General features: G+C 64.2%; 57 protein-coding genes (2 of these 57 running past the window's edge). 37 read left to right on the forward strand and 20 right to left on the reverse strand.

The annotated features are described in order from the left end of the window. From IPF76_RS05530 to mmsB, 9 genes are all read left to right on the forward strand, one after another. Positions 1–905, forward strand: partial view of a CoA-acylating methylmalonate-semialdehyde dehydrogenase gene (locus IPF76_RS05530; protein ID WP_293840669.1) — the 3' portion only. 598 nt of this gene lie to the left of the window's left edge; 905 of the gene's 1,503 nt are visible here — the last part of the coding sequence; the start codon falls outside the window, past its left edge; the stop codon is at positions 903–905. A gap of 76 nt (positions 906–981) precedes the next feature. After that, on the forward strand, positions 982–1,851 hold the full coding sequence (locus IPF76_RS05535; protein ID WP_293840672.1) for a polysaccharide deacetylase family protein: 870 nt from the start codon (positions 982–984) through the stop codon (positions 1,849–1,851). A gap of 47 nt (positions 1,852–1,898) precedes the next feature. Next, the gene (locus tag IPF76_RS05540) at positions 1,899–2,423 is read left to right on the forward strand and encodes a hypothetical protein (RefSeq protein WP_293840675.1); all 525 of its coding nucleotides are present in this window, start codon (positions 1,899–1,901) and stop codon (positions 2,421–2,423) included. A 23-nt stretch (positions 2,424–2,446) separates the two neighbouring features. After that, positions 2,447–2,749 (forward strand): I78 family peptidase inhibitor, encoded by a 303-nt coding sequence (locus IPF76_RS05545; protein WP_293841950.1) that lies wholly within the window; start codon positions 2,447–2,449, stop codon positions 2,747–2,749. Continuing rightward, positions 2,742–3,137, forward strand: coding sequence for a RidA family protein (locus IPF76_RS05550; RefSeq protein WP_293840678.1), 396 nt, complete (start codon positions 2,742–2,744; stop codon positions 3,135–3,137). The genes IPF76_RS05545 and IPF76_RS05550 overlap by 8 nt, the downstream gene beginning before the upstream one ends. Positions 3,138–3,139: 2 nt before the next feature. After that, a complete protein-coding gene (locus tag IPF76_RS05555; RefSeq protein WP_293840681.1) occupies positions 3,140–4,285 on the forward strand; it encodes an acyl-CoA dehydrogenase family protein in 1,146 nt (381 codons plus the stop codon). Next, the gene (locus IPF76_RS05560; protein WP_293840684.1) at positions 4,282–5,328 is read left to right on the forward strand and encodes an enoyl-CoA hydratase/isomerase family protein; all 1,047 of its coding nucleotides are present in this window, start codon (positions 4,282–4,284) and stop codon (positions 5,326–5,328) included. The genes IPF76_RS05555 and IPF76_RS05560 overlap by 4 nt, the downstream gene beginning before the upstream one ends. Before the next feature lie 96 nt (positions 5,329–5,424). Beyond that, a complete protein-coding gene (locus tag IPF76_RS05565; protein ID WP_293840687.1) occupies positions 5,425–6,207 on the forward strand; it encodes an enoyl-CoA hydratase-related protein in 783 nt (260 codons plus the stop codon). Between the two features lies 1 nt (position 6,208). Then, complete coding sequence (mmsB, locus tag IPF76_RS05570; RefSeq protein ID WP_293840690.1) at positions 6,209–7,084, forward strand: 3-hydroxyisobutyrate dehydrogenase; 876 nt, start codon at positions 6,209–6,211, stop codon at positions 7,082–7,084. On the opposite strand, the gene IPF76_RS05575 is transcribed toward mmsB, so the two are convergent. From IPF76_RS05575 to IPF76_RS05620, 10 genes are all read right to left on the reverse strand, one after another. Further along, on the reverse strand, positions 7,085–7,312 hold the full coding sequence (locus tag IPF76_RS05575) for a hypothetical protein (RefSeq protein ID WP_293840693.1): 228 nt from the start codon (positions 7,310–7,312) through the stop codon (positions 7,085–7,087). Positions 7,313–7,465: 153 nt separating this feature from the next. After that, positions 7,466–9,499: a 3-hydroxyacyl-CoA dehydrogenase NAD-binding domain-containing protein gene (locus tag IPF76_RS05580; protein WP_293840696.1), complete on the reverse strand. Its 2,034-nt coding sequence runs from the start codon at positions 9,497–9,499 to the stop codon at positions 7,466–7,468. Positions 9,500–9,516: 17 nt separating this feature from the next. Further along, positions 9,517–10,719, reverse strand: a complete 1,203-nt coding sequence (locus IPF76_RS05585; protein ID WP_293840699.1) for a serine hydrolase domain-containing protein — start codon at positions 10,717–10,719, stop codon at positions 9,517–9,519. A 10-nt stretch (positions 10,720–10,729) separates the two neighbouring features. Continuing rightward, positions 10,730–11,533 (reverse strand): SDR family NAD(P)-dependent oxidoreductase, encoded by an 804-nt coding sequence (locus IPF76_RS05590; protein WP_293840702.1) that lies wholly within the window; start codon positions 11,531–11,533, stop codon positions 10,730–10,732. Then, on the reverse strand, positions 11,533–12,309 hold the full coding sequence (locus IPF76_RS05595; protein ID WP_293840705.1) for an SDR family oxidoreductase: 777 nt from the start codon (positions 12,307–12,309) through the stop codon (positions 11,533–11,535). Before IPF76_RS05595 ends, IPF76_RS05590 begins: the two co-directional genes overlap by 1 nt. Then, positions 12,306–13,382 carry a phosphotransferase family protein gene (locus IPF76_RS05600; protein WP_293840707.1) on the reverse strand — a complete coding sequence of 359 codons (1,077 nt, stop codon included), beginning with the start codon at positions 13,380–13,382 and terminating at the stop codon, positions 12,306–12,308. Before IPF76_RS05600 ends, IPF76_RS05595 begins: the two co-directional genes overlap by 4 nt. Beyond that, positions 13,379–14,470, reverse strand: coding sequence for a Zn-dependent alcohol dehydrogenase (locus IPF76_RS05605; protein WP_293840710.1), 1,092 nt, complete (start codon positions 14,468–14,470; stop codon positions 13,379–13,381). The genes IPF76_RS05600 and IPF76_RS05605 overlap by 4 nt, the downstream gene beginning before the upstream one ends. Before the next feature lie 46 nt (positions 14,471–14,516). Further along, entirely contained in the window at positions 14,517–15,806 is a 1,290-nt protein-coding gene (locus IPF76_RS05610; protein WP_293840713.1) for an acyl-CoA dehydrogenase family protein, read from the reverse strand. A gap of 111 nt (positions 15,807–15,917) precedes the next feature. Continuing rightward, positions 15,918–17,384 (reverse strand): MFS transporter, encoded by a 1,467-nt coding sequence (locus tag IPF76_RS05615; protein WP_293840716.1) that lies wholly within the window; start codon positions 17,382–17,384, stop codon positions 15,918–15,920. Continuing rightward, entirely contained in the window at positions 17,381–18,238 is an 858-nt protein-coding gene (locus IPF76_RS05620) for an SDR family oxidoreductase (protein WP_293841953.1), read from the reverse strand. The genes IPF76_RS05615 and IPF76_RS05620 overlap by 4 nt, the downstream gene beginning before the upstream one ends. Before the next feature lie 171 nt (positions 18,239–18,409). On the opposite strand from IPF76_RS05620, the gene IPF76_RS05625 reads away from it, so the two are divergent. The 4 genes from IPF76_RS05625 (at position 18,410) to IPF76_RS05640 (ending at position 22,292) form a co-directional block, all read left to right on the forward strand. Continuing rightward, positions 18,410–19,591: an acyl-CoA dehydrogenase family protein gene (locus tag IPF76_RS05625; RefSeq protein ID WP_293840719.1), complete on the forward strand. Its 1,182-nt coding sequence runs from the start codon at positions 18,410–18,412 to the stop codon at positions 19,589–19,591. 3 nt (positions 19,592–19,594) lie between these two features. Further along, entirely contained in the window at positions 19,595–20,713 is a 1,119-nt protein-coding gene (locus tag IPF76_RS05630) for an acyl-CoA dehydrogenase family protein (RefSeq protein WP_293840722.1), read from the forward strand. Positions 20,714–20,847: 134 nt separating this feature from the next. Next, entirely contained in the window at positions 20,848–21,651 is an 804-nt protein-coding gene (locus IPF76_RS05635; protein WP_293840725.1) for an SDR family oxidoreductase, read from the forward strand. A 122-nt stretch (positions 21,652–21,773) separates the two neighbouring features. Further along, positions 21,774–22,292 (forward strand): hypothetical protein, encoded by a 519-nt coding sequence (locus IPF76_RS05640; protein WP_293840728.1) that lies wholly within the window; start codon positions 21,774–21,776, stop codon positions 22,290–22,292. Between the two features lie 118 nt (positions 22,293–22,410). On the opposite strand, the gene ppc is transcribed toward IPF76_RS05640, so the two are convergent. Then, a complete protein-coding gene (gene ppc / locus IPF76_RS05645) occupies positions 22,411–25,089 on the reverse strand; it encodes a phosphoenolpyruvate carboxylase (protein WP_293840731.1) in 2,679 nt (892 codons plus the stop codon). Between the two features lie 140 nt (positions 25,090–25,229). On the opposite strand from ppc, the gene IPF76_RS05650 reads away from it, so the two are divergent. Then, positions 25,230–25,775, forward strand: coding sequence for a hypothetical protein (locus IPF76_RS05650; protein WP_293840733.1), 546 nt, complete (start codon positions 25,230–25,232; stop codon positions 25,773–25,775). Between the two features lie 8 nt (positions 25,776–25,783). Here IPF76_RS05650 and IPF76_RS05655 read toward each other — a convergent pair whose 3' ends face one another. Both IPF76_RS05655 and IPF76_RS05660 read right to left on the reverse strand, forming a co-directional pair. After that, positions 25,784–26,206 carry a YbaY family lipoprotein gene (locus IPF76_RS05655; RefSeq protein ID WP_293840736.1) on the reverse strand — a complete coding sequence of 141 codons (423 nt, stop codon included), beginning with the start codon at positions 26,204–26,206 and terminating at the stop codon, positions 25,784–25,786. Between the two features lie 78 nt (positions 26,207–26,284). Beyond that, positions 26,285–26,851 (reverse strand): HNH endonuclease, encoded by a 567-nt coding sequence (locus tag IPF76_RS05660; protein ID WP_088443334.1) that lies wholly within the window; start codon positions 26,849–26,851, stop codon positions 26,285–26,287. 169 nt (positions 26,852–27,020) lie between these two features. Here IPF76_RS05660 and gluQRS point away from each other — a divergent pair, with 169 nt between their 5' ends. From gluQRS to IPF76_RS05700, 8 genes are all read left to right on the forward strand, one after another. Then, the gene (gene gluQRS, locus IPF76_RS05665; protein WP_293840741.1) at positions 27,021–27,872 is read left to right on the forward strand and encodes a tRNA glutamyl-Q(34) synthetase GluQRS; all 852 of its coding nucleotides are present in this window, start codon (positions 27,021–27,023) and stop codon (positions 27,870–27,872) included. Between the two features lie 9 nt (positions 27,873–27,881). Then, a complete protein-coding gene (locus IPF76_RS05670) occupies positions 27,882–28,106 on the forward strand; it encodes an HIG1 domain-containing protein (RefSeq protein WP_293840744.1) in 225 nt (74 codons plus the stop codon). Between the two features lie 26 nt (positions 28,107–28,132). Next, complete coding sequence (locus tag IPF76_RS05675) at positions 28,133–28,714, forward strand: cob(I)yrinic acid a,c-diamide adenosyltransferase (RefSeq protein ID WP_293840746.1); 582 nt, start codon at positions 28,133–28,135, stop codon at positions 28,712–28,714. 134 nt (positions 28,715–28,848) lie between these two features. Then, positions 28,849–30,129: an ergothioneine biosynthesis protein EgtB gene (gene egtB, locus IPF76_RS05680; protein WP_293840749.1), complete on the forward strand. Its 1,281-nt coding sequence runs from the start codon at positions 28,849–28,851 to the stop codon at positions 30,127–30,129. A gap of 1 nt (position 30,130) precedes the next feature. Further along, a complete protein-coding gene (egtD, locus tag IPF76_RS05685; protein WP_293840752.1) occupies positions 30,131–31,117 on the forward strand; it encodes an L-histidine N(alpha)-methyltransferase in 987 nt (328 codons plus the stop codon). 69 nt (positions 31,118–31,186) lie between these two features. After that, complete coding sequence (locus IPF76_RS05690; RefSeq protein ID WP_293840755.1) at positions 31,187–32,053, forward strand: 3-hydroxyacyl-CoA dehydrogenase NAD-binding domain-containing protein; 867 nt, start codon at positions 31,187–31,189, stop codon at positions 32,051–32,053. A 38-nt stretch (positions 32,054–32,091) separates the two neighbouring features. Beyond that, complete coding sequence (locus IPF76_RS05695; protein ID WP_293840758.1) at positions 32,092–32,580, forward strand: hypothetical protein; 489 nt, start codon at positions 32,092–32,094, stop codon at positions 32,578–32,580. Positions 32,581–32,610: 30 nt separating this feature from the next. Beyond that, positions 32,611–33,753, forward strand: a complete 1,143-nt coding sequence (locus tag IPF76_RS05700) for an epoxide hydrolase family protein (protein ID WP_293840761.1) — start codon at positions 32,611–32,613, stop codon at positions 33,751–33,753. Positions 33,754–33,789: 36 nt separating this feature from the next. On the opposite strand, the gene IPF76_RS05705 is transcribed toward IPF76_RS05700, so the two are convergent. From IPF76_RS05705 to IPF76_RS05715, 3 genes are all read right to left on the reverse strand, one after another. Next, positions 33,790–34,110, reverse strand: coding sequence for an MliC family protein (locus tag IPF76_RS05705; RefSeq protein ID WP_293840764.1), 321 nt, complete (start codon positions 34,108–34,110; stop codon positions 33,790–33,792). Positions 34,111–34,123: 13 nt separating this feature from the next. After that, positions 34,124–34,735: a beta/gamma crystallin-related protein gene (locus tag IPF76_RS05710; protein WP_293840767.1), complete on the reverse strand. Its 612-nt coding sequence runs from the start codon at positions 34,733–34,735 to the stop codon at positions 34,124–34,126. 105 nt (positions 34,736–34,840) lie between these two features. Next, on the reverse strand, positions 34,841–36,193 hold the full coding sequence (locus tag IPF76_RS05715) for a NupC/NupG family nucleoside CNT transporter (RefSeq protein ID WP_293840770.1): 1,353 nt from the start codon (positions 36,191–36,193) through the stop codon (positions 34,841–34,843). 115 nt (positions 36,194–36,308) lie between these two features. Between IPF76_RS05715 and IPF76_RS05720 the strand changes: the two genes are divergently transcribed. From IPF76_RS05720 to IPF76_RS05745, 6 genes are read left to right on the forward strand one after another with little or no spacing between them, the layout of a single operon-like run. Next, positions 36,309–36,980, forward strand: a complete 672-nt coding sequence (locus IPF76_RS05720; protein ID WP_293840773.1) for a queuosine precursor transporter — start codon at positions 36,309–36,311, stop codon at positions 36,978–36,980. Positions 36,981–36,985: 5 nt separating this feature from the next. After that, positions 36,986–37,885 (forward strand): acetylglutamate kinase, encoded by a 900-nt coding sequence (argB, locus tag IPF76_RS05725; RefSeq protein ID WP_293841956.1) that lies wholly within the window; start codon positions 36,986–36,988, stop codon positions 37,883–37,885. A gap of 44 nt (positions 37,886–37,929) precedes the next feature. Further along, complete coding sequence (locus IPF76_RS05730) at positions 37,930–38,229, forward strand: YggT family protein (RefSeq protein ID WP_088443299.1); 300 nt, start codon at positions 37,930–37,932, stop codon at positions 38,227–38,229. Beyond that, positions 38,229–39,134, forward strand: a complete 906-nt coding sequence (gene folD, locus IPF76_RS05735; protein WP_293840776.1) for a bifunctional methylenetetrahydrofolate dehydrogenase/methenyltetrahydrofolate cyclohydrolase FolD — start codon at positions 38,229–38,231, stop codon at positions 39,132–39,134. Before IPF76_RS05730 ends, folD begins: the two co-directional genes overlap by 1 nt. Continuing rightward, positions 39,134–39,808, forward strand: coding sequence for a hypothetical protein (locus IPF76_RS05740; protein ID WP_293840779.1), 675 nt, complete (start codon positions 39,134–39,136; stop codon positions 39,806–39,808). The genes folD and IPF76_RS05740 overlap by 1 nt, the downstream gene beginning before the upstream one ends. Beyond that, the gene (locus tag IPF76_RS05745) at positions 39,805–40,434 is read left to right on the forward strand and encodes a MarC family protein (RefSeq protein ID WP_293840782.1); all 630 of its coding nucleotides are present in this window, start codon (positions 39,805–39,807) and stop codon (positions 40,432–40,434) included. The genes IPF76_RS05740 and IPF76_RS05745 overlap by 4 nt, the downstream gene beginning before the upstream one ends. 54 nt (positions 40,435–40,488) lie before the next feature. Here IPF76_RS05745 and IPF76_RS05750 read toward each other — a convergent pair whose 3' ends face one another. After that, positions 40,489–41,178: an OmpA family protein gene (locus tag IPF76_RS05750; protein ID WP_293840784.1), complete on the reverse strand. Its 690-nt coding sequence runs from the start codon at positions 41,176–41,178 to the stop codon at positions 40,489–40,491. A 214-nt stretch (positions 41,179–41,392) separates the two neighbouring features. Between IPF76_RS05750 and IPF76_RS05755 the strand changes: the two genes are divergently transcribed. Further along, positions 41,393–42,715: a hemolysin family protein gene (locus IPF76_RS05755; RefSeq protein ID WP_293840787.1), complete on the forward strand. Its 1,323-nt coding sequence runs from the start codon at positions 41,393–41,395 to the stop codon at positions 42,713–42,715. Between the two features lie 208 nt (positions 42,716–42,923). Here IPF76_RS05755 and IPF76_RS05760 read toward each other — a convergent pair whose 3' ends face one another. After that, positions 42,924–43,592 (reverse strand): hypothetical protein, encoded by a 669-nt coding sequence (locus tag IPF76_RS05760; protein WP_293840788.1) that lies wholly within the window; start codon positions 43,590–43,592, stop codon positions 42,924–42,926. A gap of 79 nt (positions 43,593–43,671) precedes the next feature. Continuing rightward, positions 43,672–44,967, reverse strand: coding sequence for a phosphoribosylamine--glycine ligase (purD, locus tag IPF76_RS05765; RefSeq protein WP_293840791.1), 1,296 nt, complete (start codon positions 44,965–44,967; stop codon positions 43,672–43,674). Here purD and xseA point away from each other — a divergent pair. From xseA to IPF76_RS05790, 5 genes are all read left to right on the forward strand, one after another. Beyond that, positions 44,966–46,393: an exodeoxyribonuclease VII large subunit gene (gene xseA, locus IPF76_RS05770; RefSeq protein ID WP_293840793.1), complete on the forward strand. Its 1,428-nt coding sequence runs from the start codon at positions 44,966–44,968 to the stop codon at positions 46,391–46,393. The genes purD and xseA overlap by 2 nt on opposite strands. Positions 46,394–46,470: 77 nt before the next feature. Continuing rightward, complete coding sequence (locus IPF76_RS05775) at positions 46,471–46,683, forward strand: DUF2093 domain-containing protein (protein WP_293840795.1); 213 nt, start codon at positions 46,471–46,473, stop codon at positions 46,681–46,683. 212 nt (positions 46,684–46,895) lie between these two features. Further along, positions 46,896–47,615 (forward strand): M23 family metallopeptidase, encoded by a 720-nt coding sequence (locus IPF76_RS05780; RefSeq protein ID WP_366499155.1) that lies wholly within the window; start codon positions 46,896–46,898, stop codon positions 47,613–47,615. A 267-nt stretch (positions 47,616–47,882) separates the two neighbouring features. Continuing rightward, positions 47,883–50,924, forward strand: a complete 3,042-nt coding sequence (locus IPF76_RS05785) for a TonB-dependent receptor (protein ID WP_293840801.1) — start codon at positions 47,883–47,885, stop codon at positions 50,922–50,924. 68 nt (positions 50,925–50,992) lie between these two features. Further along, positions 50,993–52,981 carry a tetratricopeptide repeat-containing sulfotransferase family protein gene (locus IPF76_RS05790; RefSeq protein ID WP_293840803.1) on the forward strand — a complete coding sequence of 663 codons (1,989 nt, stop codon included), beginning with the start codon at positions 50,993–50,995 and terminating at the stop codon, positions 52,979–52,981. Here the strand turns inward: IPF76_RS05790 and IPF76_RS05795 are convergent. After that, the gene (locus tag IPF76_RS05795) at positions 52,966–53,700 is read right to left on the reverse strand and encodes a 2OG-Fe(II) oxygenase family protein (protein ID WP_293840806.1); all 735 of its coding nucleotides are present in this window, start codon (positions 53,698–53,700) and stop codon (positions 52,966–52,968) included. The two genes, IPF76_RS05790 and IPF76_RS05795, sit on opposite strands and share 16 nt — an antisense overlap. A 113-nt stretch (positions 53,701–53,813) precedes the next feature. On the opposite strand from IPF76_RS05795, the gene IPF76_RS05800 reads away from it, so the two are divergent. The 3 genes in view from IPF76_RS05800 to IPF76_RS05810 are tightly spaced (at most 5 nt apart) and all read left to right on the forward strand, a layout consistent with a single transcriptional unit that may run on beyond the window. Beyond that, the gene (locus IPF76_RS05800) at positions 53,814–54,077 is read left to right on the forward strand and encodes a hypothetical protein (protein WP_293840809.1); all 264 of its coding nucleotides are present in this window, start codon (positions 53,814–53,816) and stop codon (positions 54,075–54,077) included. A gap of 4 nt (positions 54,078–54,081) precedes the next feature. After that, complete coding sequence (locus IPF76_RS05805) at positions 54,082–55,035, forward strand: aspartyl/asparaginyl beta-hydroxylase domain-containing protein (RefSeq protein WP_293840812.1); 954 nt, start codon at positions 54,082–54,084, stop codon at positions 55,033–55,035. 5 nt (positions 55,036–55,040) lie between these two features. Beyond that, on the forward strand, positions 55,041–55,648 hold the 5' portion of the coding sequence (locus IPF76_RS05810; RefSeq protein WP_293840815.1) for a sulfotransferase family 2 domain-containing protein. It continues 16 nt past the right edge of the window; only the first 608 of its 624 coding nucleotides appear in the window; the start codon lies at positions 55,041–55,043; its stop codon lies beyond the right edge, outside the window.

Genomic DNA, 55,648 nt, shown 5'->3' on the forward strand with positions numbered 1-55,648 from the left:
TCCACGGCGACAAGGAAATGGTCGACGCGATCCTTGATCATCCCGACATCGGCGCGGTCAGCTTCGTCGGCTCGTCGGACATCGCGCATTATGTCTACAATCGCGGCGTCGCCAACGGCAAGCGCGTCCAGGCGATGGGCGGGGCCAAGAATCACGGCATTGTCATGCCCGACGCCGATCTCGATCAGGTCGTCAATGACCTCACCGGCGCCGCCTTCGGGTCGGCGGGCGAACGCTGCATGGCGCTGCCAGTCGTTGTCCCCGTCGGCGACGACACCGCCGAGCGCCTGCGCGAAAAGCTGATCCCCGCGATCGCGGCGCTGCGCGTCGGGGTGTCGACCGATGCCGAGGCGCATTACGGCCCCGTCGTGACGCAGGCGCACAAGGAAAAGGTCGAAGGCTGGATCCAGAAATGCGCCGACGAAGGCGCCGAACTCGTCGTCGACGGCCGCGGCTTTTCGCTCCAGGGCCATGAAAAGGGCTTCTTCATCGGCCCGACGCTGTTCGACCATGTCACCACCGACATGGAAAGCTACAAGGAAGAGATCTTCGGCCCGGTGCTGCAGATCGTCCGCGCCGCCAATTTCGAGGAAGCCCTCGCGCTGCCATCGAAGCACCAGTACGGCAATGGCGTCGCGATCTTCACCCGCAACGGCCACGCCGCGCGCGAATTCGCCGCGCGCGTCAACGTCGGCATGGTCGGCATCAACGTGCCGATCCCGGTGCCCGTCGCCTATCACAGCTTCGGCGGCTGGAAGCGTTCGGCGTTCGGCGACACCAACCAGCACGGCATGGAGGGTGTGAAATTCTGGACCAAGGTCAAGACGATCACCCAGCGCTGGCCCGATGGGGTGGGTGGGGCTGGCGACGCCGCCAACGCGTTCGTCATTCCGACAATGGGCTGACGCCGCTTTGCTGCGGCGGCTGCTTCTGCCTCTGTTGATTCTGCTGCTGCTGCCGGTCCCGGCGGCAGCGCAGAAAATGATCGCGCTGTCGTTTGATGACGTCCCGCGCGCACGCGGGGCTTTCTTCACGCCTGATGAGCGCACGCAGCGCATCGTCGTCGAACTGAAGGAGGCAAACGCCCCACAGGCGGTCTTTTTCGTCAATCCGGGCGCGATCGGCCATGGCGACGGCGTTGGCGGAGCGGAACGTATCGCCGCCTATGTCGCCGCGGGTCACGTCATCGCGAACCACAGCAACAGCCATCCGCGCCTCAGCACGACCGATACCGCGGCCTATCTCGCCGACATCGACGCAGCAGCTGCGTGGCTCAAGGATCGCCCCGGCTATCGCCCGTGGTTCCGCTTTCCCTTTCTGGACGAGGGCGGGAAAGACAAGGTAAAGCGCGATGCGCTTCGCACCGGCCTCGTCGCACGCGGGCTTCGCAACGGCTATGTCACCGCGGAATCGTCGGATTGGCACCTCGAAGCACTGACCCGCGAGGCGGCGAAGACCGGCAAGCCGATCGACCGCAAGGCGCTCGGCGATCTGTATGTCACCTGGCATGTCGAGGCGGCCGACTTCGCCGATGCGATGCTGCAGCGCGTCACCGGGCGTCAGCCGGTACAAACGATGCTGCTCCACGAAACCGACCTCGCGGCGCTTTATATCGGCGATCTGGTGCGTGCGCTGCGCAAGGCCGGCTGGACGGTCGTCAGCGCCGACACTGCTTACGCCGACCCCATCGGCAACGCGATGCCTGACACCCCTTCGGCCAACGGCACCCTCACCGAGGCTCTGGCTTGGCAAGCCGGGGTGCCCGCGCCGCGCTGGTATCGTTATAACCAGACCGACCTTGCGACCGCGGTGTTTCGCGACAAGGTGCTCGGTGAAAGCGACGCCGAATGAAACCCACTCGCCGCACCGGGCATTTCTCCTGTCGAAGGAGATTGTCGATGACCCGTCTGATGCTTCCCGCGACATTGCTGCTGCTCGCCGCGTGCAGCGGCGGTGACGACAGCCGCGAATCCGAAGACAAGGCAGCGATTGCGCCGCCGCGAACGGCTGAGCGCCCGGCATCCGCCGACACGACCGTCGATGCGGACATGGCCCAAGCGGCCGACGCGCCGCCTGCCAAGCCTGGCGCCGAAACGGCGGCCGACGGCAACACGATCCCGACCGCCATCCGGGGCCGCTGGGCGCTTGACGCGAGCGACTGCCCCAAGCGCCCGGGGACCGATCTGACTGCGCTGGTGATCGACGCGGCGAACCTGCGCTTTCACGAATCGCACGGCGAACTCGCGCGGGTGCGCGAGAGCGACGCCGGCCGCATCGTTGCCGATTACAAGTTCAGCGGCGAAGGCATCGAATGGGATCGCCGGATGCAACTGGGCCTTGCCGATGGCGGCAAGACGCTGGTGCGCCGCGACGAGGGCGAGGGTGCCGCGGCGGGTCCGATGCGCTATACGCGCTGCACCTGATGGTTTTGAAAGGGAGACTCATGATGGACCTTCGCTTGTTAGCCATTGCCGCCGTGCTGCCGCTTGCCGCTTGCACGCAAGAGCGGCCGCCCGTCGAATCGACCCCAACCCCGCCCGCCGAGGCCGCATGCAACGCCGACGCGGTGCAATCGCTCGTCGGCCAGACCGCAACCGCCGATGTCGGCGCCCAACTGCTCAAGGGCAGCGGCGCACGCACGCTGCGCTGGGTTCCGCCGCGCACCGCGGTCACCATGGATTTCCGCCCCGACCGGCTGACTGTCTCCTACGACGATGCGCTCAACATCGAACGTATCAGCTGTGGCTGATTCGACACGCCGCAACCATAGCTCGGCGTCGCCCTTCGAACCGCTCTACGGTTACAGCCGCGCGGTTCGGGTCGGCAGCCGGATCGACGTTGCCGGCTGCGCGCCGATCGAGCCCGACGGCACCTCGACCCCCGGTGACGCAGGGGCACAGGCGGCGCGCTGCATCGCGATCATCGGCGAGGCGCTCGAGGCGCTCGGCGGCAGCTTCGCCGATGTCGTGCGCACCCGCATGTACATCACCGACGCCGCCGACGCCGACCTTGTCGGCCTTGCGCACGGATCGGCATTCAAAAACATCCGTCCGGCATCGACGATGCTGGTTGTGCCGGCGCTGATCCGGCCCGAATGGAAAGTCGAAATCGAAGCCGAAGCCATCATCGAGAAATGACCATGACCGACCAGTTCCAGCTTACCGACGACCAACTTGCCATTCAGGATATGGCGCGCAAATTCACCGCCGACCGCATCACGCCCTTCGCGGCCGAATGGGACGAAAAACATCATTATCCCGTCGATGTCTGGAAAGCCGCGGGCGAACTGGGTTTCGGCGCCATTTACGTGGCGGAGGAATCGGGCGGCATTGGGCTGGGCCGGATGGAAGCGGCGCTGATCATGGAGGCGATGGCCTATGGCTGCCCCGCGACCAGCGCCTATATCTCGATCCATAATATGGCGACCTGGATGATCGACCGCTTCGGCGGGGCAGAGATCAAGGCGCGCTTCCTGCCCGATCTCGTCAGCATGGAAAAGATCGCCAGCTATTGCCTGACCGAGCCCAGCTCGGGGTCCGACGCCGCGGCGCTCAAGGCGACGGCGAAGCGCGATGGCGACCATTATGTGCTCAACGGCACCAAGCAGTTCATCTCGGGCGCCGGCTATAATGACATTTACGTTTGCATGGTCCGCACCAGCGAGGAAAAGTCGAAGGGGATCAGCTGCCTCGTCGTCGAAAAGGACACGCCGGGGCTCAGCTTTGGCGCGCCCGAGAAAAAGCTCGGCTGGAACGCCTCGCCAACCGCGCAAGTGATCTTCGAGGATTGCCGCGTGCCAGCCCAAAATCTGGTCGGCGCCGAGGGCGACGGCTTCCGCTTCGCAATGGCGGGGCTCGACGGCGGCCGCCTCAATATCGGCGCCTGCTCGTTGGGCGGCGCGCAGCGCTGCCTCGACGAAGCGGTCGCCTATACCAAGGACCGTCAGCAGTTCGGGCAGCCGATCGCCGATTTCCAGAACACGCAGTTCATGCTCGCCGACATGGCGACCGACCTCGAGGCCGCGCGCGCGCTGCTCTACATGGCGGCGGCCAAGGTCACCGCGAACGCCCCCGACAAGTCACGCTTCTCGGCGATGGCGAAGCGTCTCGCGACCGACAATGGCAGCAAGATCGTCAACGACGCGCTTCAGCTGTTCGGCGGATATGGGTATTTGCGTGACTATCCGATCGAGCGTTTCTGGCGTGACCTGCGCGTTCATTCGATTCTCGAGGGCACCAACCAGGTGATGCGGATGATCGTTGGAAGGGACTTGCTGCGCCAATGACCGAAGATGTCATCATCGCGACCGACGGCCGCATCGGCCGGATCTCGCTCAACCGTCCCAAGGCGATTCACGCGCTCAACCTCGCGATGTGCAAGGCGATCATTGATGCGCTGCTGAAATGGCGCGATGACGACGCGGTCGCGGCGGTGATCATCGACCATAGCGAAGGCCGCGGCTTTTGCGCCGGTGGCGATATCCGCATGCTGGCGGACAGCGGCGCCAAGGATGGCAAGGAAGCCCGCACCTTCTTCCACACCGAATATCGCCTCAACCATCTGCTCTTCACTTATGCCAAGCCGGTCGTCGCGTTCATGAACGGCATTACCATGGGCGGCGGGGTCGGGATTTCGCAGCCGGCGAGATTTCGCGTCGCGACCGAGCATACGCGCTTTGCCATGCCCGAAACCGGTATCGGTCTGTTTCCCGATGTCGGCGGCGGCTGGTACCTCCCGCGTCTCGAAGGCCGCGTCGGCGTCTTCCTCGCGCTCACCGGCGCGCGGCTCGACGGGGCTGAGTGTTTGGCGCTCGGGCTGGCGACCCACTATCTGCCATCCGAAAAGCTCGATGAAGCCAAGATGCGCATCGCCGCGCACCCCGATCGAATCGGCGGGATATTGGGCGAATTGTCGGTCACTGCACCGCCCGCCGCGATCACGCATCAGATCGACAAGATCAACCGGCTGTTCGCCAGCGACACCTATGAGGATATCCTCGCAGCGCTCGAATCCGACGGCGGCGAATGGGCCGAAAAGGAACTTGCAGCGCTGCACAGCAAATCGCCGCAGACGTGCAAGGTCGCGCTCCGACAGCTGAAGGAAGGCGGCGCAATGCACGACTTCGCCGAGCAAATGCGCCAGGAATATGCGATTGGCAGCCGCGTCGTTCAGATGCACGACTTCCTCGAAGGCGTGCGCGCGCTGATCGTCGACAAGGACAACAGTCCGAAATGGGATCCGCCGACCCCCGAAGCCGTCACCGACGACTGGATCGACGCGATCTTTGCGCCGTTGCCCGATGAGGAAAAGTGGACCCCGCTCACTTAACTTCGTCACCCCGGACTTGAACCGGGATCCATGGAGGCGCCGCCGGAATGGATACCGCAGCAAGTTCGGCATGACGAAAATCTGGAGATGATAAGCATGACCTACGATACCCTCCTCGTCGAAACGCGCGGTGCCGTCACGCTGGTGACGCTCAATCGTCCGCAGGCACTGAATGCGCTCAATTCAGGCGTGCTCGACGACCTGATCGCAGCTTTCGCGGCCTTCGAGGCCGATCCCGGCCAGCGCTGCGCCGTTCTCACCGGCTCGGGCGACAAGGCGTTCGCCGCGGGCGCCGATATCAAGGAAATGGCCGACAAGCCCGCGTCCGATTTCTACCTCGAGGATTTCTTCTCGAAATGGACGAGCGATTTCGTGAAGAAGATCCGCAAGCCGTGGATCGCGGCAGTCAACGGCTTCGCGCTCGGCGGGGGCTGCGAACTCGCGATGATGGCTGACTTCATCATCGCCAGCGAAAAGGCGAAATTCGGCCAGCCCGAAATCAAGCTCGGCGTCGCGCCGGGCATGGGCGGGTCGCAGCGGCTGACCCGCGCAATCGGCAAGGCAAAGGCGATGGACATGTGCCTCACCGGCCGCATGATGGACGCCGCCGAAGCCGAACGTTCGGGCCTTGTCGCGCGCGTCGTCGAGCACGGCACACTGATCGACGAAGCGGTGAAGACCGCGACGGCGATCGCCGCAATGGCGCCGATGGCCGCAATGGTGAACAAGGACATGGTCAACGCCGCGTTCGAAACCACTCTCGATCAAGGACTGATCTACGAACGCCGCCTGTTCCAGATCCTCGCTGCGACCGAGGACAAGGCCGAAGGCATGGCCGCCTTCATCGAGAAGCGCGACGGCGTGTGGAAGGGGCGCTGACATGAAAATCGCATTTATCGGACTCGGCAACATGGGCGGCGGGATGGCCGCGAATCTGGCGAAGGCAGGGCATGAGGTGCGCGCCTTCGACCTCAGCGAAGAGGCGCTCGCGCGCGCGGTCGAGGCGGGCTGTGCTCGGGCCGCTTCTGCCGCCGAGGCGGTAACCGGCGCCGAAGCGGTGGTGACGATGCTCCCCGCAGGCAAGCATGTCGCGGCGGTATATCAGGACGCCGTTTTTCCGTATGCCGCCGGCGGCACCCTGTTGCTCGATTGCTCGACCATCGACGTCGCAACGGCGCGGAGCAATATCGAAGCCGCCGCCCATGCGGGTCTCGTCGCGGTCGATGCGCCCGTCTCGGGCGGCATCGCAGCGGCCAATGCCGGGACGCTGACCTTCATGGTCGGCGGCACCGACGAAGGTTTTTCGCGCGCACAGCCGATCCTGGCGCAGATGGGCAAGGCGGTGATCCACGTGGGCGACGCGGGCGCGGGACAGGCGGCGAAGATCTGCAACAACATGCTCCTCGGCGCCTCGATGGTCGCGACGTGCGAAACGCTCGCGCTCGCGCTCAAGCTGGGGCTCGATCCACAGAAATTCTTCGACATTGCCAGCGTGTCGTCGGGGCAATGCTGGTCGCTGACCAGCTATGCGCCGCTCCCCGGCGTCGGTCCGACCACGCCCGCCGACAATGATTACAATGGCGGCTTCGCCGCCGCGCTGATGCTCAAGGATCTGCGTCTCGCGATGGAAGCTGCGGCGAGCGTTGACGCCGATGTGCCGATGGGCGCGAAGGCGCGCGAACTGTATGAGGTGTTTGTTGCGGCGGACGAGGACGGCCGCGACTTTTCGGCGATTATCCAGACGTTGCAGGACTGATCAATAAAAATCCGCCGTCGCGCCCCCGTCGCGCCGCTCGCCCCGATGCACTTGAGTCGGGGCGCGGCGGTCGCCCGTCCGCACTTCGATCCGTCCATCGACCCGCCGCACCTCGGCAGGCGCCAATATCCGCGCCCGCGCCACGCCGACCGCACTCGCGGGCGGTGTCGCCACCGGAGCGGTGACCGGGACGCTGCCGGTGAGCAGCAACAGGGCGAGGAACGACATGGCGATCATGCTCTGCCGTAACGGCAGGTGTGACCAGCGCTTTAACCCTGAATCGCAATTATGTGATCGTACCTGCGGCGGCGGCACGCCAAAGCAAAGGCCGCCTGCCCCGCGCTGGGACAGGCGGCCTGCTATTCGTGATCGCAAGCGGGATTAGAAGCCGCTCTTCGCGTCGGCCTTTTCCTTGAGCAGGGGCGCGATCTCGAAGCCGTGCTTTTCGAGCGCCGCGACGATCTTGTCGGTGCCTTCCAGTCCGGCCCAGAACATCGGGCCGCCGCGATAGACCGGCCAGCCATAGCCATAAATCCACACGACATCGATGTCGCTTGCACGCTGCGCCTTGCCTTCGGCCAGGATCAGAGCGCCTTCGTTGACCATCGGATAGAGGGTGCGTTCGATGATCTCCTGATCGCTGATCTCGCGCTTTTGCGTCCCGGCCTTGGTGCGATATTCTTCGATCAACTCAGCGACGCGGGCGCTTTCTGACGGCTGGCGCTTGTGGTCGTAGTCAGAAAACCCCGCCTGCTTCTTCTGGCCCCAGCGGCCCTCGGCGCAAAGCGCGTCGCGGATGCTTTCGATGCGGTTGGGATCGCGGTGCCAGCCAATGTCGACCCCGGCGAGATCGCTCATCTGGAACGGCCCCATCGGCATGCCGAATTCGACATGGACCTTGTCGACCTGCGCCGGGGTGGCGCCTTCCATCAGCAGGTTCATCGCCTCGATCTGGCGCGGCTTGAGCATGCGGTTGCCGATAAAGCCGTCGCAGACGCCCGCGACCACCGCGACCTTGCCGATCTTCTTGCCGATCGCCATCGCTGTCGCCAGCGCGTCGGGCGCGGTCTTTTCGCCGCGCACAACCTCAAGCAGCTTCATGACATTGGCGGGCGAGAAGAAGTGCATGCCGAGCACGTCGCCGGGACGGCTCGTCGCGGTCGCGATCTCGTCGATATCCAGATAGCTGGTGTTCGACGCCAGGATCGCGCCGGGCTTGGCGATCTTGTCGAGCTTGCCGAATATGTCCTTTTTGACGTCCATATTTTCATACACTGCTTCGATGATCAGGTCGCAGTCGGCGAGATCATCGAGGCTGAGCGTCGGGGTCAGGATGCCCATCATCTGATCGACCTGTTCGGGCTTGAAACGCCCCTTGGCAGCCGACGCATCGTAATTCTTGCGGATGACCCCGACGCCGCGGTCGAGTGCATCCTGCTGCATTTCGACGATCGTGACGGGGATACCCTTCTGCAGGAAGTTCATCGAAATCCCGCCGCCCATCGTACCCGCGCCGATGACGCCGACCTTCTTGACGTCGCGCAGCTGGGTGTCCTTGGGCAGACCGTCGATCTTCGCCGCCTGACGTTCGGCGAAGAAGATGTGGCGCTGCGCTGCCGACTGGCTGCCGAACATCAGCTTCATGAACTGCTCGCGCTCGAAGGCGAGTCCTTCATCGAACGGCAGGCGTGTCGCCGCCTCGACGCACGCGAGGTTGGCATAGGGCGCCTCGAACCCGCGCCAGCGCTTGGCGTTGGCGGTCTTGAGCTGCTCGATCACCGCAACGTCGCCGAACACCCGGCGCTCGCGCGTCGGGCGCGGGCCGTCGGCGATCTTCGCACGCGCAAAGGCGATCGCGTCGGCGGCGAGGCTCTCTTCGCCCGCGAGTTCATCGACGAGGCCGAGTTCCTTGGCTTTCGCAGCAGGCAGCGGATCGCCGGTCGAGGTCATCGTCGCCGCGGCTTCGACCCCGACGACGCGCGGCAGGCGCTGGGTGCCGCCCGCACCGGGAAGCAGGCCGAGCTTGACCTCGGGCACGCCGAGCTTCGCCGACGGAACCGCGATGCGATAATGACACACAAGCGCGGTTTCCAGACCGCCGCCGAGCGCGGTGCCGTGGATCGCGGCGATCACCGGCTTCGACGCCGCTTCGATGCTGTTGAGCACGGCGTTGAAATCGGGCCCGCGCGGCGGCTTGCCGAATTCGCTGATGTCGGCGCCGGCGATAAAGGTCGCCCCGGCGCAGCGCAGCACGATCGCCTTTACGCTGTCGTCGCCAAGCGCAGCGGCGAAATTATCCTCCAGCCCCTGACGGACGTGCCAGCTGAGCGCGTTGACCGGCGGATTGTTGACGATGATGACGGCGACGTCGCCGTCTTTTTCCATCGTGACGGAAACGGGGGTGTCTTCGGACATTTCAGGCTCCTGTTGGTTCAATCGTTGATCGCGGCGTGGACCAATGTCTTGACCTCGCGCCGCACGGGATAGGTGGAGGAAGGCATCAGCTGGGTCATGAACACCATGCAGATTGCCTCGACCGGATCGACAAAGAAGCCGGTCGAAAACATGCCGCCCCAATAATAGTCGCCGACCGACCCGGGGGTCATCGTCTGCGCCGGGCTTTCGTTCACCGCAAAGCCGAGGCCAAAGCCGACCCCGGCATTTTCAGCCTCCGAAAAAATGCCGACGCTGTGCTGGACAAGGTCGCCGCCGCCGACAAGATGGTTTGCGGTCATCAGCGCCAGCGTCTTACGGCTGATGATGCGCGTGCCATCGAGCGCGCCGCCGCCGAGCAGCATCAGGCAGAAGCGGTGATAGTCCGCAAGCGTCGACACCAACCCGCCGCCGCCCGAATGAAAGCTGCGGTCCTTCGCCCAGCGGCTCTTGTCGCCGCTGTCGAAGGGTTTCATCGTTTCGACCGGATCGAACATATAGCAGTCGGTCAGCCGGTGCTGCTGATCGGCGGGCACCTTGAACCCGGTATCGCCCATGCCGAGCGGGCCAAAGATACGCTCCTGCAAAACGTGCGCAAAGGGCTTGCCCTCGATCCGCTCGACCACCGCGCCGAGCACATCGGTCGCCATCGAATAATTCCAGTGCGCGCCGGGATCGAACTGCAGCGGAATTTTCGCCAAGCCGGTGATGAAGCTGTCCATCGTGTAATCGGCGTCGAAATCGTCGATCCGCGCCTTGCGATAGGCGGCGTCGACCGGGGTGCGCTCCTGAAACCCATAGGTCAGCCCCGATGTGTGGCGGAGCAGGTCGACCATGCGGATCGGGTGCGTCGGCGCGCGGGTCAGGAACGGCACATTGCCGCCGCCCGCGACGAAGACGCCGGTATCCTTGAACTCGGGGCAATATTTCACCAGCGGGTCGGACAGCGCGACCTTGCCTTCCTCGACCAGCATCATGAACGCGATGCTGGTGATCGGCTTTGTCATGCTGGCGATGCGGAAAATCGCGTCGTCTTTCAGCGCGGCGCCGGGCCGCGCCTCGCCGACGCACGACAAATGCGCGATCTCGCCGTGCCGCGACACCAGGGTGGCGGCGTGCGGCAGGCGGCCGGTGCCGACATATTTGGCCTCGAGAAAGGCGGGAATGCGGTCCAGCCGCGCCGTATCGAAACCGTGGCCCATATCTATCCTATCAATGCGAAGTCTGGCCAAGCAGCTGGCGTGTCACCGGATGCGAACTGGTGAGCCCGCCGTCAACCGCGATCGCCTGCCCGTTGACATAACTCGCCTGATCGCTGGCGAGGAAAAGCGCGACATTGGCGAGCTCCTCGGGCTGCGCGGCGCGCTTCAGTGGATTGAGCTGGCCGAGCTTGTGGGTGACGTCCTTGGCTTTCGCATAATCGAAGGTCGGCTTGGTCATGCCCGTCTCGGTCAGCCCGGGGCAGATCGCATTGACGCGCACGCCGCTGGTGGTCAGCTGCTGCGCGGCGGTCTTGGCGAGGTTGATGACCCCCGCCTTCGACGCCGAATACGCCCCCGGACCCGCGCCCGAATTCAGTCCCGCGACGCTCGCGGTCAGCACGATCGCGCCGCCGCGCCCCTGATCGACCATCGCTTTGCCGGCGTGCTTCACCATCAGCGCCGGACCGATCAGATTGACGCGCAACGTCTCGGCCCAGGCGAGGGGGTCGAAATCGAATATGCCGCCCATATCGCCAATGATCCCGGCGTTGGCGAAGGCGATGTCGAGCGCGCCATAACTGTCCTTCGCGGTCGCCACGAGCTTGGCGACGTCGGCTTCGACGCCGGCGTCAATTTCGAGCGCGATGGCTTCCCCGCCCGCGTCCTTCACCAGCTGCGCCGTCTCATGCACTGCCGCCGTCTTGTCGCCGAGCACCAGTTTTGCGCCCTCGGCGGCAAAGCGCAGCGCGCTCGCGCGGCCGATACCCGAACCGGCACCCGTGATAATCGCGATCTTGCTGTCCAATGCGCCCATTATGCGCCTCCTGAAATCGTGGCACCGCCATCGCACACGATGGTCTGGCCGGTGGTGAATGCTCCCGCCTTGCTGGCAAGGAAGACGGCGGCACCGGCGATTTCCGGCGGTTCGCCGATCCGGCGCAGACACGCCATGGCGGTCGCGCGTTTCAACGTCTCGGGATTTTCCCACAGCGCGCGTGCCATGTCGGTGCGGACCAGCCCGGGGGCGATACAGTTGACGCGGACCCCTTGCGCGCCGAATTCGACTGCAAAATTGCGCGCGACTTGCATGTCGGCGGCTTTCGAAATCCCGTAAGCACCGATGACTGGCGACCCTTTCAGCCCGCCGACCGAGCTGATGATGGTGATCGACCCTTCGCCGCGTTCGAGCATTTCGGGCGCGACCATCGAAATCAGCCAGTGATTGGACAGGATATTATTGTCCATGATCTTGCGGAACTGTTCGTCGCTGATCCCCAGGCCGGGGCCATAATAGGGGTTCGACGCGGCGTTGCACACGAGCGCGGTGATCTTGCCGAGAGCGGCGCGCGTCTCGATGACGAGCTTCTGCAGGTCGTCCTTCGATGAGATGTTCGCGGCGACCGCAATCGCGGTGCCGCCGCCGAACTTCGCGTTGATCTCCGCCGCGGTGGCATCGCACGCATCCTGCTTGCGGCTCGAAATCACGACCTTGGCGCCCTGTTCGGCCATCGCCTCGGCGGTGGCCTTGCCGATCCCGCGCGACGATCCGGTGATCAGCGCGACTTGCCCCGTCATATCGAACAGGCTCATGCGCCGGCCTTTCGTGCAAAATCCCACGCCCGTTCGGCGAGCGGACGGACGCGTTCGGACATATCCTTGGCGTGCTGCGACGAGGCGGTGCCTTCGATCACGCGCTTCTTGATCCCCTGAATAATCCCTGCGAGGCGGAAGAAATTATAGGCGAAATACCAGTTCATGTCGGGCACCCCGGTGCGATCGGTGGCGGCGCAATAGCGTTCGACCATCTCGTTCAATTCGGGAATGCCCAGCGCCTGCCGGTCGAGGTCCATGACGCCCGAACGCCCACCATTTTCGGTCACCCACGCCATCGCGACATAGGTGAAGTCGGCGAGCGGATCGCCGAGCGTCGACAGCTCCCAGTCGAGCACCGCGAGCACCTCGGGCCGATCCTTGGCGAAGATCATATTGTCGATACGGTAATCGCCGTGGACCACGCTGGTGCGCGTCTGCTCGGGCAGGCTCGCGGGCAGGAACGCGATCAGCTGTTCCATCTCGTCCATCGTCTCGGTCTCGGCGAGGCGGTACTGCTTGGTCCAGCGGTCGACCTGCCGGCCGAAATAATTGCCGGGCTTGCCATAATCGGACAGCCCCGCCGCCTCGACATCGACCTTGTGCAGCGCAGCGAGCGTATCGATCATCGTTTCATAGGTCGCGCGGCGGTTCTCGGGGGTCGATCCCGGCATCGCGCCGTCCCAGATCGTATGCCCATCAACCATCGCCATCACATAGAACCAGCTGCCGGTAACGCTGTCGTCGGTGCACAGGCCATATTGGCGCGCGACCGGGAAGCCCATCTTATGCAGCCCCGACTGGACCTTATACTCGCGATCGACCGCGTGCGCGGAGGGCAGCAACGGGCCATAGGGTTTGCGGCGGAGGACGTAATTGCCCGACGGTGCCGAAATCTTGTAGGTCGGGTTCGACTGGCCGCCGGCGAATTTATGCTGGGTCAGTGGCCCTTCGAAGCCCTCGACATTCGCTTCCATCCACGCCGTCAGCTTCGCCTCGTCGAGGATATCGGCACCCTCCGGCGCCGCAGTACCGCTAAAGGCCGTTTGCGCGTCGAGCGGCGGCGTGCTCATTGATCGAAAACGATCACCGACCGCGCGGCGTCGCCCTTCTTCATCTTGTCGAACCCTTCGTTGATCCGCTCGAGCGGGATCGTCTCGGCGACGATGCTGTCGAGGTCGAGCAGCCCGCGGAGATAAAAATCGACGAGCCGCGGAATGTCGACCGGGAAGCGGTTGCCGCCCATGATCGCGCCCTGCAATTTCTTGCCCGACAGCAGGTCCATCGCGCTAAGGCCGACTTTTTCCGAGAGCGGCATCATGCCCAGAATCGTCGCGGTGCCGCCGCGGCGCAGCGACGCGACGGCAAGCGCCGCCGAAGCGGGACGCCCGACGGCTTCGATTGCATGGTCGACCCCGCCCTTGCTGAGCTCGAGGATCTGTTTTGCAGCATCACCGTCCATCGCGTCGACAACATCGGTCGCGCCCAGCTTCATCGCCAGCGCGCGCTTTTCCGGTACCGGGTCGGCGGCGATGATGCGCCCCGCGCCCGCAATCTTTGCGGCGTTGATCGTCGCCAGCCCGACCCCGCCGCAGCCGACGACCGCGACAGTCTCGCCGGGGGTCACCTTGCACGCGTTGAAGATCGTCCCCGCGCCCGTCGTCACCGCGCAGCCGATCACCGCAGCGCGGTCGAGCGGCATGGCGGGGTCGATCGCGACACAGGCATGTTCGTGGACCAGCATCGTTTCGGCAAAGGCGCTGAGGTTGAGCATCTGGTTGACCAGACTTCCATCGGGCCGCGTAATCCGCGGCGCCGACCCGGCAGCACGCCGGGTGTCGCCGCCCATGCACAGCGACATGCGCCCGCTGACGCAAAATTCGCAATGACCGCAGAACGCCGACAAACACGTCACAACGGCGTCGCCGACCTTGACCGTGCGCACTTCGCTGCCGATCGCCTCGACGATGCCCGCGGCTTCATGCCCCGGAATCGCGGGCAGGGGGTGCGGATAGGCGCCGTCGATGAAATGGAGGTCTGAATGGCACAGCCCGCAGGCGGCGGTGCGGATACGCACCTCGTGCGGGCCGCAATCGGCGATCTGCACCGTCTCGATCGACAGCGGCTTGCCGGGTTCGATCAGGATCGCGGCTTTGGTCATTCCCATCTCCATATTATCCCCTCCCGCAAGCGGGAGGGGAGTGTGTTTACCGCGAAACCCCGATGTCGCCCGACGAGAAGCCCGGGTCGCTCGCTTCGCTGTGCTTGGCGAACTCGATGCGGGCGATCGCGCGTTCGTGGACTTCGTCGGGACCGTCGGCGAGCCGCAACGTGCGCTGGTGCGCATAGGCCTTGGCCAGCCCGAAATCTTCGGACACGCCGGCGCCGCCATGCGCCTGGATCGCATCGTCGATGATTTTCAGCGCCATGTTCGGCGCCTGCACCTTGATCATCGCGATCTCGGCCGCGGCCGACTTGTTGCCGACCTTGTCCATCATGTCGGCGGCCTTGAGACACAGCAGACGCGTCATCTCGATGTCGATGCGCGCGCGCGCCAGGCGATGCTCCCAGATGCTGTATTCGGCGACCTTCTTGCCAAAGGCGACGCGCGACTGCAGCCGCTTGGCCATCTTGCTGATCGCTTCCTCGGCGACGCCGATGGTGCGCATGCAGTGATGGATGCGGCCCGGGCCGAGGCGCCCCTGCGCGATCTCGAAGCCGCGGCCCTCGCCGAGCAGCATCGCTTCCTCGGCGTTGACGCGCACGTCTTTGAGCTCGATTTCCATATGGCCGTGCGGCGCGTCGTCATAACCGAACACAGGCAGGTGGCGCAGGATATTCACCCCCGGCGCGTTCAGCGGCATCAGCACCATCGACTGCTGCGCGTGGCGCTTCGCCGCGAAATCGGTCTTGCCCATGACGATCGCAACCTCGCAGCGCGGATCGCCCGCGCCCGACGACCACCATTTGGTGCCGTTGATGACATAGTCGTCGCCGTCGCGCTCGATCCGCGTTTCGATGTTGGTCGCGTCGGATGAGGCGACCGCAGGTTCGGTCATCAAAAAGGCCGAACGGATTTGCCCGTTCATCAGGCGGCCAAGATATTTTTCCTTCTGCGCGCGAGTCCCATAACGGTGGAACACTTCCATATTGCCGGTGTCGGGCGCCGAGCAGTTGAAGACCTCGCTGGCAAATCCGACGCGGCCCATTTCCTCCGCGCACAGCGCATATTCAAGGTTGGTGAGGCCGGGCCCCTCGAATTCGAACGTCTCGTCGACATGATGATGCGCCGCCGATTTGGGCGGCATGAACAGGTTCCAGATGCCGGCCTCTTTCGCCTCGGCTTTCAGATCCTCGACGACCTGGATGACTTTCCAGCGATCGCCGGCCTTGTCCTGCTTTTCATAGGTCGGCACGGCGGGACGAACCTTGCGTTCGATGAAATCGCGCACGCGATCGCGCCAATAGACCTGCCGGTCGGTGAGATCGAAATCCATATTCGCATCCTTCCCTTTACGTTCACGTAAGCCTTTGGACCGATTCGTCCCGCTTTGCCAACCCCTGCGGGCTGATAATTACCCCATTCCGTCGCGGACCGACATTTTCCGTTACGGATGCGCGCCGCTGGCGTCGGGATCGGCGCGCGCAGCATCGCCCAGAATCGCCACCCGTGCTTCATGATCGGCGCGCGAAATGGGAAAACGCCGCATCACGATCAGACCGAGGATGCCGATGACAAGGATCGAAAGTGCATAGCCGAGCGCCAGATTGCCGAGCACGGCATCGCCGACGTCGCCCGGTTTGGCATTCTCGGGAAAAGCTGCAAAGGACAGGATCAACCCGGCGAGGAAGATGCCGACCCCGGTGGCGCATTTCTGCATGAAGAAATAGCCGGCAAAGAACAGGCCTTCGGACCGGCGCCCGGTCTCGCTCTGCGACGCTTCGACGACATCAGCCATCATCGACGACGACAGGATCATCAGGACGATCGAAAAGCTGTTGGAGATGAAAACCAGCGCAAACATCGTCGCGACGCTGGGTTTGCCCGGCAAACCGGGGAACACGCCCTGGATCCACGCGAAATAGATGCCACTGTTGACCAGCAGCGCGATGGCGCCCGCGACGATCGCGCCGTCGCGCTTGCCAAGCTTTGCCGACAAGGGCGCGACGATCAGGAAAGCAGCGATCATCGAGGCGAACAGCAGGAATACATAGGCGACCATTTCGCCCTGCGTGAACTGCCAGAAAAAGCCGAGCAGATAATTGTTCATCGAAAAGGTGATGCCCTGATTGACGAAGCCGAACAGCGCCGCGAAAATCAGCCACAGAAAGGCGCGGTTCGACAATGTGTCGCGCATCTCACCCAAAATCTGCCGCAGCGTCATCACCGGCTTCACATCAGACAGGTTCGAGACCGCAATTCGCTGATGTTGCCCGGCGGCCGAAACCAGTACCGCGCCCGTCATCATCAGCGCCCCGGCAAGGGCATAGGGGAAATATCCGTCGGGATCGACGAGCCCCTTAGTGCCGCCAAAAAACACCCCGTAAGCGAGCAGCAGGATCAGCAGCCCGCCGCCCCAGCCGAACAAAAAGCGATAGCGCATCACCGCGGTGCGCTCGTCATAATCGCCCGTCAGTTCGGGCACGATCGCTACCGACGGCACCTCGCACATCGACACCAGCGACCGCACGATGATCGCAAAGCCGATCAGCCACGCGACGGTCATCGTGTCGCTCATTGCGGGCGGCGACCATAGCAGCATCCATGCGACCGCGAGTGGAATCGGGGCGCCATAAAGCCAGGGCAAACGGCGTCCCCAGCGACTGCGCGTGCGGTCGGTGAGTTCGCCGATCACCGGGTCGACGAACGCATCGGCGATCAGCGCGACCATGATCGCCGCACCGACGATCCCCGCATCGAGCCCGATGACCTGATTGTAGAAGAGCAGCAGGAACGTCGAAAAGCCGTTGTCCTTGACGCCATAGGCAATGCTGCCGAGGCCATGCGTCGCCTTCAACCACATGGGGAGTTTTTCGGGGCGCGGCACCGCTGCGGTCGCCGCCGTTATGGTCACGCCGGCGCTCCCGCCTTGGCGGCCTCCTCCATCGCCACGAGTGCGTCGAACATCCCCGGCGATTCGGGATCCCATGCGTGGCGCTGGCCGATCGTCAGCCCGCCGTCGACCAGCAAATGGGTGCCGGTCATGAACGACGATTCGTCGCTGGCGAGGAACGCGACGGCATTGGCGATGTCGTCGGGCTGGCCGCCGCGCGCCACCGGCTGCGCTTGCGCGCTCATCCCGGCGATGACCGCATTGGCCTGCTCCTTCATCGCTTCGGGAACGTCGAGCGAAGCGGTGAAGATATTGGTATTGATGAAGCCGGGGCAGATCGCGTTGACGCGGATGCCATAGCGGGCGAGGTCAGTCGCTGCGACCTTCGAGAGATGCAGCACCCCGACCTTGGCCACGGCATAGGCGGTGGGCGAATAGCCTGCACCGAGCGCCGCGACGCTCGCGGTGTTGATGATCGACGCGCCCTTGCGCCCCTTCATGTGCGGCGCCGCATAGCGGATCCCCATCGCTACCGATTTCAGAACCAGGTCCATCGTTCGGTCCCAGCCCTCGGGTGTGATCTCGTCGATCGGGGCGCGGTCACCGCCCGCGGCGGCGTTGTTGAAGACGATGTCGATGCCGCCGCCCTTCGCAGCGGCTTCGTTCATCAACGCCTCGATATCCGACGGCCGGGTCACATCGCAGCGGACAAAATCGATCTTGCCGTTCGAGTGTTCGGCCAGCGCGCGGCCGCCCGTTTCGTCGATGTCGGCGGCAAAGACATGCGCGCCTTCGCTTGCCAGTTTCAAAACCGTGGCTTTGCCGATTCCCGATGCTGCTCCGGTGACGACGGCAATCTTGCCTGCGAATCGCATACCCATTCTCCCGTTTTCTTTTGCCACTTAGCTTAGGCGCCAAAGGGGATGCGTCAACGCTGGCCTGACGGACGCTACGGCGCCGTAACGGCAGGGGCGCGCGTTCAAGTTGACGCTTGCGTAAAGCAGGCGACTGCTCCTAGGTTTGCGGCAGGAAGAGGAGCCTGAAACATGAGCGATCTGGACGCTTTTCGCGCCGAAGTGCGCGGCTGGCTGGAGGCCAACTGCCCCGCCGAAATGCGCGAACCTGTCCGCGAGGAAGGCGATGTCTGCTGGGGCGGACGCAACTGGGTGTTCAAGAATGACGCCCAGAAGCAATGGCTCGAGGCGTGCGCCGCAAAGGGTTACACCGTCCCCGACTGGCCCAAACCCTATGGCGGCGCGGGACTCACCCCCGAACAGACCAAGATCTTCAAACAGGAAATGAAGCGCATCCACGCGCGTTCGCCGCTCGACAGCTTCGGCATCTGGATGCTCGGCCCCGCGCTGCTGCAATTCGGCACCGAGGAGCAGAAGGTCGAATATCTGAACCCGATCGCGCGCGGCGAAATCCGCTGGTGCCAGGGCTATTCGGAACCGGGCTCGGGCAGCGACCTCGTGTCCTTGCAGACCTTCGGCGAGGACAAGGGCGACCATTGGGTCGTCAACGGCTCGAAGATCTGGACCAGCTACGCCGATCAAGCCGACTGGATCTTCTGTCTCGTCCGCACCGACAAGACGAATAAATATCAGGGCATCACCTTCATGCTCTTCGACATGGCGAGCAAGGGGGTCACCACCAAGCCGATCCTGCTGATTAGCGGCAACTCGCCCTTCTGCGAAACTTTCTTCGATGATGTCGAAGTGCCGAAGACGCAGTTCATCGGCGAGGTCAACCGCGGCTGGGACGTCGCCAAATATCTGCTCGGCCACGAACGCGAGATGATCTCGGGCGGCGGCGCGGGCGGCGACATGGTCAGCATCGGCGGCGCCTTTGCCAAGGCGTTCGGCAAGAATGCCGCGGGCGAACTCGACGACCCGATCCTGCGCGCCGAAATGGCCGCGTTCGACGTCGATGTCTTCGCCTATCGGGCGATGGGCGAGCGTTTCATGGACATGTGGAAGACCGGCCGTGCGCATCCGGCGTCGTCGAACATGATGAAATATGTCGGCACCGAACTCAACAAGCGCCGCCACGAACTCGTCATGTCGGGCGGTGGCAGCGAAGCGCTCGAATGGGACAGCGAAGAGACCAAGGGCGGCGCCCGCGCCCGCGGCTGGCTGCGCACCAAGGCCAATTCGATTGAAGGCGGGACGAGCGAAGTCATGCTCAATGTCATCGCCAAGCGTATCCTCGACCTGCCCGGAGCCTGACCCATGCCCTTGTATCACAATGACGACCAGGCGATGCTCAAGGACAGCGTCGCGCCCTTCGTTGCCGAACAGGCGCCGGTTTCGCACTTGCGCAAACTGCGCGACAGCGCCGACGCCACCGGCTTCTCGCGCGACCTGTGGGCGCAGTTCACCGAAATGGGCCTGCCCGGCATGCTCGTTCCTGAGGCGCATGGCGGGCTCGGCATGGGGCATATGGAGGCGGGCATCGTGCTCGAGGAAATCGGTCGCAACCTGACCTTGTCGCCCTTCCTGTCGACCGGCGTCGGCGCGGTCGCCGCGCTGGCGAAGGCGGGCGGCACGCAGGCGGGCCGCTGGCTCCCCGCGATTGCATCGGGCGAGGCGATCATCGCGCTCGCGATCGACGAGGGCGCGAAGCATCGCCCCGACCGCATCGCGACCACCGCGACGCGCGCCGGCAACGGCTTCCGCCTTGACGGCAAGAAAAGCTTCGTCCTCCATGGCCATGTCGCCGACATGAGTATCGTCGCGGCGAAGACCGACGGCGGTATCACCCTGTTCGCGGTGCCGAAGGATGCGAAAGGCGTCACCGCCGACCCGCGGCGGCTCGTCGATTCAAGCCTCGCGAGCCACGTCACCCTCGACGGCGTCGAGGTCGATGCCGACGCCGTAATCGGCGAAGTCGATGCCGGCGGCGACATCCTCGACGCATTGCTCGCCGCCACCCGCACCGGTGCCGCCGCCGAGATGGTCGGCGTCGGGCAGGGCGCGATGGACATGACCGTCACTTATCTCAAGGAACGCAAGCAGTTCGGCAAGCTGATCGGCGAGTTTCAGGGCCTCCAGCACCGCGCCGCGCATCTCTATGGCGAAATGGAAGTTGCGCGCGCCACGGTGATGAAGGCGCAGCAATTGCTCGATGAGGGCAATGAGGGTGCGAAGCTGATGGTCTCGGTCGCGAAAGCGAAGGCCGGACGCGCCGCCAACCTCGCGGTGCGCGAAGGCGTGCAGATGCACGGCGGCATCGGCATGACCGACGAATATGACATCGGCCTCTACATGAAACGCGACCGCGCCTTGGCGGAATATATGGGCGACGTGCATTATCATATCGATCTGGTTGCCCGGATGAATGGGTACTAAACTTCATCCCCTCCCGCTTGCGGGAGGGGCAGCGAGGCTGGCGAGCTTGCTCGCCAGTCGCAGCGGGGAGGGCATTGCGCCCACATGCCCCACCCCAACCCTCCCCCGCAGGGGAGGGAGCAAAGGATGAGACAATGAACCTCCAGGATATGTTCGGCCTCGACGGCCGCATCGCGCTCGTTACCGGCGGCTCGCGCGGCATCGGCAAGATGATCGTCGAGGGCTATCTCGCCGCAGGCTGCGCGCGCGTGTACATCTCGGCGCGCAAGACGCAGCAGATCGAGGAAGCCGTCGCCGATTTCGACACCCGCTATCCGGGCAAGGTCATCGGTCTGCCCGTCGATCTCGCGACCGTCGAGGGCTGCCGCGCGCTCGCCAAGGAACTTGAAGCGCGCGAAGAACGCCTCGACATCCTCGTCAACAATGCCGGTGCTGCGTGGGGCGAACCGTTCGAGGGTTTCCCCGAAGCGGGATGGGACAAGGTGATGGACATCAATGTTAAATCGCCCTTCTTCCTGACGCAGGCGCTGCACGGACTGCTCAAGGCGGGCGGGACGCATGAACGGCCATCGAAGGTCATCAACATTGGTTCGATCGACGGCATGCGCCTCAACCCCTGGGAAACCTACAGCTATCATGCATCGAAAGCTGCGATCCTCTATCTCACCAAGCGCCTCGCCGCGCGGCTGGTGAGCGACCACATCCTCGTCACCGCAATCGCGCCCGGCGCCTTCCAGTCGGACATGAACAAGGCAGCGCGCGATCATGGCGACGCGGTGGCGAAAAGCATTCCGGTAAAGCGCATCGGCGCGCCCGAGGACATGGCGGGCGCTGCGATCTTCCTCGCGTCGAAGGCGGGCGACTATGTCGTCGGCGACACGATCACCGTCGACGGCGGGCTGGTGCATGGCGACGTGAAGACGAGCATCGACGCGTAACGCCGACATCGTCGATCAAGCCTGTCCTGAGCCTGTCGAGGGGTCGGGCATGACGATAGCGGCCGATTGACTCGGTCGCGGCCAAGGTGTATTATACAGCTAATGCACCAAGGAGATGTCCCATGCGCCTCGCGTTCCTGATCCCCCCGATGATGCTCCTCACCGCCTGTGGGGCAGAGGAAAAGAAAGCCGAGGACGCCACCGAAGTCTCGATCAACGCCGGCGACGAGCATGGCGGGGTCCAGATCAGGACCGGCAAGGACGGCGGCAATATCAAGATCGGCGGCGACGGTGCCGCGATCGACATCGACATTCCCGATTTCGTCGATCTCGATATCGAAAGCGATTTCGACATCGACGGCGTCAAGCTTTATCCGGGCAGCAAGGTGACCACCGTCAACGTCGACGCGAACGACAAGAATGGCGCCGACAAGGCGACCGTCAAACTCGGCTTCACCTCACCCGCCGCGCCGACGAAAGCCGCCGACTGGATGGCCGGCGAGTTCGCCAAAAAGGGCGTCAAGATCACGCGCAGCGGCGATACGCTCGCGGGCAAGGACAAGGACGGCGCCGATTTCCGGATCAACTTCGCCCCCGACGGCGCGAACGCCAAGGGCGAGGTGGTGATCGTCAAGAGCTGACCGCCGCCTTCCGCGTCATTGCGCGTAGCGACGAAGCCATCTTCTGCTATCGGCCTTGCGCGGCATTGATCGCTGGCGATTGCTTCGCTTCGCTCGCAATGACGGAATGGGAAGCTTTCTATCCGCTATTGCGCAGCGCGGTCGCAATTGCGTTGATCGTCAGCTGGATGCCCTCGGCGATGCGCGGGTCGGTCTCGCCCGCGCGGTGGCGCTTCATCAGCTCGATCTGGAGCAGGTTCAGCGGCTCGATATAGGGCAGGCGCAGCCGGATCGACGCCTCGAGCGCCGGATTTTTGTCGAGCAGGCGCGTCTGCCCGGTGATCTCCAGCAACCCGTCATGCGCGCGGTTCCATCCGTCCTTGATCCGGCCAAAGATCGCATCATGCCCGTCGATGCCTGCGGCCAATTCGGCATAGCGTGCCGCGATCCCCATATCCGATTTCGCGAGCACCATCTCCATATTGCCGAGCAGCGCCGCAAAGAACGGCCAGCCTGCCGCCATGTCGGCGAGCAGCCCCTTGTCCTCGAACGCCGCGAAACCCTCGCCGGTGCCGTACCAGCCCGGCAGCATCGCACGCGCCTGTGCCCAGCTGAACACCCACGGGATCGCGCGCAGATCCTCAATCGCGCTCGACTTGGTGCGACTCGACGGCCGCGACCCGATCTTCAGCGTCGCGATCTCGGCGATCGGGGTCATCGCGCGAAAGAAATCCTTGAACGTCGGGGTGTCGTACACCAGCCCGCGATAGGCAGCGAAGGCGCCGTCCGACAGCTGGTCCATCGCCGCGGTAAAGCGCGCCGCGTCGGGATCGCTGAGCGCTTCGGGCTCGAGGCTCGCGAGCAAGCTGGCCGACACCATCGCCTCAAGATTTGTCGCCGCGCTCGCCGCGGTGCCATATTTCGCCGCGATCACTTCGCCCTGTTCGGTGATCCGGATGCGCCCCTGCACGGTGCCCGCGGGCTGCGCGCGGATCGCGGCAAAGGCGCTGCCGCCGCCGCGCCCAACCGCGCCGCCGCGGCCGTGGAACAATTGCATCGCGGTGTCGGCGTGGTCGAACACCGGGGTCAGCGCCTGCGAAGCCTGATGCAGCCCCCAGGTCGACGTCATATAACCGCCGTCCTTGTTCGAATCCGAATAGCCGATCATCACTTCCTGATGCCCGCGCTGCCCGATCTGCGGACCGATTTCGGGCATCGCGAAATAACGCGCCATGATGCCCGGCGCCTGGTCGAGATCGGCGATCGTCTCGAAGAGCGGCACGACCATCAGGTTGCTCTGACCCGCCGCTTCGCCGCTCCGCCACAATCCGGCTTCGCGCGCGAGGACGTGAACTTCGAGCAAGTCGGACAAGGTCTGCGCCATGCTGATGATCCACTGACAGATCGCTTGCCCGCCCAGCCGCGCGCGGACATCGGCGGCGGCGTGGACGATCGCCAGCTCGCCCGCGGTCTCGTCGCTCCACTGGTGCCACGGCGCCGCGAGCGGACGATCGCTTTGCAATTCGGTGGTCAGCAGCGCGACGCGCGCCGTTTCGTCCAGCGCCAGATAGTCGGCGCACACGCCCGACACCCTGAGCAGTTCGGCGAGCACCCGCTCGTGCACCGCGCTGTTCTGCCGCATGTCGAGCGTCGCGAGGTGAAATCCGAATACCTCGACCGCGCGGATCAGCCGCCCCAATGCGCCGATGCCGCCGAACTGGCCCTGGCTGTTCGCAGACAGGCCATTGGCAATCGTAACGAGGTCGCGGCGGAAATCGGCGGGGGTCGCGTAAGCTTCACCCTTCAGCGCCGACGGCCGCGGCGGCGCCTTGCCGACGATCTGCGTATGGGTCGCGCAAAGCCGCGCATAAATGCCCGACAGCGCCCGGCGGTACGGTTCGTCGCGGCGGCTCGGCGCGCTGTCGCCGCTCGCTTCGGCCAGCGCTTCGACTGCCTCGGGGACCGCAGCGAGGCTCGCCGACACCGACAGCTCGGCACCCAGCCCATGCACCGCGTCGATATAATGCCCCAGCACCGCGGCCGCGTTGCGTGCCGTTGCCATCACCATCGTCTCGGCGGTGACGAACGGGTTGCCGTCGCGGTCGCCGCCGATCCAGCTGCCGACCCGCAGGAAGCTCGCCGCCCGCTGCCCCAGCTCGGCTTCCCAGCGCGCATAAAGCTTCGGAACGACGGGCAGAAACACGTCGCGCAAATAGGTCAGCGCGTTGTCAATTTCGTCGGCGACGAACAATTTCTCGGTCCGCAGCGGCCGCGTCTGCCACAGCAGCACGATCTGGCGCCTGATCGCATCCTCGACGACATCGCCCTCGGGCGTCTCGTCGGCGCCGCTGTCGCGCAGTAGCATCAACTCGGCGATGCGGTTCTTGTGGTCGAGCATCGATTTGCGTCGCACCTCGGTCGGGTGCGCGGTCAGCACCGGCGCGACGAGCGATGCGCTCAGTAGCGCCGCGATCGCGTCGCTATCGATCCCGTCGGCCTTCAACTTCTCGATCGCGGCGGCAACCGTCGCCTCGGGCTCCGCCGCCACCCCCTGCCGGTCCTCGGCCAGATTGGCGAGCATCGAAAACAGCATGAAGCCGCGGACAAACGCGACCGTATCGTCCAGGCTCAGCGCATCGAGCCCCGGATCGATCGCCTCGGCGCCCGCGATCCCGCGATGCCGATCGACGCTCGACGAGCGGATATATTCGGTCTGGCGAAACAATTTGTCGCCGCCATAGGCGCGAATGACGTCGCCGAGGATCCGCCCCAGATAGCGGATGTCGGGATTTTGCGAGATCTGGATCGGCGGGCCCATGGCGTGATTGCTGCACCTGCGAAGGCGCAGCGTCAAGCGGCGCATAGCTATGCTGGGATCACTAATGATCCGACTCGGTATGAATCTTTTAGTCAGCCAATTGCTTTATCGTTCACCGTCGCAAGACCGGAGTAAGCAATTTGAAACAACGCAGTGCGGCCTTCGCTATTTGGATGGCGCTTTTTGTCGCTCTTGCCGTGACCCTTTCCCTTACATTGGGGACGAATAGGCCCGGTGTGGCTGGAACGGAAATCGCAGCCGAAGGCGCCGGCGTGAAGACGGCGATACATCCCTGGCCCGAAGCCGCAGAGGTTCGGGTGTTTGTTGAAGACATTCCGTTCGATGAATTCGAGCGCACCGGGAAAAATATGTCGAAACCCGATGGCATCGTGCTGACCAAATCTCAGCGGGCTGTGCTGGACAAGGCCGTACATCTCTATCGGATGACGCCCAAAGAATATGAAAACAACGCTGTCGTCGGCTGCTTCATTCCCCATCATTTCTTCCGGTATTATGATAAGAAAGGTCGCCAAATCGGTGAAATGGCAGTTTGCTACTGTTGTGGCGGAATTGAGTTTTCACCGGCTATCAAATGGCTTCGCCCTGAAGAGGAATGGCAATTCGAATTTGAGGGTGTGGAACAGATGCTGAAGGAAATGGGCGTTCCGACCGACGTCAATTGCTGAGGCGCGGATCAGCGCGTCTTCACCAGATTGAGCATCCCCATGTCGATCCGGCTTCGGCCATCGAATACCACGCTGTTGCGCGTGTCGGTGATGAACATCAGCCGCCCCGACGCGTCGCTGATCCGCGCCGACACGGCATAGCTGTGCCGCGGGTCGAGCGGACGCTGATCGACGGTCAGCGAAAAGGCGAAGGGCACTTGCCGTCCGTCGGCGGTGAAGCTCTGCTGCGCGATGGTGCGCGACGGCGCATCCATCAGGCTGACATCGCTCAGCTGGATTTCGATCTGCGCCGTCGGCGGCAGCGCCACGCGTTCGCGGTACGTAATCTGACCGGTCACCGACACCGGCTGTTCGGACGACCCCAGCGTCGCGCACGCCGCGAGTGGCAGGGCGGCGAGGCTGAGTGCAAGCGCGCGGACGGTACGGACCATGGTTGTTCTCCTGATATGGCTGGCGGCCCGTTAAGGCCGCTGCCATGAACCCTGTCTGTCCGGCGCGTTGCCCGCCGGTCAGCCCTCCAGCTCGACATCCCAATAGAGCCAGTCGATCCAGCTCGTATGCAGATAGCCCGGCGGGAAGGCCCGCCCATTGTCCTGGAGCTGCCAGCTCGTCGGGCGCCACGGCTGGCGATAGATCGGCATCCGCGCCTGCTGCGGCGTCCGCCCGCCTTTCTTGAGGTTGCAGGGCGCGCAGGCGGTGGTGACATTTTCCCACGTGGTGCGCCCGCCAAGGCGCCGCGGCACGACATGGTCAAAGGTCAGATCCTTGCCCGACCCGCAATATTGGCACGAGAAGCGGTCGCGCAGGAACAGGTTGAAGCGGGTGAACGCCGGGTGCTGCGATGGCTTCACATATTGGCGCAGCGCGATCACGCTGGGGATCGGCATCGTCCGCGTTGGCGAATGAATCTCGCGCTCATAATTTTCGACGATGGTGACGCGGTCGAGGAAAACCGCCTTGACCGCGGTCTGCCATGGCCACAGGCTCAAGGGATAGTAGCTGAGCGGCGTATAATCGGCATTCAGGACAAGCGCGGGACAGCTGTCGGGATGCCGGGCGAGATCGGGATGGAACATGGCTTTTGGACATTGCCCCCGTTGCTGAGCGGATGGCGCGCCACTGCCTTCCTCAAGTGACAAGCCTATTACATGCCGCATCAGAATCTGACGTCAAGGGGGCATGTGCCGCAAGATATGGAAGGATTCCGATGATCGCGGCACAGTATATGGAGTCTTTACCACGTCGATGCTGACCCGTTTCGCGCCCAGCCCGACCGGCGACCTCCACCTCGGCCACGCCTATAGCGCGGCGCTTGCGCACGCTGCCGCGCGCGCGGCGGGCGGGCAATATCTGATCCGCATCGACGACATCGACGGCAGCCGCTCGCGCGAGGCTTATGTCGGCGCGTCGCTCGCCGATCTCGCGTGGCTCGGGCTCAACTGGGATGGCGAACCGCTGCACCAGTCGGCGCGGATTGGCGATTATGCGGCGGCACTCGATACGCTGCGCGACCGCGACCTCGTCTATCCCTGCTTCTGCACCCGCGCTGATATCGCCGCGAGCCTCTCGGCGCCGCACGGCCCATCGGGGGCGGTCTATCCCGGCATCTGCCGAAATCTGCCCGAAGCCGAGCGCGAGCGGCGCATGGCGACCGAGCCGCATTGCTGGCGTCTCGATACTGCCGCTGCCGTGGTGAACGTCGGTGCTTTGACCTGGGAGGAGCAACGGCAGGGGCCGCGCATCGCCGACCCGCTGGCGCACGGCGACATCGTCCTCGCGCGCAAGGATGCCCCCGCCAGCTATCATCTCGCCAGCACCCTCGATGATGCCGATATGGGCGTAACGCAGGTCATCCGCGGCGCCGACCTGATTGCCGCGACCGATGTCCACCGACTGCTCCAGGCGCTGCTCGATCTGCCGACCCCCCTTTACCGCCACCATCCACTGGTTTGCGGCCCCGATGGCAGGCGGCTGGCGAAGCGCGACGCCGCAGCGTCGCTCGCCGCGATGCGCGCCGCCGGCGTGGATGGCCGCGCGCTCGCGGCCGATCTTGTCGCCGGGCGCCTTCCCACTGGTTATTCGCTGCAAATGCCCTAAATAGGGACCATGAACATTCTGCTGATCATCGGCGTCGTCGTGGCGGCCGGCTTCGTCCTCTTCTCGCTCGCGCGGGGGCTCTTCTATTTTTCGCAGGGCCACCAGGCCGTGATCGACGGCAAAGTCGAAGAAAATCAGATGATGCAGAACAAGATGATGATGTCGCGCGTCAAATGGCAGGCGATCACCATCATTCTGATCGTGCTGATCGGCTTGCTCGCCGCGGGCGGCTGATCCTGCCGCTGCGCCAGCCCCGATAAATGGTCAAACTCAACAAAATCTACACCCGCACCGGCGACGACGGCACCACCGGGCTGGTCGACGGATCGCGGATCGCCAAATCGGCGCCGCTGATGGCGGCGATCGGCGATGTCGATGAAGCGAACAGCGCGATCGGCATGGCGGTCGCGGCGCTCTATCCGAACAGCGATGCCACTGCGATGTTGGTGCGCATCCAGAACGAGATGTTCGATCTGGGCGCCGACTTGGCGACTCCGGCGGACATCCAGTTCGGTTTCGGCCCGCACGACATGGCGCTCCGCATCGTTCCCAGCCAGATTGCGCGGCTGGAGGACGAGATCGACCGCATGAACGACGATCTTGAAGCGCTGCGCAGCTTCATCCTGCCCGGCGGCACCGACGCCGCCGCGCGGCTCCACCTCGCACGCGCGGTAACGCGACGCGCCGAACGGGCGGCGGTTGCCGCGGGTGGCGACCGCGACCTCAACCCGCTGGCGCTCACCTATCTCAACCGGCTGTCCGATCATCTGTTTGTGCTCACCCGGCACCTGAACGCTGCAGCGGGCGGTGACATTTTGTGGAAGCCCGGCGCCACGCGCTAGCCTGATGGTCCTCCCTATCGCTGCGCGACAGGAAGACCGAGATTGTTCCCCAAATGTTCTAGACATTCCGCTACGCCGTAACCATATTCGATCTTCGTGCGAAACCGAATCGCACTTCGGGGGATTGTCTCACCATGGCCAGCCGAACCGACGCTTCACTTTTTGCGCAATCCGCCGAAACGCCGCACCTGCTCGCGCAGCGTTTCGGCGCGACGCGCCGCCTGTCGCTTGACCTCGTCGCGACGCTGTCCGACGCCGACGCCAGCGCACAATCGATGCCCGATGCCTCCCCCGCCAAATGGCACCTTGCGCACACCACCTGGTTTTTCGAAACCTTCATCCTGCGCGATCATGTCGCGGGCTACAGCCTGTTCGATGACCGCTATTCATTTCTTTTCAACAGCTATTATGAGGCCGAAGGGCCACGCCACGCACGGCCGCAGCGCGGGCTGCTGACCCGCCCGTCGCTCAGCGACATCTGCATCTGGCGCGCGCATGTCGATACCGCGCTGCAGAATGCACTGCCCGACCTGCCGCCCTTGGCGCACACGTTGGTCGAACTCGGCATCCAGCACGAACAGCAGCATCAAGAATTGCTGCTCACCGACCTCAAGCATCTCTTCGCGCAGAACCCGCTCGGCCCGGCGGTGTGGAATGCCGAAACGGCAATCGCGAGTGAAGTTGCACAGTTCTCCGCGATGAAATGGATTGACGGCGCAGCGGGCATCGCCGCGATTGGTCATGGTGACGACGGCTTTGCTTTCGATTGCGAAGGTCCGCGCCACGACGCGCTGCTGACGCCGCATGCGCTCGCCAGCCGCCCGGTGAGCAATGGCGAATGGCAGCAATTTATCGCCGACGGCGGCTATCACACTCCGTCGCTCTGGCTCAGCGATGGCTGGGCGTGGGTGCAGGCCGAGGGCATCGACGCTCCCGCCTATTGGGATGGCGACCGCCAGTTCACTCTATCGGGCTGGCGCGATATCGACCCCGCCGCCCCCGTCACCCACATCAGCTTTTTCGAAGCCGACGCTTTCGCCAGCTGGGCCGGCGCGCGGCTGCCGACCGAGTTTGAATGGGAAGCCGCGGCGGCTGTGCGCGATCCGGCATCGGGGCAGCAGCTCGACGCCGCCGGGCCGGTGCAGCCCGTGGCGCCCGCCCATGACATCGGGCTGCAACAGATGTTCGGCAGTGTGTGGGAATGGACCGGCAGCGCCTTTCGCCCCTATCCCGGCTTCCGCGCCGCCCCCGGCGCCGTCGGCGAATATAATGGCAAGTTCATGAGCGGCCAGTTCGTCCTGCGCGGTGGCAGCTGCGCCACCCCGCGCGGCCATTTGCGCGCCTCGTACCGCAATTTCTTCTATCCCCACCAGCGCTGGCAATTCACCGGCGTGCGTTTAGCCAAGGATCTCTGACATGGGCGTTGTTCGCAATCTTCGGCAGGTCGACGCCGATGCCGCTGGGGTCGATGTCGCCTTTCGCGCCGATGTCCATGCCGGTTTCGGCCAGACGCCCAAGGCGATCCCGGCGCGCTGGTTCTACGATACGACCGGATCGGCGCTGTTCGAGGATATTACCGCGCTCCCTGAATATTATCCGACGCGCAGCGAAACCGATTTGCTCACCCGCCATGCGCGCGACCTCGCGGCGGCAATCGGTGCGGGACGCGCGGTCGTCGAGCTCGGCTCTGGAAGTTCGACGAAGACGCCGCTGCTGCTCGATGCGATCGCGCCCGCCGCTTATGTCCCGGTCGATATTTCGGGCGAGTTCCTGCGCGACAGCGCGCGCGCGCTGGCCGCGCGCTTTGCGGGGCTTCCGGTCTATCCGGTCGAAGCCGACTTCACCCAGCGCGTCGACATGCCGCGCGAGATCGCCGACCTGCCCAAACTCGGCTTTTTTCCGGGCAGCACGATCGGCAACATGGTCGCGCGCACCGCGGTCGATTTGCTGCGCAACTGGCGCGAAGCGCTTGGCGAGGGATCGCTGCTTCTGATCGGCATCGACCGGATCAAGGATGAGCGCGTGCTGGAGCTGGCCTATGATGACCCGGCGGGGGTCACGGCGGCGTTTAACCTCAACCTGTTGGAGCGGATCAACCGCGAACTCGGCGGTGACATTCCGGTCGAAAACTTCACCCATCGGGCGATCTGGAATGACGTTTTCGCCCGTATCGAAATGCATCTGGTCGCGGCGTGCGACATGGACTTTGTGGTCGATGGACGGCGCTACGAGATGACGGCGGGGGAGACGATCCACAGCGAGAATAGCCATAAATATGGCGCGCGCGACGCGAACCTCCTACTTCGTGCGAGCGGCTGGACCCCGGTTGCGAGCTGGGACGACACGGACCCCGCTTTCGCCCTCATTCTCGCCAAAGCGACCGCCTTCCGCTCCGCCCCCTGATGCTCAACCCTTGACGCACCGCGCCCGAAGCCTAGGCAGCGGCACAGGATCCAGCGAAAGGACTAAGGCATGATCGTCGGCGTAATCGGGGCAGGACAGATGGGCGCGGGGATTGCGCAGGTATCGGCAGGTGCCGGTCATACCGTGCTGCTGTCGGACATCGACCTGGCGCGCGCCGAAGCCGGCAAAGCGGGGATCGGCAAGGCGCTCGGCCGTCTCGTCGCCAAGGACAAGATGACGCAAGGTGACGCTGACGCGCTCCTCGCCCGGATCACCCCGGTCACCGACCACAGCGCCTTCACACCCGCCGATCTCGTCATCGAGGCAGCGACCGAGCGTGAGGACATCAAGCGCGCGATCTTCGCCAGCGTCGGTCCGCACCTGTCGGCGACCGCGATCCTTGCCAGCAACACCAGCTCGATTCCGATCACCCGCCTAGCGCAGGCGTCGCCCGACCCGGCGCGCTTCATCGGCGTGCATTTCTTCAACCCGGTGCCTGTTATGGGGCTGATCGAGCTGATCCGCGGCCTCGCCACCAGCGACGATACGCTCGCCGCAGTGGAGGCTTTCGGTCGCGGTCTCGGCAAAGAGATTGTCCACGCCAATGATGCGCCGGGCTTCATCGTCAACCGCGTTTTGATGCCGCTGATCAACGAGGCGGTGTTCGCGCTGGGCGAAGGCGTCGCGACGATGCAGGACATCGATGCCGGCTGCCGCCTGGGGCTCAATCATCCGATGGGGCCGATAACGCTCGCCGACTTTATCGGGCTCGACACTTGCCTCGAAATCATCCGCGTGCTGCACCGCGGCACGGGCGATCCCAAATTCCGCCCCGCGCCGCTGCTCGTGCAATATGTCGACGCGGGCTGGGTCGGCAAAAAATCAGGCCGCGGCTTTTACGACTGGACGGGAGCCGAACCGGTCCCCACGCGTTAGCTCAGAGCGCTGTCAGGGGGCAGCGAAGGAGGCGTCATATGCACAGGAAAATTCTCGCCGGATTGTCAGTCGCCGCCTTGGTCGGCTCTGCATCATCTTATGCTCAGCAAGGCGCGCCCGAAAATCCGACGATTAAGGACACCGCCAATCAGGTGGCGGAACCGTTCGATGGCAAGGAAGCGCCCGAAAAGCTGCTGGCGATCGAGGGCGCGCCCTATTCGCTGGCGGGCCTTAGCAAATGTTCGGCGATCATTCGCGAGGTGACCGAACTGAACGAAGTTCTGGGCCCCGACGTCAACGAAATCGTGGACAAGGATCGAGCCAAGAAACGCGAAGAAACAGCAGGGCGGGTCGCGGGCAGCGTCGTCGGGTCGATCATCCCGTTTCGCGGCCTGATCGGCGAAGTCACCGGCGCAAACGCCGAACGGCGGCGCTATGCGGCAGCAGTCTATGCCGGGACGGTGCGGCGCGGGTTCTTGAAAGGTGTCGGGCTGCAACGCGGCTGCAAGGCGCCCGCGCGGCCCTGATAGCCTGATAGCCAGCCGGGGGGAGTTTTGATGGACGTCGATAATATCCGCGCCTTCACGGTCGAAGTGCCGCAAGCATCGCTCGATGACCTTGACGAGCGGCTGGTGCGCACGCGCTGGCCCGAGAAGGAGACTGTGGACGGCTGGGATCAGGGGATACCACTCGCTTACGCGCAGGAACTCGCGGCCTATTGGCGCGACCATTACGATTGGCGCCGGATCGAAGCGCGGTTGAATGCACTGCCCAATTATCTGGTGACGATCGACGGGCTCGACATTCATGTCCTTCATATCCGCTCGGCCAATCCCGCCGCGCGCCCGCTGATCCTGACCCACGGCTGGCCAGGGTCAGTGCTCGAGTTTCTCGACGTCATCGAGCCGCTATCGGCCGACTATCACCTCGTGATCCCTTCGCTGCCCGGCTACGGCTTTTCGGGCAAACCGGCGGAGGCCAAATGGAGCGTCGAGCACATCGGCGCGGCGTGGGACGCGCTGATGCGCGCGCTCGGCTACGATCGCTATTTCGCGCAAGGCGGCGACTGGGGCAGCGCGGTGACCTGCGCGATCGGGATGAACCACGCCGATCATTGCGCCGGGATCCACGTCAATATGGTCGTCGGTGCCCCGCCGCCCGACCTGATGACCGATCTCAGCGATGCCGAGCAGCTCTATCTGGCGCGCTTTGGCTGGTATCAGGCCAAGGACAGCGGCTATTCGACCCAGCACGCGACGCGGCCGCAGACGATCGGTTATGCGCTGACCGATTCGCCCGTCGGCCAGATGGCGTGGATCGCCGAAAAATTCCACGGCTGGACCGATTGCGGGCATCAGCCGGGCGGCCAGTCGATCGGCGGCCATCCCGAAAGGGCGCTGACGAAGGATGCGATGCTCGACACGATCAGCCTGTACTGGTTGACCGCGAGCGCAGCCTCGTCGGCGCGGCTCTACTGGCACAGCTTCCGCAATTTCGCGGCGGGCGAGATTTTGGTCCCGACGGGGTGCAGCCTGTTTCCGAACGAGATCATGCGGCTGTCGCGGCGCTGGGCCGAACGGCGCTACAAAAACATCGTCCACTGGAACGAACTGCCCCGCGGCGGCCATTTTGCCGCGTGGGAGCAGCCCGCACTGTTCGTCAGCGAGGTTCGCGCCGCGCTGGCGAAGATGGCCCTTTAGCAACTGGCCGCCGGCGCTGCCGGCGGCCTGCGGGTTTCACATCGGCGTATAAACGACACGGCAGCTTTCTGGCGCCGAGCGCAGCGCAGTGTTCCACGTCACGTCATTGCCGTTGCGTGCCAGCCGCGCGCCAGTAAGATTCTCGTAAATCTGGCCGCTGTTGGCCGGGGTCGATTTCAGCACCATCGTCCGACCGCCGTTGACGCGGACGATCGCGCCGTCGCCGACATAATCGACCTTCAGCCGCGTCCCGCCGCTGCAGTCATAGCTGGTACCCGTGTTGGCGGGGACCGACGCGCAGCCGGACACTGCCACCGCGGCGGTGGCGGCGAGAAGGGTCGCGATCGTCTTGTTCATCGCACGTCTCCCCTCAATAGCCCGAGCGGACGCACAGGACGTCGGCCAGATAGACGCGGTTGCTGACCGTTTCCATATGCTCGCGCGCCGACCCGTTCCAGCCGATCGAGCGGCAATAATTGTCGGCGGCCTGCGCCGCGCAGTTCGCTGTTGCCGATCCGGACTGGCAAGCGAGGACGCGGCGGTTGCCTTGCGCGGGCTGGGTGTGGAATTCGGCAAAATTGCCGCGCGCAACCTGATCGTTCGCGGGGGGTGCCGGATCCCAGCCGCCGCCGCTGCCGACAGGACGGATCGACTGGATGGTCAGGCCGCGCAGAACGTTGTTCAGCATCGGCGTGTCGCGTTCAACCGTGCGGCAGGTGCCGCGAAACCGCGTCTTTTCGCATAGCTCCCAGCGTCCGCTGGCGACACGCACCGAATTGACCGGCCATGCCAGGCCAAGGTTCGGTTTCGCCTCGCCGATGAACACCGCGGGGCCTCGATAGGCCGCGTCGCGATAGATCGTCGCCTCTGGCGGCCGGTACATGCGTTCATCGGGGGTCTGGGCGCTGGTGGTGGCGAGAACCCCCGCCGCTATCGACGCTGCTGCAGCGGCGAGGATCGACAAACGATATGCGGTTTTCATGGCAACCTCCCTGTTGGCAAATGCGACCCGGGATTCGTTATCGTTGCCGAGTTTACGCCATTGGGGCGTGGCTTGCAAATCTTGCCAGGGGTTGGCTCGGGCAAGTCAGGGGGTTTTGGAGGGGGTTGCTGCCCCGGCGTCCGGCTCGGATAACGGTGCGTTTTGCGGTACTGCGACAGCCTCGACTGCCGGGGCTGCGGGCGGCGCCCCAACCGGCGGCGCAATGCCAAGCATCAGACCCGCGAGCGCAGCGGACATCAAATTCGACAGGCTGCCCGCCAACAACGCCTTCAGCCCCAGCTTGGCGATCATCGGACGCTGGTTGGGGGCGAGTCCACCGGTCACGGCCATCTGGATCGCGATCGAGCTGAAATTGGCGAAACCGCAAAGGGCAAAAGTGGCGATGGCGACCGCGGCGAGCGACATGTCGCCCTGCACCTTGCCCAGATCGATAAAGGCGACAAATTCGTTGAGCACGATCTTGCTGCCGAACAGACCGCCGACGACGGCGCTTTCGTCCCACGGCACCCCCATCAGCCACATCACCGGGCGGAACAGGGTGCCGATGATCGCCTGGAACGAGAGGTCGGGATAGCCCAGCCAGCCGCCGATGCCGCCGAGCAGACCGTTGGCGAGCGCGACGAGCGCGACAAAGGCGAGCACCATTGCGCCGACCGCGACCGCGAGTTTCACCCCGGTCTGCGCGCCCTGTGCCGCCGCCATGATGATATTGGCGGGCTTTTCATCATCGTGGCTTGCCTCGGGCATGACGACCGGTTCGATGCCCAGATCTTTGGGATCGTCGGGCATCATGATTTTCGCCATCAAAATGCCGCCCGGCGCCGACATGAAGCTTGCCGCCAGTAGATAGGGCAACAATTGCTCGCCGATCATGCTGGCATAGGCGCCGAGGATCGTCCCCGCGACCCCCGCCATGCCGACGGTCATAATCGTGAACAGCTGCGGCGGGGTGAGGCCCGCGAGATAGGGGCGGATGACGAGCGGCGATTCGGACTGGCCGACAAAGATGTTCGCTGCCGCACCCAGGCTTTCGACCTTGGTGATGCCGGTGATTTTCTGGATTCCGCCGCCGACCCATTTGATCACCAGCTGCATGATGCCGAGGTAATAGAGAATTGAGATCAGCGAGGCGAAAAAGACGATGACGGGCAGCGCCGCGATGGCAAAGCTGTTCGCGCCGATTTCGGGTGAGGCGAGCGGGCCAAAGATGAAATCGGTGCCCGCCTTGGCATAGCCGAGCAGGTTCGACACACCGTTCGACATTGCCTGAATGATATTGCGGCCCCACGGCGTGCCGATCACCAGCAACGCGAAACCGGCCTGGAGCAGGAAGGCGGGAATGACGATGCGCAGGCGGATCCAGCGGTGGTTCGAAGAAAACAAAACGGCAATCGCGAGCAGTGCCACGATACCGACCAGACCAATCAGGCGTTCCATAAATTCGTGCGTCCCCCGCAAATTGTTGCGCCTTGTCTAGCGGGCTTTGGCGGTGGGGCAAGTGTTGGCGCCACGCCCATCTTTCCAGCGCCGACAAAACCGACTATCGGGCGGCATGACCGACACCACATCGACGGCGCTGCCGCGCACGCTCTCGCCCTCCCTGTTCCTTTTCACCATCATTTATGGCGGCATGGTCGTGCTCGCCGGGGTGCTGGGGAACAAGCAGGTGGCGCTCTTTGGCGGGCTGGCCGTGGAAGCCGGGATCTTCCCGTTCCTGATCCTCGTCGCGCTGTCGAGCACGGTGTCTGAATTGCAGGGCCAATCGACCGCGAACAAACTGGTGCTGTGGGGTTTTATTCCGTTGGTCCTGTCGATCATGCTGACGTCGCTGGTCTATTTCCTGCCGGCCGCGCCAGAGATGGACCCGGCACGACTGGCATCGTTTGAAATGATCCTCGGCCAGACACCGCGCCTGATGGCGGCGGGGATCGTCGCCTACGGCACCTCGCAATTCCTGAACGTCACGATCTTCAGCAAATTGCGCGGCCGCGAAGGCGCCGGGACCGGCTGGCTGGCGATCCGCGGCGCGATCGCCAGCGCGCTCAGCCAAGTCGTCGACACCTTGCTGTTCGTCACTATCGCCTTTTACGGCGTGTTCCCGATCGCCAATCTGATGGGCGGACAGATGCTGGCCAAGGTCGCGCTGTCGGTGCTGGTCATTCCGTTCGTGATCACCGGGCTGGTCGCGCTGGGCCGTAATCTCGACGCCAAGAACGGGGGATGATGGCGATGTCTGACCCGTCGAAAATGCCCGACCTGCTCGCCAAGGCTGAAACGCTCGTCGAGGCGCTGCCCTATTTGCAGCGCTATGCCGGCGAAACTTTTGTGATCAAATATGGCGGTCACGCGATGGGCGATGCCGAGGCGCAGCGCGATTTCGCCGAAGACATCGTGCTGCTCAAAGCCGTCGGGATCAACCCGGTCGTTGTCCACGGCGGTGGGCCGCAGATCGGCGCGATGCTGAAGAAGCTCGGGATCGAATCGTCTTTTGTCGGCGGGCTGCGCGTCACCGATGCGGCAACCGCCGAGGTCGCCGAGATGGTGCTGGCGGGCAAGATCAACAAGGAAATTGTCGGCTGGCTCGCGGCGCTCGGCGGGCGTGCGGTCGGCATTTCGGGCAAGGACGCGAACCTGGTGCTCGCCGAAAAGGTCCGCCGGACCCAGCCCGACCCCAATTCGGGGATCGAGCGCCATGTCGACCTCGGCTTTGTGGGTGAACCCGTCGCGGTCGATCCGACGATCCTGATCAATCTGACCAAGGATAATTTCATCCCCATCGTCGCGCCGGTCGCGCTCGGCGCCGATGGCGCCACCTACAACATCAATGCCGACACGATGGCGGGTGCGATCGCCGGGGCGCTCGGCGCCAAACGCTTTTTCCTGCTCACCGACGTCGCCGGAGTGCTCGACAAGGCGGGGGCGCTGCTCACTGATCTCGACCGGACGGCGATCGACGCACTGAAGGCCGACGGAACGATTACCGGCGGGATGATCCCCAAGGTCGAAACCTGCATTGCGGCGGTCGATGCCGGGGTCGAGGCCGCGGTCATTCTTGACGGGCGGGTGCCGCACGCGATGCTGCTGGAAATTTTCACCGCAAGGGGTGCAGGCACGCTCATTCACCGCTAAGAGACGCGGCAAGACCCTATTTCGGAGAAATCGCCTTGGTTCTCATGCTCCTCCAGATCGTCCACATCATCCTGACGGTCCTGTGGTGGTTCATCATCGCGCAGGCGGTGATGTCGTGGTTGATCGCGTTCAACGTGATCAACACGCACAATGATTTCGTCAATCAGCTGTGGACGGTGCTCGACCGGATTACCGAGCCGCTGTACCGGCCCTTCCGCCGTATCATGCCTGACTTTGGCGGACTCGACCTGACCCCAATGCTGGTGCTGATCATCATCATCATTCTCGACGGTCCGGTGCTCAACTATCTCGGCCGCCTCGCCTATGCGAACGGCATGGCGTGATGACAGTTGAGACCGCCGCGCAGGTGATCGACGGCAAGGCGTTTGCCGCTGGTCTGCGCGGCCGGATTGCCGATGCCGTCCCCGCATTTGTCGCGGCGACCGGACGCGCGCCAGGGCTTGCGGTCGTGCTGGTCGGCGACGATCCGGCGAGCGCGGTTTATGTCGGGTCGAAAGGCAAGGCGACAATCGCCGCTGGCATGGTGAGTTACGAGCACCGCCTGCCCGCCTCCGCGACGCAGGACCAAGTCGAAGCACTGCTGACAGCGCTCAATGCCGACGAATCGGTTGATGGCATCCTGCTGCAATTGCCACTTCCCAGCCACCTCGACGAACAGGCGGCGGTGGCGACGATCGACCCTGACAAGGATGTCGACGGGCTGACCCCGGTCAGCGCCGGACGCCTCGCACTTGGCATTGCCGGGATGGTGCCGTGCACCCCCTATGGTTGCCTGCTGCTGCTCCAGGACCGGCTCGGCGACCTGTCGGGGAAGGATGCGATCGTCGTCGGGCGCTCGATCCTCGTCGGCAAGCCGATGGGGCAATTGCTGCTTGGCGCCAACGCCACTGTGACCATGGCGCACAGCCGGACCAAAGATCTGCCCGCTCTCGTCCGCCGCGCTGACATTGTGGTTGCGGCGGTCGGGCGCGCCGAGATGGTCAAGGGCGACTGGATCAAGCCCGGCGCGGTGGTCATCGATGTCGGGATCAACCGCTTGCCGCCCGTCGCAGGCGCGGCAAGGGGCCGGCTGGTCGGCGATGTCGACTATGCCGAAGCTGCAGCGGTCGCCGATGCGATCACCCCGGTACCCGGCGGGGTCGGGCCGATGACCATCGCCTGCCTGCTCCGCAATACCCTCGTCGCCGCGCACCGCCGCGCGGGGCTCGCCGATCCGGAAGGCCTCTGATGCGCACTCTGCTGCTTCCCGCCCTTGCCCTGTCGTTGCTCGCAGGTTGCGCCGGCGATCCCAACGACATCCGCAACCGCCCGTTGGGACCAAACCCGAGCGCCTTTGTCGCCGCGGAGATCGGCTTCGCGCGGCTGGCGCAGGAAAAGGGCCAGTGGACGGCGTTTCGCGAAACATCGCATCCAGATGCGGTCATGTTTGTGCCGCAGCGGGTGAAGGCGCGCGACTGGCTCAAGACCCAGAAAGACCCCGCCGAAGCGGTCAAATGGCAGCCGCACGCGGTCTATGTCAGCTGCGACGGCAACAGCGGCGTCACAACGGGCGCGTGGCAGAAGGGCCCAGCGCACGGCTTTTTCAGCACCGTGTGGATGCGCGATCCCAAGAGCGGCAAGATCGACTGGATTCTCGATCATGGCGACGGATTGACCAGCCCCCGCGAGGCGCCCGAATTCATCGCGTCGAAGCAAGCGGTGTGCGGATCGCGCCCCGCCGTTCCGATCGAGGCGGGCGCTGAGGGTGACGATATGGCCGTCGGCCTGTCGCCCGACCAGACTTTAAGCTGGACCTCGACGGTGCGCTCCGACCAGTCGCGCCGCGTGACGATCCGGCTGTGGGATGGCAAGACGATGGCAACGGTGATCGACGATCAGGTCGCGGCGCCCAAACAGCCATGATCGACCTGTTCATCTCGGCTTTTGTCACGCTGTTCGTGGTCATCGACCCGCCGGGCTGTGCGCCGATCTATGCCAGTCTGACCACCGGCGCGAGCGCGCAGCAGCGCCGGTCGATGGCGATCCGCGCGACGGTGATTGCCGGGTGCATCCTCGTCTTTTTTGCGATGTTCGGCGAAGCGTTGCTCAGCTTCCTCCACATCGATCTCGACAGCTTCCGCATCGCGGGCGGTATCATGCTGTTCATCATCGCGATCGACATGGTGTTCGAAAAGCGCACCGAACGCCGCGAACAGCGCGCCGAGAAAGTAATTGCGACGCCTGAAATCGAAGATGTGTCGGTGTTCCCGATGGCGATGCCGATGCTCGCCGGGCCAGGGTCGATCGCCTCGGTGATGCTGCTGGTGGCGCAGAACAACGGGCTCGATCGCGCGTTCGTGATATTTGGTGCGCTGCTGCTCGTGCTGCTGCTGACGCTCGGCGCGCTGCTCGCGGCGGGGCCGCTGATGCGCTTCATCGGCAACAAGGGCGAGGCGGTGATCACCCGGCTGCTCGGCGTGTTGCTCGCCGCGCTCGCCGCGCAATTCGTCATCGACGGGCTCAAGGCGAGCTTTCCTAGCCTCACATAGAAAAGGGCGCCGCCCGCAGGCGACGCCCTTTCGACATTCCACGGGAATGGAATTTTAGCGCGCGGCGTTGACGTCCGCTTGCGTCACCGGCGCAATGCGGATTTCGACGCGGCGGTTGCACTGATAATCGGCCTCGCCGCGCTCGGGCGAACATTTCAACTGCGTTTCGCCGTAACCCATCGTCGCCATGCGCGCGCGCTGGATGCCGCGGCCGCCTAGATAATCGGCGACCGAGGAAGCACGGCGTTCGGACAAACCCTGATTATAGCTGTCGCTGCCGGTCGAATCGGTGTGGCCATAGACGTCGATATAGGTGCTGGGATATTCGGCCAGCGTCGAGGCGACGTTATCGAGGGCGCTGCGGAACTGCGATTTGACCAGCGCGCTGTTGTAATCGAAGGTCACGTCGCCGGGCATATTGAGCACCAGCTGGTCACCCTGCCGTTCGACGTCGATGCCGGTGCCCGCGGTGCGCTGGCGCAGCTTTTTTTCCTGCTCGTCCATATAATAGCCCACGCCCGCGCCGGCGACCGCGCCGATGCCTGCACCGACGATTTCTTCGGTGCGGCTGTTCTTGCCGCCGATCAGATCGCCAAGCAGATAGCCGCCGAGCGCGCCGCCGAGACCGCCGATCGCGGCATTCGAGATGCGCTTTTCGCCGGTGTTGGGGTCGGTGACGCAGCCGGTCAGCGCTACCGCGCTGATGGTGGCCAGCGTCGCAAGTTTGATGGTCTTGATATTCATTGGTCGTTCCCTCTTTTTTGGCGGCCGCATGGATCAATTGCGCCCGCCATTCGTGCCGATAACATATGGCTGGCGATCTAGTTCCCGAATCCGCCTGAACACTTGCTGAGACGCATGTTAAGGCGCCATTGTGCAATGGCGCGGCTTTGCCCTATAAGCTCCCCATGACCGACGCTGACAGGGGCCGGGCGCCGAAGCGCCAGATTACCGCCCAATGACCCCTTTCCCATGGTCCGACGTGGCGATCATCGCCGTCCTGATCCTGCTCAATGGCGTTTTTGCGATGTCCGAACTGGCGATCGTGTCGGCACGCGCACCGCGCCTGCAGGCGGCGGAAAAGCGCGGTAGCCGCGGCGCCGCGGTGGCGCGCCAATTGACCGCCGATCCGGGGCGGTTCCTGTCAACGGTGCAGGTCGGCATCACGCTCATCAGCATCCTGGCCGGTGCATATTCGGGAGCCAGCCTCGGCGGCCCGGTGGGTGAGCGGTTGCAGGCGCTGCTGGGTCTCGACGACGAAACCGCGCTGACCGTCGGTTTTGCGGTGGTTATCGCGGTGACGACCTATTTTTCGCTGATCGTCGGTGAGCTGGTACCCAAGCAGTTCGCGTTGCGCGCGCCTGAGCCGATTGCGATCTTCATTGCGCTCCCGATGTTGTGGCTGTCAAAAATCGGCGCGCCGTTGGTGTGGCTGCTCGACCGCAGTTCGGCGCTGGTCTTTCGCATCCTGGGCCTCAATCGCGAATCCGAAGACCGGGTGACGGCGGAAGAGCTGCATTTGATCGTTGCCGAGGCGTCGAAATCGGGGCTGATCGAGGAAAGCGAGCGCGCGATCATCTCGGGCGTCGTGCGCCTCGCCGATCGTCCGGTGCGTGAGGTGATGACGCCGCGCAAGGATGTCGACTGGGTCGATATCGCCGCCGATGCCGATGCGGTGCGCGCCAAACTGCTCCAGAGCCCCCACACGCGCCTCCCGGTCGCGCGCGGCTCGGTTGATGATATTGTCGGCGTGGTGCAGGCGCGCGACATTGCCGCGGCGCTGTTCCGCGGCGAAGCGCTCGACGTCGACCGGCTCACCCGGTCGGCGAAGGTCATTCACGACCAGATCGATGCGATGGACGCGCTCGAAGCACTGCGCGTCGCCGACGTGCCAATGCTCTTCGTCCACGACGAATATGGCCATTTCGAAGGGCTGGTGACCCCCGCCGATCTGCTGGCCGCGATCGCCGGGGAATTTGCGTCGGATCAGGATATCGGCAGCGAGCCATTCGTGGTCGAACGCGACGACGGCAGCCTGCTGATCGCGGGATCGATGCCCGCCGACCAGATGGCCGAACGGCTGGGGATCGAGCTCGACGACGACCGCGATTATGCGACCGCGGCGGGTCACGCACTGGCGATCCTGAAGCATCTGCCCAAGGAGGGTGAGAAATTCATCGACAAGGGCTGGCGGTTCGAGATCGTCGATATGGACGGACGCAAGATCGACAAGCTGCTCGTTACCGAGCTTTCAAAGCCCAAGAGCGCCGACGAGGACTAGCCTGGCGTGGCACTTTCGCCGCGTGGCTGGCGGACGTCGGCAAGGGATGGATCACTATTGTCCAAATTCGTCATGCTGAACGTGTTTCAGCAGCCATGGCCCAAGCCTCCATCCCGGGCAGCGCCGAAGGAAACGGCAGGCCATCGACCCTGAAATAGGTTTAGGGTGACGCGTGAAGGGATGTTCGCAGCCGGTCGAGAGCTGCCGCTCAGAGATCGCCGCCAAGCGCCCCATATTTTGCCTCGAAGCCCGCCTTGTCACCGCGCGCCAGATAGCCCGCTTGATCGACGATATTGTCGCGCGCGATGCGGCCCTGGAAGGCGCCGAGCTGGGGGTCGATGGCGGCGATGTCGGCGTCGGTCCAATTGGCGATCTGCTGATAGCTGGTGACGCCAAGGCCGCCCAGCAGCGCGACCATCTTTGGTCCGACGCCCTTCAGCAATTGCAGATTGTCGGTTTTGGGTGCGGCGGCTTCGGGGGGCAGCGTGGGGGTTGGCGCAGGCGCTGGAGCAGGCTCGGGTAGAGGTTCGGGCGCCGCGGCCGGCGCGGCAGGCTCGGCCGCGATCGGTGCAGGGGTCGCCGCGGGTTCCGGCGCCGGCGCCGGGCGTCCGGGTTCGGCGGCCGCCACGGGGGCGGTTGGCGCGGGGGGCGCCTTTGCCGCCGGTACCGGCGCCGGTACGATCGGTTTGAAGCGCGCGGGTTCGGCGGCGACAATCTCGGGCTTCACGGGTTCGAGCGGCTTGGCGGGCTTCGCCGGTTCGATGACAGGTGGCGCCAGATCGTCGGCTTTTGACCGTCCGAACAGCCACCAGAGCAATATGACCGCGACCACCAGGCCGACGACCGCGATGATCCAATTCTCCTGAAGCCACGTCATGATTGCCTCCGCTCCTGCTTTTCGTTCAGCCTATGCGCCGCGCCGCGCCGCGTCCAGTCGCTCTCACTCGGCTCGCGGGCTACCGCGCGGCAGCCCCGTGGCGTGCTTCGCGCGCGACTTCCCTCCAGCCGATGTCGCGGCGGCAGAAACCGCTCGCAAAATCGAGTTTGTCGACCGCGGCATAGGCGCACGCCTGCGCCTCGGTGACCGTGCGCCCCGTTGCGGTGACGTTGAGCACGCGCCCGCCGGCGGCGACGATCTGGTCGCCCTCGCGCGCGGTGCCAGCATGGAAAACCCGAACGCCGCCCGTTTCGGCATCGGCAATGCCATGGATCGCACCTCCCTTGGTCGGCGCGGCGGGATAGCCGTTAGCGGCCATGACGACGGTGAGCGCGTAGTCGCTGGCGAAAGCGGGCGCGGCTGCCGTCGTCAGCGCGCCTGTCGAGGCGGCATAGAGCAACGCAGCGAGATCGCCGATGTAGCGCATCATCAGCACTTGGCATTCAGGGTCGCCAAAACGGGCATTATATTCGATCAGCTTCGGCCCCGCGTCCGTCAGCATCAGCCCCGCGAACAACACGCCGATATAGGGGGTGCCTTCGGCGGCGAGCGTCGCCACGGTCGGGCGGATGATACGGTCCATCACCTGCGCTTCGAGCGCGGGCGTCAGAACGGGGGCGGGGCTGTAGGCGCCCATGCCGCCGGTGTTCGGTCCTACATCGCCGTCGCCGACGCGCTTATGGTCCTGCGCGCTACCGAACGCCATCACGTCGGTGCCGTCGGAGAGCGCGAAGAAGCTCGCTTCCTCGCCGGTCATAAATTCCTCGATCACCACTTCGGCGCCCGCGCTGCCGAAGGCGCCGTCGAACATGTCGGCGACTGCGGCCGCGGCGTCTTCGCGCGTTTCGGCGATGACGACGCCCTTGCCCGCGGCAAGGCCGTCGGCCTTGATGACAACCGGAATGCTAAAGCCGTCGAGGACGGCAAGCGCTTCGTCGGCCGAGGTGCAGCGGACATAGGCGGCGGTGGGGATGCCGGCGCGGGCGCACAGATCCTTGGTAAAACCCTTCGACCCTTCGAGCTGCGCCGCCGCAGCGCCGGGGCCGAAGGTTGCAATGCCCAGCGCGCGCAGTCGGTCGGCGAGCCCGGCGACGAGCGGCGCCTCTGGGCCGACGACGACAAAATCGATGCCGCGTCCGGTGCAAAACGCGATCAGGCCATCCAGATCGTCGGCGGCGATCGCGATACATTCGGCGTGCGTCTCGATCCCCGGGTTGCCGGGGGCGGCATAGAGCTTGGCGCAGCTTGGCGATTGTGCCAACTGCCAGCTGAGCGCATGCTCGCGGCCCCCCGATCCGACCAGCAGGATATTCATGGCAGTCCCTTTTTCCGATCCGGCGTCCGAAACCGACCCCGCGGCGCGGCTGTTAGCCGAGGCGGCGCCCGGCGACAATGTCCCGCCGCTGTCGGTCAGCCAATTGTCCGCAGCGATCAAGCGGACGGTCGAGGACGGTTTTGCCCGCGTGCGGGTACGGGGAGAATTGTCGGGCGCCAAGCGCGCGGCATCGGGGCATTTCTACGCGGCGCTGAAGGACGATAATGCGCTGATCGACATGGTGATGTGGAAGGGGCAGGCGGCGCGGCTGGCGTTCCGGCCCGAGGACGGCATCGAGGTGATCGCGACCGGCAAGCTCACCACCTATCCGGGGCGCTCCAAATATCAGCTCGTCGTCGATACGCTCGAGGTCGCGGGCGAGGGCGCGCTCATGCTGCTGTTCGAAAAACTGAAGGCGCGGCTTGGCGCGGAAGGACTGTTCGACCGAGAGCGGAAACAGGCACTGCCCGTGTTGCCGCGCGTCATCGGGGTGATCACCTCACCGACCGGCGCAGTGATCCGCGACATCCTGCACCGGCTGGCCGATCGTTGTCCGACGCAGGTCATCGTCTGGCCGGTGCTGGTGCAGGGCGACGGCGCGGCGGCGCAGGTCGCGAATGCGGTGCGCGGCTTCGATGCCATTGCACCCGGCGGGCCGGTGCAACGCCCCGATCTGGTCATCATCGCGCGCGGCGGCGGCTCGATCGAGGATCTGTGGGCATTCAATGAAGAGGTGGTCGTGCGCGCGATCGCCGAGTGCCGCATCCCGACGATCAGCGCGGTCGGGCACGAGACCGATGTGACACTCGCCGATCACGCCGCCGACGTGCGCGCGCCGACGCCGACCGCGGCGGCCGAAATGGCGGTGCCGGTGCGCGCCGAACTGCAGGTGCAGCTGGCGACCTGGCGCGGGCGGATGATTGGCGCCGCGAACCGGCATCAGGCGCTGGCGGGCGAAAGGCTGATCGCGCTGGCCCGTCATTTGCCGCGGCGCGAGGCGCTTTATGCGCCGCAGCGCCAGCGGCTCGACGATAGCGGCGATCGGCTCGACCGCAGCCAGCGCCAGCGGCTGGTCGTCGTCTCGGAGCGGTTGGCAACGCGCGGCGCGGCGCTGCGCCCGTCATTGCTCGCGCGGCGCTGGGATCGCGACCGCGCGCGGCTCGAAGGGCTGGGGCGGCTGCTCGATAGTCTTGATCCGCGCGCTTTGCTGTCGCGCGGCTATGCGATGGTGCGCGATGCGCGCGGGGCGATCGTCACCACCGCCGCCCGCGCGCAAGACGCCGGGCATCTGCGGTTGCAATTTGCCGATGGCGAGGTTCCGGTGGCGATCGCTGGCAGCGACCCGCCGCTGGCGCCGGACGCCCCCCGTCCCGCCCGCAAGCCGTCAGCGCCGCCGCCCAAAAGAGGGCAGGGCGAGCTGTTCTGACATCGCCGGGGGTGGCCCCGCCGCGCTCGGCTGTTATAGTGGCCGCAACCACCGACCCTTGAACGGACAACCGAATCATGCTGATCGCCAGCCGCAATCGCCTCGCCCGCCTGCAATATGGACCCAATGGCTTTCGCGTCCTGGCGGCCGGCGACCATGTCCTTTGCGCGGTGACGAGCGCGCCGATCGGACTCGACGAGCTGCGTTACTGGTCGGTCGCGCGGCAGGAGCCCTATGCCACCGCCGCCATTTCGGTGCAGGCCGAACTGGACGCCGCGCGCGGGGCATGAGGTTCGGGCGTGTCGGGTTCCGCTATACGGCCTCGCTGCCGCTTCTGATCGTCGCGGCGAGCTGTGTACCGGCGGCGGAGGCGCCCGCCCGGCCCCGCCCAACCGCAGCGCCCTCCACTGAGATCGCACCGTCGCCGCCATTGGTGTTCGGGCCGTCACGACCTTTGCGTCGCGACTTCGTCCTGCGCGGTGTTGCCGAGCAAGGCGGCGTCATGATCGGGCAGGCGCCGGGCGGGACGCAGGCGCTGTCGCTCGATGGCGCGGCGATCCCGATGACCGCCGACGGTGATTTCCTCATCGCCTTTGACCGCGATGCGGGGCCGAGCGCCCGGCTCGTTGCGACCTTTGCGGACGGGCGACTGGTCGAGCGCATGGTGGTGGTGGCACCGGGCAGTTGGCGGCTGGAGCATGTCAACGCACCGTATCGCGGCAGCGCAGCGAGCGACGCCGATTTCGAACGCCGCCGCCCCGCCGAACTCGCGCAGATCGATGCGGCGCGGGCCATGCAGATTGATGCCAACGGCTGGAAACAAAGCTTTCGATGGCCGGTGACCGGACGTCTGTCGGGCTTTTTCGGGTCGCAGCGCATCTATCAGGGTAAGCCTGGAACCTATCACAGCGGCACCGACATCGCAGTGCCGGCGGGAACACCTTTCGTGGCGCCGGCGGACGGCATCGTCGTGCTCGCGGCGACATCGCCGTTCACGCTGGAGGGCCATTTGTTGATCGTCGATCATGGGATGGGGCTGACCAGCGCCTTTCTCCATTGCCAGCGGCTCGACGTAAAGGTTGGCGACCGGGTCATGCAGGGGCAGGCGTTGGGAACCGTCGGGCGAACCGGGCGCGCAACGGGGCCGCATATGCACTGGGGCCTGAAATGGCGTGATGCACGCCTCGATCCCGCCAAGCTCGCGGGTCCGATCGGCGGCTAGGTCCTCGTACAGCTCCGCAATAACTGGTTGCCGATGAAACAATATGTCGCAGATGCTGGATCGCGGCATATAGTATTTCTCCAAATGTCACGGTTGTTGCAAATACGTCACAATGCTTTGTGAAACGTCGGAATAAACGGCAAATGTCCTTTACTCGACCCGAGGGAAGGATCATTCCGCACGCTATCAGGGTGTTTGCGCGTCGGCTGTGTGCTGCTGCGTCAGGGGCTCGGGTAATTCAATCCATCAGTAGCAAGGGACTGCACTGTGAAGAAAACCCAATATTCCAAGCTGAAGCTAAGCGCTGCGCCGCTCGTATTGAGCGTCGCCCTGGCTTCGGCTCCTGCCTATGCGCAGGAAGCCGGCGCCGCCGACGACGGTGAAGCGACGATCATCGTGACCGGTTCGCGCATCGCGCGTCCGAACCTTGATTCGAACAGCCCGGTGGCCGTGGTCAGCGGTGAGCAGACAGTCGAAAACGCCGACGTCACGCTCGACACCTTCCTGAACACGCTGCCGCAGGTCAATCCGGCCGGCACGACCACCTCGAACAACCCCGGCAACGGCGGCCAGTCGAACATCGATCTTCGTGGACTTGGTGCAAACCGCAACCTTGTCCTGATCAACGGCCGCCGCCCGATGGTGTCGGCGTCGAACCAGACGGTCGATTTGAACACCATTCCGCAGGGCCTGATCGAGCGCATCGAAATCGTCACCGGCGGCGCCGGCGCGGCTTATGGTGCCGACGCCATCGCCGGCGTGGTCAACCTGATCCTCAAGGACAATTTCGAAGGCATCGATCTTCGCGCATCCTATTCCAACTCGCTTCCCAGGACCGATGCACGCGAGTATCAGTTCAGCGGCATCATCGGCGGCAACTTCGCCGACGGCAAGGGCAACATCGCCTTCTCGGCCGAATATTCGAAGCGTCAGGGCCTGATCAAGGCGCAGCGCGATTTCGCATCGCAGGCGACCTCGACCACCGGTTCGTTCCCGACGGGTTCGTTCGTCAATAGCGGCGCCAACTCGATCAGCCAGGCATCGGTCAACGCGCTGTTCGCCGGCTATGGCGTCTCGGCGGCGCAGACCCCGAGCGTCAGCCAGCTGGCGTTCAACTCGGACGGCTCGCTGTTCGGCCGCGGCTCGTTCAACAATCCGCTCGACGTGGCGAACTTCCGTTACGGTCTCGATTCGCCGGCGAACCCGAACCTGAACTTCTTCCCGGACTTCTACAGCTACAACTTCGACATCGTGAACATTCTCGTCCTCCCGCTCGAGCGCAAATCGGCGTTCCTGACGGCGAATTACGAGATCAATCCGGCGTTCGATTTCTTCGTTCAGGGTGGTTACACCGACTACAGCTCGTCGACCGCGCTGGCACCGACGCCGGTCAGCACCGGCATCGTCAACCCGGCGAACACCGCTGCCTCGGGCCTCAATGCCCGCTCGCCGCTCGTTTCGGTTGGCGGTCGCGTTACCGGCTTCATCGTTCCGGTTACCAACCCGTTCATCTCGCCCGATCTGGCCGCGCTGCTCGCAACGCGTACCGGTGACGACGCGAACGTGGCAGGTGCTGGCGCTGCCGAAGCCGTCCGTATCGGCTACCGCTTCCTCGGCACCGGCCTGCGCGAGCAGAAGCTCGACAACCGCGTGATCCAGGGTCTCGCTGGCCTGCGCGGCGAGTTCGCGCCCGGCTGGCGCTACGAAGCCTATTATAGCTGGGGTGAAACCACGATCGACCAGGCTGCGACGGGCAACGTCAACGTCCAGCGCGTCCAGGAACTGCTCGAAGCGCCTGATGGCGGCCTGAGCCTCTGCGACGGTGGCTTCAATCCGTTCGGCATCCAGCCCTTCTCGGCTGACTGCGTCGATTATGTCGACGAAGTGGGCGTGACCAAGACGGTCTTCACCCAGAAGGTCGCCCAGGCTTATGTCTCGGGTGAGCTGACCGACCTGCCGGGCGGCCCGCTCGGCGTCGTCCTGGGTGTCGAACAGCGCAAGTTCAAATACACCTTCGACCCGGGCTCGCTGTTCGGTCCGATCGCCGGTTTCAACACCGCGACGCCTGACCTTGGCACCAACACGTTCCTCGACTTCTTCGGCGAACTTCGTGCACCGATCATGGACACGCTGGAACTGTCGCTGACCGCTCGTCACTCGAAGAGCGATTTCAACGACATCCAGAATGGCGTGAACGGCGCGCCGTCGAACGACTGGACCTATGGTGGCACCGTCACCTGGAGCCCGATCGACGAGGTTCGCCTGCGTGCAAGCTATCAGCACTCGGTCCGTGCGCCGAACTTCGGCGAACTCTTCTCGGGTGGCGGCAGCTTCCCGCAGATTTTCGACCCCTGCTCGATCAACTCGAACTTCCGCCAGAGCGGCGGGGCGCAGGCAACCGCGCTCTGCGTCGCGACCGGCGTCGGTGCGGGTACGGTCAACTCGTTCGTTCCGTCACCGGGTGCCCAGGCGTTCATCACGACGACCGGCAACCCCAACCTTAAGCCGGAAAAATCGGACACCTTCACCGTTGGTGCTGTGTTCCAGGCCGGTGGCTTCACGGGCTCGATCGATTATTACAACATCAAGATCGAGGACACGATCCTCAACCCCGACGTCAACGAAATCATCGCCTCCTGCTATGGTTACAATGACATCAATCCGTCGCTGAGCGGGGCCAGCCCCTATTGCGACGCGATTGGTCGTTCGGGCGACGCGATGACGGGTATCTACCTCCCGGCATCGCTGGGCGGTGACGCGAACGGTTATTTCCAGTTCGTCAACACCGGGTCGGTCAAGACGTCGGGCGTCGATGTTCAGCTGGGCTACCGTCTGCCCACCGAGTTCATCAACGAGGACAGCGCGCTGAACTTCAACCTTGCCGTCAACTATCTGATCGACTTCAAGAACGTCGGCCTCGGCGGTCTGAAGACGGATTATGCTGGTACGGCTTCCTACTTCGGTGCGGGTCTCGGCACGAGCTTCCCGCGCTGGAAGGCGACGCTCAACACCAAGTTCAACATCACGCGTGAACTGAGCTTCGACAGCCGCATCCGCTTCATCGATGCGATGGAAAACCGTGCGGCTCGCCAGTATATCGGCGAAACCTTCACGGGTCCGGGCAGCGTCTTCTACTTCGACTTTGCGATGCAGGCCGAAGTCGAAGCACTGACCTTCCGCATCGGTTTGAACAACGCGTTCAACCGCAAGCCGGAAACCTACTCGCCGAACGTTCAGTCGGGTACCGACCCGTCGCTGTACGACGTCATCGGTCGCCGCGCTTATGTGTCGGCACGCCTCCGCTTCTGATCGCAAGCCAGCTTGAACAAGGGAGGGCGGGACTGGTGTCCCGCCCTCTTTTTTTATAGACAGCGCCGATGACCATAACCGACCGACTGCGCGCCGCTTATGCGGCTTATGCCAAGGGCGATTTTGCCACCGCGAAAGTGCAGGGTGAAGCAGCGCTCGGCGCTCAGCCCTCCAATCCCGCCGTCCTCCAGCTGCTCGGCGTCGTTTCCTGCCAGACCGGGGCCCTGCGCCAGGGCGCGGATTATCTGCGCCGCGCGCTCGCGAACGGCGGGGACACCAGCGACAACCGGATCAACCTTGCCCGCGCACTGCTCGACCTCGGCGATACCGACGAAGCCGCGCGCATCTGTGCCGAGGGCGACCTTGCCGGATCGAGCGAACTTCAAGCCATGCAGGCGCAGATATTGAAGGCGCAGGGACGAACGACCGAGGCGAGCTGGGCCTATGAGAAGCTCGTTTCGGACAATCCCCGGGATTTCAGCGCGTGGAACAATCTGGGCAATGCCCGGCACGAAGCGGGCGACCTTGAAGGCGCGCTCCAAGCCTTTCAGCACGCGCGCCTGATCGACCCGAAATCGTCGCTGGTGCACACGAATATGGGCCGCGTCATGATCTCGAAGGATCGCTATGAGGAGGCATGCCTCCTTTTAGAAAAAGCGGTTCTGCTCTCCCCAAAGGATCCGGCTCTGCTCCTCGAACTCGGTCGGACATTGACCAGCATCAACCATGTCGAGGCGGGGTTGCGCGCGCTCGGCGAAGCGGCGCGCCTCGATTCGTCCGATCCCAAAATCTTCCTCGCGATCGCGGTCGCGCTGATGGATATCGAGAATAATGCGCAGGCCGAAAATGCGCTTCGCTTCGCAATCAAGGCGGATCCGCGCTTTATTCCCGGATATCTCAACCTTGGCATCCTGCTCGAAAAGGCCAATCGCACCGACGAGCTGCGGTCGCTGATCGCTGCCGCCACTGGCGCTGGGCTGGCCGGTGATGAGCTCGACTATCTCCGCGCGCTTCTGCTCAGCCGCGACGGTGACCGCGCGGCGGCGCTCGATCTGGTGCGCGATCTCCAGTCGTCCGCGATCAATCCATCGATCAAGGCACAGTTCGCGGGCCAGCTCGCCGACCGGCTGGGCCGCGCCGACGATGCGATCCGCTTCTATGAGGACATGAACGCGGCGCAGGCGCAAAGCCCCATGGGCATGGGAGTCGATCGCAGCGCCTATCAACGGGCGATCGCGGCGCTCAATGCGCAGACGACAGCGGCATGGTTTGCCGACTGGCAGGCGTCACCGCCGCCTGCCGATCGCCCGTCGCCGGCCTTCCTCGTGGGTTTTCCCCGCTCGGGCACGACGCTGCTCGATACGATCCTGATGGGGCACAGCGACACCCATGTGCTTGAAGAACTGCCCATCATCGAGAATCTCGCCAAATCACTTGGCGATATGGACGCGATCCGAACGCTCGATGCCGCGGCGGTCGCCAATCTGCGACAGCAATATTTCACCGAACTCGATAAAAGATCGCCGCCGCCGCCGGGCAGCCTGGTAATCGACAAAAACCCGCTGTCGATGATCCGGGTACCGCTGATCCACCGCCTTTTTCCCGATGCGAAGATCATCCTCGCGATGCGGCATCCATGCGATGTGGTCCTGAGCTGCTATATTCAGAACTTTAAACCGACCGAAGCGATGGCGAGCTTTCTTGACCTCGCCAACGCCAGCCGCACCTATGACCGCATCTTTCAATATTGGGAGACGTGTCGCGACGTGTTTCCGATCGATATCCATATGTTGCGCTATGAGGCGATGGTTTCTGATCCCGGCAAGGCAACGCTTCCCCTGTTCGACTTCTTGGGTCTGGAATGGCAGGATGCGGTGCTCGATCATCAAAAAACCGCCGCGGCGCGCGGATTCATCCGCACACCCAGCTACGCTCAGGTAATGGAGCCCATCTATTCGTCAGCCAGCGGCCGGTGGAAACGCTATGAAGCCCAGATGCGCGAAGTACTGCCAATCCTCGCGCCGTGGGTCGAGCGTTATGGCTACAGCTTCGATTGATCCGGCTCGCCAGCGCGAAGCCAGCCGGTGATCGACAGCCGCGGTTCGCGTGCAAAAGGCGTGACGTAACTGACGCTATGGCGCTGCGGCACCGCGAAAAGCCGAAGCGCCCCCATGCTTGGCACGAAGGCTTCCTCTATGTTGCCGTCCGCGCCATGGAACATGAGCAAGCCGCCCCACTCGGCCCGCCACGCGGGTGCAAGCGAATAGACATAGGCAGCGTGCCGATTCTTCCCGGCGACGTCGTCGTCATGGCAGGTCAGGAAATGGCCGTCATCATAACGGGTTGCCTGCCCGTCGGCGAAAGCCACGGTTGTCGTACCGAGAACATAGTTTAGCCGTTCGAGTGTTTCGGGGGCGGATAGGAGGGCGATGAAGCGGTGCAACGGATCGAGCCCGTCAGCGTCGCCGCCATCGGGCGCGCGGATCGCTTCGTACCGATATTGAAAGCCGTGGCGACCGGCCTTGAGGACGAGGCGGTTGAGGTCGTCGCGTTGCTTCGCGTCCAGCTCTGCGAATGCGTCGCGTGTGAACTCATAAACCTTGTCGCCGGCATTCAACACCAACCGCCAGTCGTGCCGGGCCATCAGGTCGGCGCGTAGCGCCTTGGCTTGTTCGTCGGCCAGGAAATCCACGATTTCGACGCGCTGACGGCATGCAAATTTGGTCTTCAACGCATCCCAATCGATACGATCCGACAGACAATAATCCCGTTGCATCCGATTATTCCACTGACTGCGCCGCAATGCCTTAAGCCGCCAAGCCCGTTTGACGGAACCAAGGCAAGCGAATATGTTCAGGCCAAGCGATAAGAGTTCGGAGGAAAACTGTCATGCGCGGAATTCGATTGGTGGCGATTGCGATTGCTGGGTCTGCAATCCCTGTCGCTCCGGGATACGCAAGCTCGCCGGACACCGACGCGCCTGCAGTTGAAGCAAATGACAAGATGATCTGCAAGCGCACGCAGCGCACCGGCACGCGTTTCTATAGCAAGATTTGCAAGACCGTCGCGCAGTGGGATGCTCTGGCGGAGCAGCATAAGCGCGACATGGCGGAAACGGTCAACCGACCCCAGGTCGAAATTCGGCGGGAATGATTTCATGAAATTGGGTGCGCCGCTCATTAAGCTGCCGCGGCGATACTGTTCTGCAACCCTGGAAAAAGAGGCAGCGGCTCTCCCGCAATCGGCGTGGCTGCCGCATCCGGGGCGTATCCCGGGCAATGACGCGGTGCCGCTGATCACCCCGGCGGGGCAGGTTTCAAACGGGTTTGCGGGGCCGATGGCACCGACCGACGCGCTGCGCCAATGCCCCTATATCATGGAAATTCTCGCCGATCTCGGCGCGGTGTGGGGGCGCAGCCGGTTGATGGGTCTCGCGCCGGGTGCGATCGTGCCCGAGCATGTCGATGTGGGCTATTACTGGCGCACCCATATCCGCATTCATATCCCCATCGTTACCAACCCGAAGGTCGCTTTCAGTTGCGACAAGGAAACGGTGCATATGGCGCCGGGTGAATGCTGGCTGTTCGACAGCTTCTGTATGCATAATGTGCGTAACGATGGCGACGCCAAGCGCGTGCATCTGGTGCTCGATACGGTCGGCGGCGAAAAATTGTGGGCGATGATCGCCGATGCGAAGCGTTTCGGCCGCGACGGCCAGCCGCCGGTAAGCGTGGCGCCGGGGTCGGTCGGGACGGCCGCACTTGCTTATGAACAGGTCAATTTGCCGACGATAATGTCGGTATGGGAAATTCGCTGCCACATCGATTTTCTGTTGCAGCAATGCGCCGCGGCGCCCGCGCGCGAGGCGATCGCCGCGCGGCTGGAGCAATTCGCAAACGCATGGGGGGCGCTGTGGGCGCAATATGGCACCAATATCACAGGGCTGGCCGCCTACCGCCACCTGATTGAGCAGGTCCAGCGTGATTTGCAGCGGCTGGAGGCGCAGCGCATCCTCTTGGCAGGCAACGACGTGCCGCTCGATCGCGCGCTCGCCGAACTGATTTTCATGATTGCCGCCCCCGGCAACGCACCCGTCGCCGCCACGGCCTGAACACCATGATCGTATCGCATCAACACCGTTTCATTTTTGTCGCGATTCCCAAGACTGGGACGCATTCGGTGCGCCAGGGCCTGCGCGATCATCTGGGTGAGGGCGACATGGAGCAGGCACGGCTTTTCGTCGAAAAGCAGTTTCCGATCCCCGAAATCGCACGGATGGGTCACGGGCACATCAGCTTCGCAGAAATCCGCCCCTTCCTCGGCGAAGACGTTTTCGGGGACTATTTCAAATTTGCCTTCGTCCGCAATCCATTTGACCGCTTCGTTTCCTATTGCGCCTTTGCGACGAGCCGCGAGGGTAGTTTCGCGCGCGATCCAAAACGGGTTATGCGCCATTTCCTGTTCGCGGCGCCGCCGCTCCAGCATATCATTTTTCGGCCGCAACATCTGTTTCTGACCGATACGGACGGCCGGCTGCTCGCCGACCGGCTGGGCAAGGTGGAGACGATGCAGTCAGATTATGACGCAATCTGCGCGCAAATTGGCGTTGCGACGTCGCCGCTCGATCACGCCAATCGTTCGCGTCGGGGCGATTATCGTGACTATTATGATCAGGAACTGATCGATGGCGTCGCCAAAATCTATGCCCGCGATCTCGAACTTTT

The sequence above is a fragment of the Sphingopyxis sp. genome (assembly GCF_016704835.1).
In the GTDB taxonomy this organism is placed as follows: Bacteria; Pseudomonadota; Alphaproteobacteria; order Sphingomonadales; family Sphingomonadaceae; genus Sphingopyxis.

Excerpts from the sequence above, each read along its gene's own strand:
- IPF76_RS05535 (WP_293840672.1), top strand. The coding sequence starts at position 982 with ATGATCGCGCTGTCGTTTGATGACGTCCCGCGCGCACGCGGGGCTTTC.
- IPF76_RS05540 (WP_293840675.1), top strand. The coding sequence starts at position 1,899 with ATGACCCGTCTGATGCTTCCCGCGACATTGCTGCTGCTCGCCGCGTGC.
- IPF76_RS05545 (WP_293841950.1), top strand. The coding sequence starts at position 2,447 with ATGGACCTTCGCTTGTTAGCCATTGCCGCCGTGCTGCCGCTTGCCGCT.
- IPF76_RS05555 (WP_293840681.1), top strand. The coding sequence starts at position 3,140 with ATGACCGACCAGTTCCAGCTTACCGACGACCAACTTGCCATTCAGGAT.
- IPF76_RS05560 (WP_293840684.1), top strand. The coding sequence starts at position 4,282 with ATGACCGAAGATGTCATCATCGCGACCGACGGCCGCATCGGCCGGATC.
- IPF76_RS05565 (WP_293840687.1), top strand. The coding sequence starts at position 5,425 with ATGACCTACGATACCCTCCTCGTCGAAACGCGCGGTGCCGTCACGCTG.
- mmsB (WP_293840690.1), top strand. The coding sequence starts at position 6,209 with ATGAAAATCGCATTTATCGGACTCGGCAACATGGGCGGCGGGATGGCC.
- IPF76_RS05575 (WP_293840693.1), bottom strand. The coding sequence starts at position 7,312 with ATGTCGTTCCTCGCCCTGTTGCTGCTCACCGGCAGCGTCCCGGTCACC.
- IPF76_RS05580 (WP_293840696.1), bottom strand. The coding sequence starts at position 9,499 with ATGTCCGAAGACACCCCCGTTTCCGTCACGATGGAAAAAGACGGCGAC.
- IPF76_RS05585 (WP_293840699.1), bottom strand. The coding sequence starts at position 10,719 with ATGGGCCACGGTTTCGATACGGCGCGGCTGGACCGCATTCCCGCCTTT.
- IPF76_RS05590 (WP_293840702.1), bottom strand. The coding sequence starts at position 11,533 with ATGGGCGCATTGGACAGCAAGATCGCGATTATCACGGGTGCCGGTTCG.
- IPF76_RS05595 (WP_293840705.1), bottom strand. The coding sequence starts at position 12,309 with ATGAGCCTGTTCGATATGACGGGGCAAGTCGCGCTGATCACCGGATCG.
- IPF76_RS05600 (WP_293840707.1), bottom strand. The coding sequence starts at position 13,382 with ATGAGCACGCCGCCGCTCGACGCGCAAACGGCCTTTAGCGGTACTGCG.
- IPF76_RS05605 (WP_293840710.1), bottom strand. The coding sequence starts at position 14,470 with ATGACCAAAGCCGCGATCCTGATCGAACCCGGCAAGCCGCTGTCGATC.
- IPF76_RS05610 (WP_293840713.1), bottom strand. The coding sequence starts at position 15,806 with ATGGATTTCGATCTCACCGACCGGCAGGTCTATTGGCGCGATCGCGTG.
- IPF76_RS05620 (WP_293841953.1), bottom strand. The coding sequence starts at position 18,238 with ATGCGATTCGCAGGCAAGATTGCCGTCGTCACCGGAGCAGCATCGGGA.
- IPF76_RS05625 (WP_293840719.1), top strand. The coding sequence starts at position 18,410 with ATGAGCGATCTGGACGCTTTTCGCGCCGAAGTGCGCGGCTGGCTGGAG.
- IPF76_RS05630 (WP_293840722.1), top strand. The coding sequence starts at position 19,595 with ATGCCCTTGTATCACAATGACGACCAGGCGATGCTCAAGGACAGCGTC.
- IPF76_RS05635 (WP_293840725.1), top strand. The coding sequence starts at position 20,848 with ATGAACCTCCAGGATATGTTCGGCCTCGACGGCCGCATCGCGCTCGTT.
- IPF76_RS05640 (WP_293840728.1), top strand. The coding sequence starts at position 21,774 with ATGCGCCTCGCGTTCCTGATCCCCCCGATGATGCTCCTCACCGCCTGT.
- ppc (WP_293840731.1), bottom strand. The coding sequence starts at position 25,089 with ATGGGCCCGCCGATCCAGATCTCGCAAAATCCCGACATCCGCTATCTG.
- IPF76_RS05655 (WP_293840736.1), bottom strand. The coding sequence starts at position 26,206 with ATGGTCCGTACCGTCCGCGCGCTTGCACTCAGCCTCGCCGCCCTGCCA.
- IPF76_RS05660 (WP_088443334.1), bottom strand. The coding sequence starts at position 26,851 with ATGTTCCATCCCGATCTCGCCCGGCATCCCGACAGCTGTCCCGCGCTT.
- gluQRS (WP_293840741.1), top strand. The coding sequence starts at position 27,021 with ATGCTGACCCGTTTCGCGCCCAGCCCGACCGGCGACCTCCACCTCGGC.
- IPF76_RS05670 (WP_293840744.1), top strand. The coding sequence starts at position 27,882 with ATGAACATTCTGCTGATCATCGGCGTCGTCGTGGCGGCCGGCTTCGTC.
- IPF76_RS05675 (WP_293840746.1), top strand. The coding sequence starts at position 28,133 with ATGGTCAAACTCAACAAAATCTACACCCGCACCGGCGACGACGGCACC.
- egtB (WP_293840749.1), top strand. The coding sequence starts at position 28,849 with ATGGCCAGCCGAACCGACGCTTCACTTTTTGCGCAATCCGCCGAAACG.
- egtD (WP_293840752.1), top strand. The coding sequence starts at position 30,131 with ATGGGCGTTGTTCGCAATCTTCGGCAGGTCGACGCCGATGCCGCTGGG.
- IPF76_RS05690 (WP_293840755.1), top strand. The coding sequence starts at position 31,187 with ATGATCGTCGGCGTAATCGGGGCAGGACAGATGGGCGCGGGGATTGCG.
- IPF76_RS05695 (WP_293840758.1), top strand. The coding sequence starts at position 32,092 with ATGCACAGGAAAATTCTCGCCGGATTGTCAGTCGCCGCCTTGGTCGGC.
- IPF76_RS05700 (WP_293840761.1), top strand. The coding sequence starts at position 32,611 with ATGGACGTCGATAATATCCGCGCCTTCACGGTCGAAGTGCCGCAAGCA.
- IPF76_RS05705 (WP_293840764.1), bottom strand. The coding sequence starts at position 34,110 with ATGAACAAGACGATCGCGACCCTTCTCGCCGCCACCGCCGCGGTGGCA.
- IPF76_RS05710 (WP_293840767.1), bottom strand. The coding sequence starts at position 34,735 with ATGAAAACCGCATATCGTTTGTCGATCCTCGCCGCTGCAGCAGCGTCG.
- IPF76_RS05715 (WP_293840770.1), bottom strand. The coding sequence starts at position 36,193 with ATGGAACGCCTGATTGGTCTGGTCGGTATCGTGGCACTGCTCGCGATT.
- IPF76_RS05720 (WP_293840773.1), top strand. The coding sequence starts at position 36,309 with ATGACCGACACCACATCGACGGCGCTGCCGCGCACGCTCTCGCCCTCC.
- argB (WP_293841956.1), top strand. The coding sequence starts at position 36,986 with ATGTCTGACCCGTCGAAAATGCCCGACCTGCTCGCCAAGGCTGAAACG.
- IPF76_RS05730 (WP_088443299.1), top strand. The coding sequence starts at position 37,930 with ATGCTCCTCCAGATCGTCCACATCATCCTGACGGTCCTGTGGTGGTTC.
- folD (WP_293840776.1), top strand. The coding sequence starts at position 38,229 with ATGACAGTTGAGACCGCCGCGCAGGTGATCGACGGCAAGGCGTTTGCC.
- IPF76_RS05740 (WP_293840779.1), top strand. The coding sequence starts at position 39,134 with ATGCGCACTCTGCTGCTTCCCGCCCTTGCCCTGTCGTTGCTCGCAGGT.
- IPF76_RS05745 (WP_293840782.1), top strand. The coding sequence starts at position 39,805 with ATGATCGACCTGTTCATCTCGGCTTTTGTCACGCTGTTCGTGGTCATC.
- IPF76_RS05750 (WP_293840784.1), bottom strand. The coding sequence starts at position 41,178 with ATGAATATCAAGACCATCAAACTTGCGACGCTGGCCACCATCAGCGCG.
- IPF76_RS05755 (WP_293840787.1), top strand. The coding sequence starts at position 41,393 with ATGACCCCTTTCCCATGGTCCGACGTGGCGATCATCGCCGTCCTGATC.
- IPF76_RS05760 (WP_293840788.1), bottom strand. The coding sequence starts at position 43,592 with ATGACGTGGCTTCAGGAGAATTGGATCATCGCGGTCGTCGGCCTGGTG.
- xseA (WP_293840793.1), top strand. The coding sequence starts at position 44,966 with ATGGCAGTCCCTTTTTCCGATCCGGCGTCCGAAACCGACCCCGCGGCG.
- purD (WP_293840791.1), bottom strand. The coding sequence starts at position 44,967 with ATGAATATCCTGCTGGTCGGATCGGGGGGCCGCGAGCATGCGCTCAGC.
- IPF76_RS05775 (WP_293840795.1), top strand. The coding sequence starts at position 46,471 with ATGCTGATCGCCAGCCGCAATCGCCTCGCCCGCCTGCAATATGGACCC.
- IPF76_RS05780 (WP_366499155.1), top strand. The coding sequence starts at position 46,896 with ATGATCGGGCAGGCGCCGGGCGGGACGCAGGCGCTGTCGCTCGATGGC.
- IPF76_RS05790 (WP_293840803.1), top strand. The coding sequence starts at position 50,993 with ATGACCATAACCGACCGACTGCGCGCCGCTTATGCGGCTTATGCCAAG.
- IPF76_RS05795 (WP_293840806.1), bottom strand. The coding sequence starts at position 53,700 with ATGCAACGGGATTATTGTCTGTCGGATCGTATCGATTGGGATGCGTTG.
- IPF76_RS05800 (WP_293840809.1), top strand. The coding sequence starts at position 53,814 with ATGCGCGGAATTCGATTGGTGGCGATTGCGATTGCTGGGTCTGCAATC.
- IPF76_RS05805 (WP_293840812.1), top strand. The coding sequence starts at position 54,082 with ATGAAATTGGGTGCGCCGCTCATTAAGCTGCCGCGGCGATACTGTTCT.